This window comes from Streptococcus raffinosi (assembly GCF_030284685.1).
Lineage (GTDB): Bacteria > Bacillota > Bacilli > Lactobacillales > Streptococcaceae > Streptococcus > Streptococcus raffinosi.
Genome location: NZ_JASUZV010000008.1, coordinates 57,672 through 108,921 on the forward strand (window position 1 = coordinate 57,672; position 51,250 = coordinate 108,921).

The following is a 51,250-nucleotide window of genomic DNA, read 5'->3' on the forward strand; positions in this document are numbered from 1 at the left end:
TCCAGCGTTAAGCTGGTTTTTAAAATGAAGAGGAAAATATGACCTACGAACAAGAATTTCTAAAAGACTTTGAAGCATGGGTTGTTACCCAAGTTAAAGTAAACGAAAAAGCCTTAGCCGCTAGTAAGAAAATTTGGGAAGAAGATGGTGATGAACGTGCCCGTGACGCAAGTTTCCGTTATGAAGCTAAATTAGATGCCTACAATTTCCTAATTGGTAAGTTTACCAATTATCGTGCCGGTAAAGGTTTCCATGATATGCCAGAAGGCTTGTTCGGGGAACGTCACTATTAATAGAAAATGATAAAGAAATGAGCGACGACCTTCTATAGGAAGAAGTCGTCTTTCAAAATGGGAGAAAAAACACATGGCAAAAGTAAAAAATAAAAAGAAGGCTTTTAAACACCGTTTGAAAAAACAAGGACTTTTCAATAATCTGAAAGCCCCTGTTCCACCAGTTGCTCCGGTACCACCAGTAGCCCCACAAGCGGTTGCTGAAACGCAGCCAGTTGCTGAAGAGGAAGTGGTCGCTAAAGACCTTAGTCTTGAAGCCTTTTCAGAACTTCCAGAAGTGGAAGGCCTTCGTTCAAACCTTGTAGAGACTCTTTACAATGAAGGTTTGACGTCAGCAGCAGCCTTTGCAGGTGTGACTGAAGAAGAAGTCCTAGCCCTTAAAGGTGTAGGACCTGCAACTGTTAAAAAATTGAAAGAAAATGGTGTCAGCTTTAAAGCCTAATCCTTAAAAAGATCCGAGGTCGAGACTTCGGATCTTTATTGTTTGCCTTATTAGCTATTTTGGTGATTGTCAGAACAGAAAACCACTAGCTTTTTGCTAGTGGTTGATAGATCTGAATTATTTATTTCTTTGGATTTTGTTTGGTTAAATTAAGTCCAAAAGGGACCAAGTTTTCTTGATGCTTGCGAATACGGGCCATATTCTCAGTGTGACGGAAAATAATCACTAAAGCCATGATGATAAGAACAGCACTAAAGATTGGGTCATACCCATCTAGTAAAAAATGGATAGCCGGGAAAGTAGCCAGGGTAATCAGCCCAACAACTGCAGCAGTGACACTTGAAAATGAAATCATGCTGGTTAGATAGAGCGTTAGAGCAAAGACCAAGAGCAAGAAGACGCAGTAGAGGGGGGCAAAACCAAGAAGCACCCCAGCACTTGTTGCAACTGCCTTTCCACCCTTAAAACTAGCGAAGATTGGGAAAACATGTCCAATGATGGCAAAGAAACCAATGATTAGAGGAGATACAGCTGTGACACCCAACCAAACCGGTAGGAGCACTGCCAAAGTCCCCTTAAGCATGTCCACTAAGAAAGTGATTGTGCCAGCCGTCTTACCAAGAACACGGAAGGTATTAGTTGTTCCAGTATTTCCAGATCCGTGCTCCCGAAGATTCGTATGAAAGAAAACTTTTCCAATCCAAAGACCAGTCTGAATGGAACCCAGCAGGTAGGCGATAAGAATTAATAATAAGATTTTCATGAGATAATTATAGCATACAGCTTAGTAATTGACAAAGTTGGTCAGATTTAAGATAAGCTAACAGCTTTCCTGATTTCCTTTGCAAATTCTTCTGAAAACCTATAAAATAATAAGGATGAAAATTTTGGAGGTCACTCTTGGCTAAAAAAGAAATAAATGTAAATAATTATAATGATGATGCCATTCAGGTACTGGAAGGGTTAGATGCGGTTCGCAAGCGCCCAGGAATGTACATTGGCTCAACGGATGGGACAGGTCTTCATCACCTGGTTTGGGAGATTGTCGATAATGCCGTCGACGAAGCTCTCTCAGGCTTTGGTGATGTCATCGCTGTCACCCTAAATAAGGATGGTTCCGTTTCTGTTTCTGACTCTGGACGTGGGATGCCGACAGGGATGCATGCCATGGGTAAACCAACAGTTGAAGTTATTTTCACCGTCCTCCACGCAGGTGGTAAATTTGGACAAGGTGGTTATAAGACTTCTGGAGGTCTTCACGGTGTGGGTTCCTCAGTTGTTAATGCGCTATCTAGCTGGCTTGAGGTAGAGATTACCCGTGATGGTAGCGTCTATCGTCAGCGTTTTGAAAATGGGGGTCACCCTGTAACAGGACTTGAAAAAATCGGCAAGGCACCTAAATCTAAGACAGGTACAAAAGTTACCTTTATGCCTGATGCTAGTATCTTTTCAACGACTGACTTCAAATTTAACACCATTTCAGAACGTCTCAAAGAATCAGCCTTCCTTCTTAAGAATGTCACCATGACATTGACAGACTTGCGTGGCGAAGAAGAAGTTCGTGAAGAATTCCACTATGAAAATGGGGTTCAAGACTTTGTAACTTACTTGAATGAGGACAAGGAAACGCTGACACCAGTCATCTATATTGATGGAGACCAGCAGGAATTTCACCTAGAAGTAGCCCTTCAGTACAATGACGGTTACTCTGATAATATCCTTTCCTTTGTCAATAATGTCCGTACTAAGGATGGCGGTACTCACGAGACAGGTTTTAAATCAGCTATTACCAAGGCTTTTAACGATTATGCCCGTAAGACAGGCCTTCTCAAAGAAAAGGATAAAAATCTTGAAGGGTCAGATTACCGTGAGGGCTTGTCAGCAGTTATCTCGCTCTTGGTTCCTGAAGAACACCTTCAGTTTGAAGGACAAACCAAGGACAAACTTGGATCTCCTTTAGCTCGTCCTATTGTGGATAGCATCGTTTCAGAGCATTTGACCTACTTCCTTATGGAAAATGGAGATTTGGCTTCGAACTTGGTGCGTAAGGCTATCAAGGCCCGTGATGCCCGTGAAGCTGCCAGAAAAGCTCGTGATGCCAGTCGAAATGGCAAGAAAAATAAAAAAGACAAGGGACTCTTGTCAGGAAAATTGACGCCAGCCCAGTCTAAAAATGCTAAGAAAAATGAGCTTTATCTGGTCGAAGGGGATTCTGCCGGCGGTTCAGCCAAACAAGGCCGTGATCGTAAATTCCAGGCCATTCTTCCTCTTCGAGGGAAGGTTCTCAACACTGAGAAAGCCAAAATGGCAGACATTCTCAAAAACGAAGAAATCAATACCATGATTTATACTATCGGTGCAGGAGTTGGAGCTGATTTTAACCTTGACGATATCAACTACGACAAGATTATCATCATGACCGATGCCGATACCGATGGGGCTCACATCCAAACTTTGCTTCTTACTTTCTTCTATCGTTATATGCGTCCACTAGTGGAAGCAGGACACGTTTATATCGCTCTGCCTCCTCTTTACAAGATGTCCAAAGGTAAAGGCAAGAAGGAAGTTGTCGAATACGCTTGGACGGACGGCGAACTTGAAGAACTTCGTCAAAAATTTGGTCGTGGCGCTCTTCTTCAACGGTACAAGGGGCTTGGTGAAATGAATGCTGACCAGCTTTGGGAAACAACCATGGATCCAGAGACAAGAACCCTTATCCGAGTGACGATTGACGACCTAGTGCGTGCTGAACGTCGTGTCTCAGTCCTTATGGGAGATAAACCAGCACCACGCCGTCAATGGATTGAAGATAACGTTAAATTTACCTTGGAAGAAAGCGGCGTATTTTAGGTATGGGAGATAATTCCGAATTGAAAGAAATTGCAATAAAGTTTAGGTATGCTATTGAAAAAGCTATTCAAGCTGGAGAACTTAGGGATAGTGACTTAGAGAATTTTCCAAACGGATGTTGTAATTATATAAGTGACTGTCTACAAAGGTATTTATATGAGCATGGAATCGAAACATTGTGTGTGTTTGGAAAATGTGGTTACGGGTGGGATTCAGAATCACATGTTTGGTTAGTTACAATTAATAATGTCATTATTGATATTACTGGGGATCAATACAAGGATAATAGAGCGATGCTTAATTATGATATTTCAGTGTTTGTTGGTGAGGCGGATGAATTTCATAAATTATTTGAATATAATGGTCGTCCAATAAAATATACTTCCAATGAAGTACCAAATGATCCTTATCGAAAAAGTCGTGAACGAAGCCGGGAAATTTATCATAAAATTTTGAAATTTATTTAGCTAGATTTCCACTAAATATATGGGAGTTTGAATTTACATGCTACTCAAACAAGGAGTTTGTAGAATTTAGGAAGTATAAAATGGGATATCAAAAAATTACTATAAAAAAAGATTCATTGCCTAGTAAAGTCGTAGATTTAGAATTTAAAAGTTTTAACAAAAAAGAGAAAAAATATTACAAACCAATCTTAATTTTTGCTAGAAATGGGATGGGAAAGACGACTATAGCAACTGAACTTGCTGAATATGCTATTGATTTAGAAGACGATGATTTAAATGAAATAGAGCGAGAGAACAGCATTTCAGTTTATGGTTCAGACGATTTAGAATATGAAGTGACTAATAGTGACGTTATTTATGTTATAAAGGAAAATTCAAGTAATCGTTTTACAAATATTGGTGACCAATCAATATTTGTTTTAAACTCAGATAGTGCTAGAATTATCAATCAAATTGATGGTGAAATAAATAAACGATGTGAGGAATTGAAAGATAAAGTGGAGAGACTATTAAAGCATGGTGGGAATCGTAATGATCCTGATAAAATGCTTGTTAGATTGCTTTATAATAATAAAATTCTGACTGATATAGGTACATTTAATAAGAGAGAGGCAAAACTTACGTATTACAAATATAGCCTTTCTCCGATTGAGGTACTTGAAAAGATAAATAATATTGATTGGTCATCTAAAACAGAAGAAACAAAAGATATTCAAGAAAAATTATATAATGCAGAGGAATTAGCTGAATTTCATACTACATTGAAACTTTCTTCGGGTTTTATTGAAGATATGGAAGGTGAAAAAGAGACTAATGTTAAATACAAAACTATATTGAATGAACTGGAAAGTATTCAAAAATCTTCAATAGAAGGTTTGAGTGGTTTTATAGAAAAATATAGAAAATTATTGTCATTCTTAGAGGAATTAAAGGAAAAGAGTCTTAATAATATCTCAGAGGAATTTTCTAAAGAAATAAATCCTCAGTTGTCCCAAATATTTTTTGATTCAGATCGTTTACAGATTGATGAAAGTGGGAAACTTTTATCAAGAGGAGAATCTGTTAAATTTAGTCGATTGTCTGCAGCTGAGAAGAATATCATTACCTTGATTTATTCATTTTATGAGTTAAAGAATAAGATTGATAGTACAGAAGATAAAAAGTCGGTTTTACTTGTTCTTGATGATCCTATTTCCAGTACGGATTATTCAAATAAAGTTGGTTTGTATGGTTTCTTTAGAAAACAGATAAAGGAATTAACGGGACTTTATAGTGAAATTAGGTTTGTTATTTTCACTCATGATGAAGAAGTATATTATCATTTTAGTAAGATATTTGATGATATAGTTTGTTATCATAAAAATGGAAGAACAAAAGATAAAGATAGAAGAACAAAAGAAGAACAAGTACAGCATAGAGAATTAACTTCCTATGGTTTAGAAGAACGAGATTGTGAATATAATTTTTATGAAGAACAAATTAATTGGATATTTAAGTATGCCCTTAATTTAGCTCCAGAACTTGACTCTTACATTGGTAATGCTATGAGAAGGGTTCTAGAGGCATACGCAACCTTTAATTATAATTTGGGGCCTAGTGAGATTTCTACAAATGAGGGACTGCTTAATAAAATAACAGATCAAACTGAACGGGAATTTTTTGAAGCATATATGTACCGATTGATATTGAATTCTGATAGTCATGCGAGTGATAGAGTCAAGCGGTCTTCATCTAATTTCACTGATATGTTTGATGAAGAAGAGAAGAGAAAGACAGCTCAGTTGTTATTGGGATTTTTATACAGAATTGATCCTTTCCATATAGAAAGGATGTTGAAATCAAGTGTCTCTTCTTTTGAAGATTATGTTAAAGATTATAACAAGAAAATCGAAGAGCATAGGGAGTCCGAGAAGAAAATAAATAAGATTAAGGAAAACATTAGGGGAATAAATGAGAGTAAGTCCAAAACCTTCGAGGAAAAGAAAGAATTAATTGAGGAGAGAGAATTCGAATTAGAAAAAAAAGTTGACGAGAGAAAAGAATTAAAAGCTTATATTGAAAAAAATAAGAAAGAAAAATCAATCAAACAAAAAGCAATAGAATTTAAAGATATGATTGAATGTTGGTTGGATTTGATAAAATGATATAGAAAGAATGCTTTAATTATATTTTATGAAAAAGAGAGGTTATGTTATTACGAGAGAAATGGTTTCAAAGGGAAAAAATAAAGAAAAAACGTCTCGATGGTCTAAGGTAAAGTCTAATGCAACAATTCTTATATCTCTAGGTGCTCTTGTGATATCTGGTTGGGTTGGATACTCAAATAATAAAAGGGCTCAATATTTAGAAAGTACAAATTTTAATATTATTCAAAATTTTTGGCAAGACTCTCCTAGCTTTATGTTATATAATGAATCTCAAAAACCACTTACTTCCCCACCTAAGCCATCATATTTTATGTATATTCCTGCAAAACTGTACTATATTTTAAAGGATGGAAGTAGGTTCTCGGTATTGATATTGCTACCGGTTTCATACGATAATATTATTTCTCAATCTGGTTCAGGAAAAACTATCGATACAATACAGACTTCAGTTTTACCAAATAATTTTTATGGTAAATTAGGTGGTAGAGATATGAAGTCAATGCTTATTGGTGAGCAAAAGAAGGATGAAATAGCATATGAAATTCGAGTATATCCATATCTAGCGATAGCTACAAATTTCGATTATTCATATAAAGATAATCCCTCAAAAAAATACACAGAAAGTTTTATCTCTACCCCGTGGAATAAAACAAAGTTAAGTGATAAAAGATATCGAGATTTAATTGATTATTCTAAAAATATTGCGCATTTTCAAGAAAATGAGATAAAAGTAAATGGTAATGAGAGTATTTATGATACAGCATTTAAATATTTAAGCAGAGAGTTTAAGCATCTTCTAAATAATAAGGACTTATCGCAGACAGATAAGGAGAAGTTGTACTCTCTACAAGGAATAAGGTGGGATATTGATCAATCATCACGAGATTATTATGGGAATTTTGAAAATGATATGAAAAACTCTAGTAGTTTTGAAGAGTTTCAAAGTAAATTACAAAATGATTCAAATTTTAATGGATTAGGTAAGTTTTTGTCAGAAAAAGTTGTTCCTGTAAAGGATCCCTTGTACCCAGATTATTAGTAATTTATTTTTGCTTCATCCTTTATATGTAAATTTTTGAAAAGCCGAAATATCATAATTCGTCTATAACTAACTAGATATTAACAATTTTCACAAACTAATTTTTATTACCAATTCGAAATTTTTTTAAGAAATATAACAGATCCTAGATGATTTCCACCTTCTTGCATTCTATTGTAACCTAGAGAAAGATATGTTTAGTTAGATTAGCTAACTAAACAAGCATATTTTTGATTTGGGTCTCTGAGGATCATTATTAGTGATTTCCACTCGCATGGCGATATGTCCTAGAGTTTATAACTTTGGTAATACAGATAAGGGCTCAATGGATCGAAGATAACGTTAAATTTACCTTGGAAGAAAGCGGCGTATTTTAGGTTGCAAGCCAGAAGGGAAAATTATAAGATAGAATTAGGGAGAGCGCTTACTATCAATAGATAATTAGGTTTATAAAGAAACAAGTCATTTATTTTCTACATAGTTTATTAACTATTTGTAGTGTCATTGACTAGAAATCAATGGAGGTAGAAAAATGGATTTTAATGTTATCGATTACCTAGCTTACCATGCAGATGTAGCTGTTCCGGCTATTATTCTTATGGTTATTGTTTCTGCTATATACTTAATTTTTTATGGCATACGACCAATAAAAACACGCTTTTTTATCCTTTTTCTCTTATCTATAGTCTCCCTCATAATCTTCGTGGTGGATAATCCTCTCTATTATTATTTGGGTAGTCCATACTCAGGCTTATTATTTGTTTTTTACTATCTGATGGTCTTTTCAGTGTTTTATGTGCCATTCTCGCTAATAGCTTTTATAAAAAGTCTTCTACATTTAATACGCTTTCAAACCAAATACTCAATCTTACTAGTTATTAATAGTTTCTTTGCCACATTACTGGCTTTCATCAACTTGCTTTTTTTACAGGGATCCTTAGAATTTATTCCTAATTCATCCATGTACCTTATTTTTCTTCTCCTAGCGATAATTGGTATTGTTCAAAATATAATAGGAGGAAAGGAAAATGAAAAAAATAAAGACTATATTGCTAAGTCAGGAAAAGACAGTGTGAGGTAGACCTATGTTATCTAAGATATTAAGTTTTTTACTTTGCTATCCTCAAGTGGTGTTTCCTGCATGTGGAGGGGCAATAGCTTATTTAAGCGTTTATAAAAAGAGACCACTAAAAACACACTTTTTGATCTTACCTATACTAGTAGTGATAACCTTCCTTCTATCTTTGATAGATAATCCCTTCTCACAGAGGACCTACACGGGGTTGTTATTGGCTTTCTACTATATCTATGTTTTTTCTCCCCTAAGTGTTGCTTGTAGTATCACATCACTTTTAAAAAGTATCTATCATTATAGGTTATTTCGTATCCCGCTAGCTACTGTTCTCGTAATCAACGCCTCTATAATGACTTGTTTAACACTTTTAAACTTTATCTTATTCTTTGGGGAACTTTCTACTTCATTGACTCTATCTTGTGTACTTTTCATTTTAATTGCGATAAGTACAGTGGTTCAATTTGTGATTGGTGAAATAGAAACTAGGAAGGTGAAAACCATTCTTCTACAGTTACAAAGTCAAGGAACAACATTGTAATTAGAGGTGTTGCAGTGAAGTAGGGGGTCTACTATTTGTCTTTTATATTATTTCAAATCATTACTTAAACTAAAAAATAAAGAGAAATCTTATGTCTAATATTCAAAACATGTCCCTTGAGGACATCATGGGGGAGCGTTTTGGTCGCTACTCCAAATACATTATTCAGGAGCGTGCGCTTCCTGATATTCGTGACGGTCTGAAACCCGTTCAACGTCGTATTCTTTATTCCATGAATAAGGATGGCAATACTTATGACAAGGGCTATCGTAAATCTGCCAAGTCTGTGGGTAACATTATGGGTAATTTCCACCCCCATGGTGACAGTTCCATTTATGATGCCATGGTCCGTATGTCTCAGGATTGGAAGAATCGTGAAATCTTGGTTGAAATGCACGGTAACAACGGTTCTATGGACGGTGATCCACCAGCGGCCATGCGTTATACAGAGGCACGCTTGTCAGAGATTGCGGGCTACCTTCTTCAAGATATCGATAAAAACACAGTCCCATGGGCTTGGAATTTTGATGATACAGAGAAGGAACCAACCGTTTTACCCGCCGCCTTTCCAAACCTCTTGGTTAATGGGGCTACAGGGATTTCTGCTGGTTATGCCACAGACATTCCACCACATAATCTGGCAGAGGTCATTGATGCTGTTGTCTACATGATTGATCACCCATCTGCTAAACTGGATAAATTGATGGAATTCTTGCCTGGCCCAGATTTTCCAACAGGGGCTATCATCCAGGGCAAAGACGAGATTCGCAAGGCCTACGAAACCGGTAAGGGCCGTGTAGTTGTGCGTTCACGTACTGAAATCGAACAACTCAAAGGTGGCAAGGAACAAATCATCGTTACTGAGATTCCTTACGATGTCAATAAGGCTGTCTTGGTTAAAAAAATCGATGATGTTAGGGTCAATAACAAGGTTCCAGGCATTGCGGAAGTTCGTGACGAGTCTGACCGTACTGGTCTGCGTATTGCTATTGAACTTAAGAAGGATGCTGACAGTCAAACCATTCTGAACTATCTTTTGAAATATACGGATCTTCAAGTCAACTACAATTTCAACATGGTGGCCATCGACAATTTCACTCCACGTCAAGTGGGCTTGCAAAAGATTTTGTCTAGCTACATTGCCCACCGTCGCGATATTATCGTTGCTCGTTCAAAATTTGACAAGGATAAGGCTGAAAAACGTCTTCATATTGTGGAAGGACTCATCCGTGTCATCTCTATTTTGGATGAGGTTATTGCTCTTATCCGAGCTTCTGAAAATAAGGCTGATGCTAAGGAAAATCTTAAAGTCAGCTATGATTTTTCAGAAGAACAAGCTGAAGCTATCGTGACCTTGCAACTCTATCGTTTGACCAATACAGATATTGTCACTCTCCAAAATGAGGAAGCCGATTTACGTGAACAAATTGCGACCTTGGCTGCAATCATTGGAGACGAGCGTACCATGTTTAATGTCATGAAACGTGAACTTCGTGATATCAAGAAGAAATTTGGTAATGACCGTCGTTCAGAGCTACAAGCGGAAACCAAGACCATTGAAATTGATACCGCAAGTTTGATTGTTGAGGAAGAAACCTATGTCAGCATCACTCGTGGTGGTTACGTCAAACGTACTAGCCCACGTTCTTTCAATGCTTCAACGATTGATGAAGTCGGAAAACGTGATGATGATGATTTGATTCTGGTTCAGCAGGCTAAGACGACACAGCATCTCTTGATGTTCACTAACCAGGCCAATGTGATTTATCGTCCAATCCATGAGTTGCCAGATATTCGTTGGAAGGATTTGGGAGAGCATTTATCACAAACCATCACTAATTTATCTAAGGATGAAGAAGTGCTTTATGCTGAAATTCTGGATGATTTTGAAGCTGGTACTTACCTAGCAGCCACTAAACTTGGTCAGATTAAACGTTTCGAACGCAAGGAATTTACCCCATGGCGTACCTACAAGTCTAAGTCGGTTAAATACGCTAAACTTAAGGATGCTAGTGATTGTGTTGTCACAGTCACCCCAATTCAGATGGATGATGTCATGATTATCACGCAAAAAGGCTATGCCCTCCGTTTCAATGCTGACGAGGTACCAGTTGTTGGTGCCAAGGCAGCAGGTGTTAAGGCAATCAACCTTAAGGATGATGATACCGTTCAGGCCGTTTTTGTGGCAAATACCCAAAGTTTCTATCTTCTTACACAAAGAGCTAGTCTCAAAAGGGTAGCTACAGCAGATATTCCACAGGCTAAGCGAGCTGGTCGAGGTCTCCAAGTTCTTCGTGAGCTTAAGACTAAACCGCACCGTGTCTTTACGGCTGGTCCAGTCTTTACAGAAAATTCTGGTGGTGAGATAGATCTTCTAGCAACACCAGCGGAAGAGGCCCCTCAAACCTTGCTTGTCACAGCTACGACTGGTGAAACAGCAGAAGTTGATTTGTCCCTTCTTAATCTTTCAGAGCGTACTAGCAATGGAAGTTTCATTGAAGGACTAGCAGACAAGGAAGTCTTCGCTGCCAAGATTATTGAAAAATAAAGATAAGAAAGCTTTGTTCTCTTATTTGAGAACAGAGTTTTTTTATCGTTCAATCCTCCCAAAAAGAATTGTCAGAATTTTGCAACATAAACTTGAAATTTTCAATGAAAAGGACTATACTATAAAGCACATAGTAACAGAAAAGAGGACATATACATGACAGTTGATTTAGACTGGGAAAATTTAGGATTTAATTACCATAAACTTCCATTCCGTTATATTTCACATTACAAAGACGGAAAATGGGATGAAGGTCATTTGACTGAGGATGCGACTTTGCACATCTCAGAAGCATCCCCAGCTCTTCACTATGGTCAAGAAGCTTTCGAAGGACTCAAGGCTTACCGTACCAAAGATGGTTCAGTTCAATTGTTTCGTCCAGATGAAAATGCCAAACGTTTGCAACGTACAGCCGATCGTCTTTTGATGCCACAGGTTCCCGTTGACAAATTCGTAGATGCTTGTAAACAAGTAGTCCGTGCCAATGAAGAATATGTTCCACCATATGGAACAGGCGCAACACTCTATCTTCGCCCACTTTTGATTGGGGTAGGAGATATTATTGGTGTTCACCCTGCTGATGAATACGTCTTTACTATTTTTGCCATGCCAGTAGGGAACTATTTCAAAGGTGGTTTGGCTCCAACAAACTTCCTTATTCAAGACGAATACGACCGTGCTGCTCCACATGGTACGGGTGCTGCTAAAGTTGGTGGTAACTACGCAGCAAGTATGTTGCCAGGTAAGATTGCACATGACCGTAAATTCTCAGATGTTATCTACCTTGATCCTGCAACTCACACTAAAATTGAAGAGGTTGGTTCTGCAAACTTCTTCGGTATTACAGCTGATAACGAGTTCATCACTCCACTTAGCCCATCCATCTTGCCATCAATTACGAAATTCTCTTTGCTTTATTTGGCTGAAAAACGCTTTGGCATGAAAGCTATTCAAGGTGATGTTAAGATTGCTGAATTGGACAAATTTGTTGAAGCTGGTGCCTGTGGTACAGCTGCTGTTATCTCACCAATTGGTGGTGTACAACACGGTGACGACTTCCATGTCTTCTATTCAGAAACAGAAGTAGGACCTGTTACACATAAACTTTATGATGAGTTGACTGGTATTCAATTTGGTGATGTTGAAGCGCCAGAAGGATGGATTTTCAAAGTTGACTAAATCATAAGAAATTAACGTTTATTTTAAGGCTTGCTCTTGCAAGCTTTTTTCTTTTTCGGTAAAATTAAAGAGATACATTAAGAAAGGATGACTTGAGCCAAGTCTCAAGTGTAAATCTATGAGCAAAAAAGACAAAAAAATTGAAATTCAAGTTAAAGATGCCAAAGTAACTGTTAACAAGGCAATCATTGAAGGGTTTGAGCTTGTTGTTGGTAAAAAAGTTATCGGCCAAATTGTAGAAATTGATGGTAAATTTGCTGTTGTCGATAAAGAAAACGTCGCAGGCTTCCACAAGAAAATGGATCAAGCAGTAGCTGCCATTATTGAAGCCTATAATCTTAATCATTAAAATCCAAAGTAAAGGCTTGCTTTGGTCAAGAAACTGTGATATACTATTTCTTGTTCTTAAAAGGAGAGATAGCGAAGAGGCTAAACGCGGCGGACTGTAAATCCGCTCCTTCGGGTTCGGGGGTTCGAATCCCTCTCTCTCCATATCTAAGAGACTGAGTCGAATAGTCGATGTCAAGTACTTAGATGTTTTTTTATGGCATTTTGCTATTGGGGTATAGCCAAGCGGTAAGGCAAGGGACTTTGACTCCCTCATGCGTTGGTTCGAATCCAGCTACCCCAGTCAAAGGTATCGGGTGCTTCGGCACCGCCTATGTCAACAATTGTCTTTGCGGGTACCTTGAAAAATATATTGTTATCAAGAGTCAGAATTGGCTGTCTCTTGTTGGAGGATCTTTTTAGAATGAACGAATTTGAAGAATTGCTAAACAGTGTTAGCGAAGTTAACACAGGTGACGTTGTAACAGCTGAAGTTATCTCAGTAGATAATGATCAAGCAAATGTTGTTATCGAAGGAACTGGTATCGAAGGTGTTTTGACACGTCGTGAATTGACAAACGACCGTGACGCAAACGTTGCAGACCTTGTTAAAGTTGGTGAAACACTTGAAGTGCTTGTTCTTCGTCAAGTTGTTGGTAAAGATACTGATACTGTAACTTACCTTGTATCTAAAAAACGCTTGGAAGCTCGCAAAGCTTGGGATAAACTTGTTGGTCGTGAAGAAGAAGTTGTTACTGTTAAAGGAACACGCGCTGTTAAAGGTGGACTTTCAGTTGAATTTGAAGGTCTTCGTGGATTTATTCCAGCTTCAATGATCGATACTCGTTTTGTTCGTAACACTGAACAATTTGTAGGTCAAGAATTTGACGCTAAGATTAAAGAAGTTGATCCAGCTGAAAACCGTTTCATCCTTTCACGTCGTGAAGTTGTTGAAGCAGAAGCTGCAGAAGCTCGTAAAGAAGTCTTCTCTAAACTTGAAGTTGGTTCAATCGTAACTGGTAAAGTTGCTCGTTTGACAAGCTTCGGTGCTTTCATTGACCTTGGTGGTGTTGATGGACTTGTTCACGTGACTGAATTGTCTCACGAACGTAACGTTTCACCTAAATCAGTTGTTTCTGTTGGTGACGAAGTTGATGTTAAAGTTCTTGCTATCGACGAAGAAGCAGGTCGTGTATCACTTTCACTTAAAGCAACAACACCTGGACCATGGGATGGCGTTGAACAAAAACTTGCTGCTGGAGATGTTATCGAAGGTAAAGTTAAACGCTTGACTGACTTCGGTGCTTTCGTTGAAGTATTGCCAGGTATCGATGGCCTTGTTCACATCTCACAAATCTCACACAAACGTGTTGAAAATCCAAAAGATGTTCTTTCAGTAGGTCAAGACGTTACTGTTAAAGTTCTTGAAGTAAACGCTGATGCAGAACGTGTATCACTTTCTATCAAAGCTCTTGAAGAACGCCCAGCTAATGCTGAAGGTGAAAACAACGAAAAACGTCAATCACGTCCACGTCGTCCTAAACGTCAAGAAAAACGTGACTACGAACTTCCAGAAACTCAATCTGGATTCTCAATGGCGGATCTTTTCGGAGATATCGAATTGTAATATAGAAAAGAGGCATGGAAACATGTCTTTTTTTATATTTTAGAGTATGCTATAATAGTATACTGTTAGCACCCTTAGTGTAATGGATATCACGTAAGATTCCGGTTCTTGAGATAGGGGTTCGATTCCCTTAGGGTGCAAAAGACAAGAGCGTTGAGAGATTTATTCTTTCAACGTTTTTTAATCTGAGTCATATTTAGGTGCCATAAGATTTGTAGACTTTGAGCTTATGATGTTTACAGTAGGTAATATTTTGCTATTTATTAAAAATTTTGCTATAATACTCAATATCTCATATTGGGGTCGTTACGGATTCGACAGGCATTATGAGGCATATTCTGCGACTCGTGTGGCGACGTAAACGCTCAGTTAAATATAACTGCAAAAAATACAAATTCTTACGCTGTAGCAGCCTAAACACCTGCTCGCGTGACTTCTAGCAGATTGCTTATGTTTGCTTAGAGGTTTTATTGATTTATAAGCTACGTTCGACCATTGCCTAGCTGGTCGAAAAGAGATTTATAGGCTCGCATATAGAAGGCTTGAGTTATGTGTCGCCTATCTGTTAAATGAAAGACATAACCTATGGTTGTAGACGAATATGTTGGCAGGTGTTTGGACGTGGGTTCGACTCCCACCGGCTCCATAAATACTTGAGGCGTCAGCCTTTTATTTGTGTATAGGAATTTATTATGAAAAAACTTTTGTCTTTGGCCGTTTTAGGTCTTTCACTTTTTACCTTAGCTGCTTGTGGACATTCTTCGTCTAAGACTGAGACGAAGGGGTCTGTGGATAATGAAGCTTCAAAGATTCTAACAGTTAAACATGGCAATGTTCGTCAGAACTTTGATAAAATTTCCATGGCAAATGCCTCTCAGGAATTTTCAGGGGGGTCAAATCTTGATACTTTGAAAGGTTTGTTTGGAGAACCCTCATCAACTAGCCAAGAGCAGGCAGGAGATGCTAAACTGGATGTCTACAATTGGCAGTTTGATAATGTCGTTGTTACGGCTAAACTTTTCAATAATAGTACTGTTGTTAAGTCACTCTCAAACTTTTCTTTTGTCCGTGATCCTAAAATCACCTTGAAAATGTATGAAAACCTTAAAAATGGAACGAGCTATGATGATGCCGTTAAAACACTTGGTACACCAGATGTTTATTCTATTGCAGTATCTTCTGATGCTACAATGACACAGGCTCTTTGGTCATCAAATCTTGTCGCTAAAAAGGGTGAAACAGGTAGTCTTACTCTTAACTTCAAGAATGGTGCCTTGGAAAACAAATCTCAAGCAAATTTGATTAACAAGTAATAATAGGAAATGATGCCTTTCTAAATCAATGAAGGCATTTTTTTGTTATAATAAAAAGAGTGATTAAAACGATGGAGATGCAATGACCCGAAAAAGATTTTTTTGTCGGAATTACTGTATTAATTCTGCTATTTTTATTACCTCTCTTACATAACATTTTCCCTTTAATCAGGTTTTGGGCCAATGCTAAGCATGACCAAGACTTCTTAAGAGAAGCTTTTAAGCAGGCTAATTTCCAAAATGTACTGATTCTTCTTAGTCTCATGATTCTATCATCGGCTATTCCTGGAGTTTCAAGTTCGTTTTTTTGTATTTTCGTTGGTCTGCTTTACGGTCCCTTCTTGGGCATTCCTATGAATATCCTTGGGAATACTTTTGGAAATTTAACTAGTTTTGAAATCCTAAGAAGACTCGAAAAGCCCGAGAGGTCTAAACGTATGGAGAAACTCCTAACCTATATTGAAAACTTTAAGCATCGTTTTATTGGCATTTCTCTGGCTTTCTCTATTCCCTTTATTCCATCAGCTTTGGTCAATTATGCTTGTGTTCAGATGAAATTACCCACAAGGACAAGGATTTTAGCGACACTAATTGGAGTGACGCCACTCTCCGTTGTTCATGCCGTCAGTGGGGATTTGTTGCTAAATAGTCGCCCAATTCGAATACCATTAGTGGCAATACTTGCCCTTTTGTTGTTTATCTCACTCGTAATTTACGTTATCCATTTTAGGAAGGAAAAAAATGAGCTTCATTCAAGTAACTAAGGAAGAATTTAACACATATGCTCAACAGGTTTCAGAGCGTTCTTTTATGCAAACAGAGGAAATGGCTAAGCTTCTTGAAAAACGTGGATTTAGCATTAGCTATGTCGCTTGGAAAGAAGGCAATCAGCTAGAAATCTCAGCAATTGTCTATAGTATGCCTATGACTGGTGGGCTTCGTATGGAAGTGAATTGTGGACCTATTCACTCCAATACGACTCATCTGAGCGACTTTTACCAAGGATTGAAGGACTACGCTAAAGCAAATGGTGCGCTTGAGCTGTTAATCAAACCTTATGATACTTATCAAACCTTTGATAGTAATGGGGAGCCAACTGGTGATGAGCAAAAGCAGCTGATTAGCCAATTGACTAACTTAGGTTATAGCTTTGATGGTTTGCAAACAGGTTATCCTGGTGGTGAGCCTGACTGGCATTATGTGAAGGATTTATCAGGGATTACAGAAAAAGATTTGATTAAGTCTTTCAGCAAAAAAGGGAAACCATTAGTTAAAAAAGCTAAAACCTTTGGTATCAAGCTGAAAAAACTGAAGCGTGACGAGTTATCCATTTTTAAAGAAATCACTTCAGCGACTTCTGATCGTCGAGAATATAGTGATAAATCGCTGGATTACTACCAAGATTTTTATGATGCCTTTGGTGATAATGCTGATTTTATGGTTGCTACTTTGAATTTCCAAGATTACCTTGAACATTTAGAGAAGGATCAGGCTAAATTGGGAGCTAGAATTGTCAAATTGCAAGCTGATTTGGAAACTAATCCTAAGTCTGAGAAAAAACAAAACCAATTGCGAGAGCTATCAAGTCAGTTTGAAACTTTTGATGTTCGCAAGGGAGAAGCAACAGCCTTTATTGACAAGTACGGTCAAGAAGACATTGTTCTAGCCGGAAGTCTCTTTGTTTACACCCCTCAAGAAGCAGTCTATCTTTTTAGTGGTTCTTATCCTGAATTTAATAAGTTTTATGCTCCAGCACTCTTGCAAGAGTATGTGATGACACAGGCTATTAAACGTGGTATCAGTTTCTATAACTTCCTTGGTATCATGGGCATTTTTGATGGTTCAGATGGGGTTTTGCGTTTTAAACAAAACTTTAATGGTTATATCGTTCGTAAAATGGGAACTTTCCGTTATTATCCACAACCGTTTAAATATAAGGCCATTCAAGGAATTAAGAAACTGCTTGGACGTTCTTAAGATGTAGAGGGCTTCTATTGGAGGCCTCTTTCATTATAATTCTGTTTTTGGAATTACGACATATATAAGAGAGTTTAGAGGAAGAAGGAGGTAGGTTGATGAAACTTGCATTATTAGGGACAGGAATGATTGTTACAGAGGTTTTGCCTGTTTTGGCAACTATTGAGGGAATTGAGCTGGAGGCTATAATGTCGACACCACGATCACTTGATAAGGCTGAAGTTTTAGCTAAGCAATATGGTCTAATTCAGGCGACAAGTGATTATGAAGCAATCTTGTCCAATCCAGATGTTGATACCATTTATGTTGGAACACCTAATCATACCCACTATGACTATGCCAAACAAGCACTTCTAGCTGGCAAGCATGTCATCTGTGAGAAACCTTTTACCCTGCATTTGGAAGAGTTTGAAGAGCTGACTAAGCTTGCCCAAGAAAAAAAGCTTCTCTTGATAGAAGCTATAACCAATCAATATCTAGCTAATTTCACAGCGATTAAGAATTCTCTAGCAGAAATCGGTGATATCAAGATTGTGAATATCAATTATTCTCAATATTCATCACGCTACGATGCCTTTAAACGTGGTGAGATTGCTCCTGCCTTTAACCCTGAAATGGGTGGGGGAGCGCTTAGAGATCTGAATATCTACAATATCCATCTTTTGGTTGGACTTTTCGGAAAGCCTAATCGTGTGGAATACCTACCTAATGTGGAGAGAGGAGTGGATACGTCAGGAATTCTAGTTTTGGATTATGGTAACTTTAAGGCTGTTGCCATTGGAGCTAAAGACTGTAGTGCTGACATTCGTTCAACAATTCAAGGAGATAAGGGAGCTATCACCATTTTGGGTGCTACCAACACTCTTCCTGAAATTGGTCTTATTCTTAATGGTCAAGAAGAGACTGTGACTAATCTTAATAGTCCGCATCATCGTATGTACGATGAATTTGTAGCATTTGAGAAAATGGTAGCTACCAATGATATTGACAGTGTTGCCAAGCAGTTGGAGCATAGTCGTCAGGTTATGGAAGTTCTGGATCAGGCCTCTAAAGTTTTGTAAGATACTAAAAAACAAGCAGTGGCATTAGCCATTGCTTGTTTTGGATTTATACAGTTGTTGGGAATGAAATCTCAATCAATTTTTCGGTGTGTACTGTTTGGAGTTTATCCATCAAAACGATATCTTTGTCAATTTTGCGTTTGAGGAAGAATTCACGGATGATTTCTAATTCGTTATCCTTAACAGCACGGTGTTTATTTGAAATCAATAGTTCGTAATGTTTAGGTGCTTGTGTAAAGACAACATCTGTATTTCCAGCAGAATAGGTTTCTACGAGGAAGGCATCTGTATTATCAAGTTGGTTTTGTACAAGTTCTTGGTGTGTTTGCGTCGTGTTAATAAGTTTCATAGTTACCTCCTAGGATTTGGCAGTTCTTGTATGGCTAGCTTTCCATTGTTCGATTCCCCACTTATGGCTGCCGCGTTTAAGCTTGGAAATCGCTTCATCAATTGGGAACCATGCCAGCTTGTTGAAATCTTCTAGGGGGTTACCAATTTCTGAAAAATCTACAACTTCATAAATGTAGGCTGGATTGTAAAAGTAAGTGTCACGGTGGCTTGAATAGAAGTATTCGTCAGCCTGTCCATAGTACTGTCCTAAAGTGGCTGTATACCCAAGTTCTTCAATTAACTCGCGTTTTAAGGCACTAAAGTGATCCTCGCCTGCTTCGATTTCTCCACCTGGGAGAAACCAAGCCCCGTTAGGAGCCTGAACTAAAATAATCTTCGTCTTGTCTTGGTTAGGAATCACAGCATAAACACCGTAACGTGTCTGATAATGAGCTCCCTCAACCTTATCACCAAATGTTGGATTCATAAGTTGCTCCTTAGGTTTATTTGCCTATATTATACTAAAAAAATCCTCATTTTCCTATTGATTTAGGCAGAATTACAGAGAATTTTGAAAATGGAAAATTGAAAAGTGTGAAAAAAGGAGTAAGACAGAAGAAATTTTAAATGACGTTTCTTCTGTCTTACTCCCCTTAGGGTCAAACAAGCCTAGAAGCCTGTTTGAGATAGTAGATATGGAAAATGTTACCCCATACCTTGAGTTTTTCTGATTTGAAAATTATAGCACCTTGTCCTACTTCTAGACGATTTAGTCAGATTCTCTGGTCGTTTCAGTTTCTTGTGCAGTTTTTTCAACTTTTTTAGCAGATTTAATAGTGATATGACCCTTGGATGTCATGACTGCCTTGAGATCTTTTTCATTTGGATTTTCAAGGTAGAAGTCGGTAATGGCATCCTCAATATAATCTTGGATGGTACGGCGAAGTGGTCGAGCACCCATCTTAGGGTCGTAACCAAGGTCAACCAATTTTTCTTTGACTTTTTCAGTCACACTAAAGTGGATACCGTTATTGGCCAAGCGCTGGTTGACGCTATCAAGCATGAGGTCCACAATAGTTAGGAGGTTTTCCTTACTGAGGGCAGAAAATTCAACAATACCGTCAAAACGGTTCATAAATTCAGGACTAAAGAAGTCTCCGAGTTGGTTCAGCACAGAGTTAGTGCGATTCTCACGAGCAGCTCCAAAACCAACACTAGCTTCAACTTTACCAGTACCGGCATTTGATGTCATGATAATAATGGTATCTTTGAAGCTTACAGTGCGACCTTGTCCATCAGTCAAACGACCATCATCAAGAACTTGAAGGAACATGTGAAGCACGTCTGGGTGAGCTTTTTCAACCTCATCAAGAAGAATGAGGGAATAAGGGTTACGGCGGACTTTTTCAGTTAACTGACCAGCTTCGTCATAACCTACATATCCTGGAGGGGCACCGACCAACTTAGCAACAGCGTGTTTCTCCATGTATTCGGACATGTCGAATCGAATCATACTATCTGCTGATCCAAAGAGTTCAATGGCCAATTGTTTAGAGAGTTCAGTTTTACCGACCCCAGTAGGACCTACGAAGAGGAAACTACCAATTGGGCGATTTGGTGCGCCAAGACCAACACGATTACGACGGATAGCTTTGGCAATCTTATCAACTGCGGCATCTTGTCCAATAACATGCGACTTAAGGTCATCAGCAAGGCTAAGAAGTTGTGATTGTTCTTTTTCTTTAAGGTCACCGACAGGAATGTTTGTTTTTTGTTCCACAATGGCTTCGATATGTTTTTCAGTGATGACAGGCATATCTTGGTCACTGATGGTTTGTTTTTGCATTTCCTTGTATTTGGCAATTTGATCACGGAAATAAGCAGCCTTTTCAAAGTCTTCGTCACGAGTGGCTTGAGCTTTGAGATTTTCCGCTTCAATCAAACGTTTATCAATATCTTTAGGATCAACAAAGTTAAGGGTCAAGTTCATCTTAGAACCAGCTTCATCAAGAAGGTCAATGGCCTTGTCTGGTAAGAAGCGGTCTTGAATGTATCGATTGGACAATTCTGCGGCTGCCCTGATAGCTTCGTCCGTATATTTGACATGGTGGTAGTCTTGGTATTTAGGTTGAATACCATGCAAAATTGTAATGGTTTCTTCAACGGTTGGTTCATCAACCTTAACCGGTTGCATACGGCGTTCGAGGGCAGCATCCTTTTCGATAATGCGATATTCGTTAAGGGTTGTTGCTCCGACAAGTTGAAGCTCGCCACGAGCAAGAGCAGGTTTTAGGATATTTCCAGCGTCCATATTGCCATCACCAGCATTACCAGCTCCTACAATTTCATGGATTTCATCGATAAAGAGGATAACATCCTGACGTTGACGAATTTCTTCCATGAGTTTTTGCATGCGTTCTTCGAATTGACCACGGATACCAGTACCTTGGACTAGGCTGACGACATCAAGACGGATAACTTGCTTGCCTTGGAGTTTTTGAGGTACACTACCATCAACGATTTTTTGAGCGAGACCTTCAACAACGGCTGTTTTACCAACACCAGGTTCACCAATAAGAACAGGGTTGTTCTTGGTACGTCGGTTAAGAATTTCTATAACACGAATAATTTCTTCATCACGACCAATGACAGGGTCAATATCTCCACGACGGGCAATGTCTGTGATATTAATTCCAAATTCCTCAAGTAAACCTTGTGGTTGTTGAGGCGCCTGTTGGCGAGGTCCTCCTGGACGTCCTGGACCCTGTGTATTGCCACCGTTTCCTCGGTTTCCACCTTCCTGTGTTGGTGGTGTATTTGGAAGGTCTCCGTTTGAAGAACGGAAGTTGTTTAGGTCGCTGAAGAAATCATCAAAGAAGTTGGACCCCCCTGTTTGATTGAATTGATTGAGTGGGTTCTCAGGGTCAGATTTCATGATTTTATAACAATTTTGACAGAGGTCAACTTGTTGCTGATTACCATTTACGTTGGTATACAAATGGATACTAGCTTCATTTAGGTTACAGTTTTGGCAGAGCATATCAGTACCTCTTTCTATCTGGATTTGAAAGGACTCTTTTTTGAAGATAACTTGGTCAAAAAAGGTCAAATCTATGTCTCCATTATAGCATGCAGTAGTAATATTGCAAGCAAAAAGCATTAGGGTTTGGCACTCTGTATAACTAAGTGCTAATTTTGAATTAAAATACAAAAATACTTGCATATTATACAAAAATAGACTATAATACCTTTTATATTATTCAGAATGAAAGTGAGAGCCCTATGACATTAGTAACATCCTTTTTGAAAGAAATTGACTTCACTAAACAGGAACTGGAAGAATTAATTGCGCTATCTCTTAAATTTAAAGAGTTGAAGAAAAATAGAATTCCTCATAAGTATCTAGAAGGGTTAAATATTGCCCTACTTTTCGAAAAGACATCAACAAGAACACGTTCAGCCTTTACTGTAGCTGGTCAGGATCTAGGGATGAATGTGACCTACCTTGGTGCAGGTGATATTCAGCTTGGTAAGAAGGAATCTGTAATTGATACAGCTAAGGTGCTTGGATCAATGTTTGACGGGATTGAGTACCGTGGTTTTAAACAAGAGGATGTTGAAGACTTGGCTAAATACTCTGGTGTTCCGGTCTGGAATGGTTTGACAGATACTTGGCATCCGACTCAGATGATTGCGGATTTCATGACCTTGAAGGAGCACTTTGGTAGTCTAGAGGGCTTGACCATTGCTTATATTGGAGATGGTCGTAATAATATGGCAAATTCACTTTTGGTGACATCGGCTATCTTGGGCGTTAATGTTAAGATTATCGCTCCAGAGGGTTTACAGCCTGAGGATGATATTGTTGCCCTAGCTCATAAACATAATAATGGTGCTGATTTAACCATTACAGATGATATTTCAGAAGTTAAGGGAGTGGATATGCTCTACACTGATGTCTGGGTTTCTATGGGAGAAGAAGTGGACTTTAAATCTCGTATTGATTTGCTTCTACCTTATCAGATAAATGCAGACTTACTTGCCAAAACGGAAAATCCAGATGTCATCGTTATGCATTGCCTTCCAGCCTTCCATGACCTTAATACTCAAATTGGACAGGAAATGTATGACAAATATGGTTTGGCAGAGTTAGAAATTACAGATGAGGTCTTCCAAAAATACACTGACATCATCTTCCAAGAAGCTGAGAACCGTATGCATTCTATCAAGGCTATCATGTACAATTCCTTGAAAAATATTTAAAATTCCCCCATTTTTTCCGTAAGTGTGATAAAATAAGTAAGAAATACACAATTAATAGGAGAAATAACATGGAATCACATTTGGTGAGAATCATTAACCGTCTTGAAATGATGGCGGCTGATGGTGGTAATTTAAAACGTAATTTTGAACGTGAAGGAGTAGTTGTTGCCGAAGTATCATTCAGCAATGATCCAGAAAATGGTCCAGTTTTCACATTGCGTGATGTTGAAGCTCGTGAATCTTATTCATTTGATAGCATTGACTTGATTGCAATGGAAATCTACGACTTGCTTTACTAATCAATAACTTGAAACCGACTCTTTTTAGACTAGGGGTTTCAAAATCGTTAATGGGAGTGGGAAAGAGCATGTAAAATTGTTCTTACTCACTCTTTTTTGATTTTTATGTCTTTAAGCTACTTTTTATACTGAAATATCGCATTTATAAGAAAATACTTTATTATTATGCATCCTTCTGATATAATAATGAGGAATATTAATAAGGAGTATCTTGATGAACTTTTCATTTTTGCCACAGTTCTGGTCTTACTTTAACTATGGTGTCTTAGTAACAATTATGATTTCAATCTGCGTGGTCTTCTTTGGGACCATTCTTGGGGTTTTGGTATCCCTGATTAAGCGTTCTGGAATCAAGCCATTAGAGTGGCTCGTAAGCCTTTATGTTTGGGTTTTCCGTGGAACGCCTATGGTTGTGCAAATCATGATTGCTTTCAACCTCATTCATATGAACCTTCCAACGGTTCAGTTCGGAATTTTGAACCTTGATTTGTCACGTATCGTTCCTGGTATTATTGTCCTTTCTTTAAATAGTGGTGCCTATATCTCTGAAAGTGTGCGTGCGGGGATCGAGTCTATTCCGAAAGGACAGGTCGAAGCAGCCTATTCACTTGGTATTCGTCCATGGAATACCATGCGTTATGTGGTTTTGCCTCAGGCTATTAAAAATATTTTGCCGGCCTTGGGTAACGAGTTCGTAACGATTATCAAAGATAGTTCGCTCTTGCAAACCATCGGCGTTATGGAATTGTGGAATGGTGCACAGACTGTTGCGACAACAACTTACTTAACATTGACACCGCTTCTGTTCGCAGCCTTCTACTATTTGATTGTGACAACGGCTATGACAGCTCTTTTGAAACAAATGGAAAAACGACTTGGGGAGGGAAGTAAATAATGGCAAAAACAATTATTGAGATTAAAAATCTTCACAAGTATTTTGGTAAAAACGAAGTTCTCAAGGGGATTGATTTAGATATTAAAAAAGGTGAGGTAGTGGTTATCATTGGTCCTTCAGGATCTGGTAAATCAACCTTCCTACGCTCAATGAACTTACTTGAAACGCCTACAAAAGGTGTAATTTCCTTTGAAGGTGTGGATATTACAGACAAGAACAACGATATTTTCAAAATGCGTGAAAAAATGGGAATGGTTTTCCAACAGTTTAACCTCTTCCCAAATATGACGGTTAAAGAAAATATTACCCTCTCTCCGATTAAAACTAAGGGAATTTCTAAAGCTGATGCTGAAGCTAAAGCCTTGGAACTTTTAGATAAGGTTGGCTTGAGAGAAAAGGCGGATGCTTATCCAAGTAGCCTATCAGGTGGTCAGCAGCAACGTATTGCGATTGCGCGTGGTTTGGCTATGGATCCAGATGTTCTCTTGTTTGACGAACCAACTTCTGCCCTTGACCCTGAGATGGTTGGTGAAGTACTTGCGGTTATGCAGGACCTTGCCAAGTCTGGGATGACTATGGCTATCGTTACGCATGAAATGGGCTTTGCCTATGAAGTGGCGGACCGTGTTATCTTCATGGATGGTGGTGTTATCGTAGAAGAAGGGACACCACAAGAGATTTTTGACCATACGAAAGAAGAACGTACAAAGGATTTCTTGAGTAAGGTATTGTAAGACAGAGATTAAATCTTGTTTGTGAAGGCTGGAATTATTCCAGTCTTTTTTGCTGTTTTACTTTTCTAGAATCATTCTTGTTTAGGGCGATTTTACGGAAACAATGGATAATTATGCTATAATGATGCCATACCAAAAATAATATAGAAGGTCAAGAATTATGCTTATATATGACACGGCCTTAAAAACCCCTTATAGGATTCTTGGAATTAACCTTCCTAAAGATAGTCTTTTGCACCTATCTAACTTAGGGTTAGCTCCTGGTGAAACCATTGAGGTGGTAACTAAGACCAAAAACAGTGCTATTATTATAGTGAAAGGGAGTCGCTTAGCCTTTGATGCATCAATTCTAGATAAGATTGATTTGACACCTGCTGAGGAAAATGAGGAGAAAATACCTCTCTCTGAACTACCAGTTGGGCGTTCTGCCATCGTCACTGATATTTTCGCAGCTAATGAAACCAAGCGTCGTCTCATGGATATGGGAATTACAAAGCGCACACGGGTTTTATTGCGTAAGGTAGCCCCTTTGGGAGATCCTCTAGAAATTAGCTTGAGAGGGTATGAATTAACCCTACGCAAGTCGGAAGCGCAAATGATTAGTGTGGTCATGCTGGACGAGGGAGAGGGAAAATGACAGAAATTGCATTAATAGGTAATCCTAATAGTGGTAAAACCAGTTTATTTAACCTGATAACAGGGACCAATCAGCGTGTTGGTAACTGGCCGGGTGTTACTGTAGAACGAAAAAGTGGTCTGGTTAAAAAGCATAAAGATATCGAAATTCAGGATTTACCTGGGATTTACTCTATGTCACCCTATAGTCCTGAGGAAAAGGTGGCGCGTGACTATTTACTCAGCAAAAAGGCTGATAGCATCTTAAATGTGGTTGATGCGACAAACTTGGAACGTAACCTTTATCTGACAACACAGTTGATTGAAACAGGTATTCCTGTGACCTTGGCTCTTAACATGAGCGATGTTTTAGAAGCTCAGGGAAAAACAATTAATATCGATAAATTGTCTTATCATCTGGGTGTCCCGGTGGTTGCGACTAGCGCTCTCAAACAGACTGGTGTGGATAAGGTTGTGAAAAAGGCAGCTCATACGACGACTGCTACTGTAGGAGACATCGCTTTTCCAATTTATGATGATAAATTAGAAGCTGCCATCTCACAAATTTTGGATGTTTTGGGAAATTCTGTGCCACAAAGGTCCGCACGTTTTTATGCCATTAAGCTCTTTGAACACGATGCTTTGGTTGAGGCTGAACTAGATTTGTCAGCTTTCCAACGTAAAGAAATCAAAGACATCATACGTATCACTGAGGAAGTTTTCACAGAGGATGCCGAATCTATTGTCATTAATGAGCGTTACGCCTTTATTGAACGTGTTTGTAAGATGGCTCAGAGTCAGACAAAAGATTTTGCCTTAACCTTGTCAGACAAGATTGATAAATTAGTAACCAACCGTATTTTGGCTCTCCCAATTTTTGCGGTAGTTATGTATTTGGTCTATTATTTTTCTCTTCAGGGAAAGATGTGGACTGACTGGGCCAGTGATGTCCTCTTTGGCAAGTATGTTCCTGATTTGATGACCTCTGGGCTCACCTATCTTCATGTCCAAGATTGGCTTAAGTCTTTGATTGTTGATGGCGTTGTGGCTGGGATCGGGACGGTACTTGGCTTCCTTCCCCAAATCTTCGTGCTGTTTATCTGCTTAGGTGTGCTTGAAGATATTGGTTATATGAGTCGTATCGCCTTTGTTATGGACCGCATTTTCCGTCGTTTCGGACTCTCAGGGAAATCTTTTATTCCAATGTTGATTTCAACAGGATGTGGTGTTCCGGCAGTTATGTCTAGCCGGACTATTGAAAATGAAAGAGATCGTCGGATTACTATTATGACGGCAACCTTTATGCCTTGCTCGGCTAAATTGGAAATTATCGCTTTGATTGCTGGGGCCTTCTTTCCTCACAATCCTCTGGTGGCTCCAAGTACTTATTTTATTGGGATGGCTGCCATCATTTTATCAGGTATTGCCCTTAAAAAGACGAGCTTTTTGGGTGGCTTGACCAGTCCTTTCATTATGGAGTTACCTTCTTATCATTGGCCTAAGGCTATGTCGGTCTTGCGTTATGCCTTTGGTAAGGCTATGAGTTTTGTGAAACGTGCAGGAACCATTATTTTCAGTTTGACTGTCCTGATTTGGTTCATGTCCAACTATAACTTTATGTTACAGACCGTTGATACAGAAGTGAGTATCTTAGCTACTTTAGGTAAGGGCTTGTCTTGGATTTTTACACCACTGGGCTTTGGAAATTGGAAGGCAACGGTTGCTGCTCTCACAGGTTTAGCAGCCAAGGAGACCGTGGTGGCTACCTTCGGAATTCTCTATCATAACAGTAGTGAAGCTGGTTTGGCTACGGCCCTGCAAGCAGATTATTCAGCTCTAGCTGCTTATTCTTTCTTGATTTTTAACCTGCTTTGTGCACCATGTTTTGCAGCTATTGGGGCTATCAAACGTGAAATGGCTAATCTGAGATGGACGGTTGGAGCGATTAGTTTTCAAACAGGTTTGGCCTATTGTGTCAGCTTGATTCTATATCAATTTGGTCAAGTTCTCCTTTATGGTAAGCCGATAACTCCTTGGACACTTGTAGCAGTCTTGCTTTTAGTGACTATGATTTACTTCGTTGTTCGTAAACCGCGTCAAATTAAGGATAAGATTATTACCTTGGAAAATCTTCAAGAAGCTAATAGTTAGGAGAAGTTGTTATGTCTACATTTATTATTGCCTTTATTATTTTCGCTTTGGCTGGTTTAGGCATCCGTCACTATATCAAAGGAAAAGGATCTTGTGGTGATTGTGAGTGCTCTTGCGCGGTCAAAGAAGAAATGCATAAAGCTAATCATTAATAGAATATAAGAAAATGATCTCTTATTTAGATAAGAGGTCATTTTTACTTACAATTGTAAGGGATGTATAAAGATTGCCTAAGAGAAAGTGTGATATGATGACATTGAAAAAATCTAGCTTGATTTAACAAAGGAGAAATGAAAGGAATGACATTGAACAGAGAGATTGTCCTAATTCACGGTACCTGGTGTGATGGCAATGTTTGGGGAGAATTTGCGACAGGTCTACGTCAAATGGGATATAAGGTGCATACACCTAGCTTTCGTTACCATGACCTACCTTATCAAGAGTGTCTAGCTAAGGTTGGGACAGTGACTTTGCAGAATTACCGAGATGATTTGGTGGACTTGATTGAAAGTTTAGATCAACCGCCACTTATTTTGGGACACTCTTTAGGATGTTTGGTGGCACAGATGGTTGCCGAAAAGACGGAAGTAGCTGGTATGATTCTTATGGGACCAGCACCTACGGCAGATATTTTTGCCTTTTACCCAACCATGCTGGCTTGTTTTGGTAAGCATTTTCTACGCTGGGGCTTTTGGAAAAAGGCTATGCCTCCTTATAAAAAGGAGTTTTTCAAGTATTGTATGAATGAACAAGAAGAGTATTTGAAAGAAGAAGTTTTTGCGACATTAGTTCCAGAATCAGGCAAGGTTTACACCCAGATGGCTCTTCCTTGGTTCGATAAAACGAAGGCAGCTTACGTGGACTTTAGTCAAATATCTTGTCCTGTTCTCGTGATTTCTGGAACCAGGGACAAGATGACTCACCCTAATATTGCAAGAAGAACAGCAAAGAACTACCATGATTCGGTGCTTATTTCACTAACTGGTGCTGATCATATGTATGAGAGTGGCAAATTCCAACAAAAGACCTTATGTGCCATTAAAGGATGGAGCCAGCAAAATAGTTTTGTCAATTAATAGCGAAAACGAATCAAAAAGGTTGAAACAGTGTTTCGGCTTTTTTAGTACTCAAATGTGAATTGTTTTTTTGAAAATTTTGAAAATTAAGTCACAAAGAGCCTTCCCTATGGTATAATTGAAAAAAAGTATGTATTGGAGAACACACATGGTGATAATGATGGACGGTAAAGCCCTAGCTCTGAAAATGCAGAATCAATTGCAAGAAAAGGTGGCTCGTCTTAAAGAAAGTGAATGGATTGTACCAGGATTGGTCGTTATTATGGTTGGAGACAACCCTGCTAGTCAGGTTTATGTCCGTAATAAGGAACGTGCGGCTATTAAGGCAGGTTTCCATAGCAAGACGGTCAATCTTTCAGAGAGAATAAGTGAAGAAGAATTGATTGAGGTCATTGAAAAGTACAATCAAGATCCGCTTTTCCATGGTATCTTGGTACAATTACCACTACCTAACCATATCAATGAAATGCGTATTCTCTTGGCAATTGATCCTAAAAAGGATGTTGATGGATTCCATCCTATGAATACGGGGAATCTTTGGAATGGACGTCCTCAAATGGTGCCGTGTACTCCTGCAGGTATTATGGAAATTCTTCGTGAGTACAATGTTGAATTGGAAGGTAAGACAGCAGTTATTATTGGACGTAGTAATATCGTCGGCAAGCCTATGGCTCAGCTTCTTTTGGAAAAAAATGCCACAGTAACTTTGACCCACTCAAGGACACCACATTTGGCGAATGTTTGTAACAAGGCAGACGTCTTGATTGTGGCCATTGGACGTGCAAAATTTGTCACAGAAGACTTTGTCAAAGAGGGTGCTGTTGTCATTGATGTGGGAATTAACCGTGATGAAGAAGGCAAACTTTGTGGCGATGTTGATTTTGAAGGTGTGAAAGATAAAGTTGGCATGATCACGCCTGTTCCAGGTGGTGTAGGCCCTATGACTATTACCATGCTTATGGAACAGACCTATCAAGCTGCTCTTCGTAGTGCGAAAGGATAGCTTATGAAAGTAGATGGCGATTTAGCTAGGCAAGTGATTAGACCTCGTTTGAGAGAGTCTCATAAGGGATCTTACGGTCGTGTGCTTTTAATTGGTGGCCTCTATCCATATGGTGGTGCCATCATTATGGCTGCTATTGCCTGTGTCAATAGTGGGGCAGGCTTGGTTACGGTAGCGACCGATCGTGACAATATCACAGCACTTCATGCCCATCTTCCTGAGGCTATGGCTTTTGATTTTGGAGAAAGGGACAGGCTTCTTGACAATCTTAGGGCTGCAAATGTGGTTTTAATTGGCTCAGGTCTAGGTGAGAGTGATGCAGCTCGTCAGGTCTTGGATTTGGTCCTGGCAAATATTAGACCTGATCAGAACCTGGTTGTTGATGGTTCAGCTCTCAATCTTTTGGCTAAGAAAAATAAGAAGGACTTACCAGATTGTCACCTTACTCTCACCCCGCATCAAAAAGAATGGGAACGCTTGTCTGGTTTTAGGATTCCAGAGCAGACAGTTTCCAACACTCAAAAAGCCTTGGGAGAGTTCCAAGCTGGGACAATCCTGGTTGCCAAGAGTCACAAGACGGCTGTCTATCAGGGTGAAAAAGTAGCTCATTTAGAAGTTGGTGGGCCTTATCAAGCCACAGGAGGAATGGGAGATACCTTAGCTGGTATGATTACTGGTTTTCTGGCCCAGTTCGCTTCAATTGATCGCTATAAGGCTGTCACAGTAGCTACCTGGCTTCACTCAGCTATCGCTGATGATCTGGCTAAAAATGCCTATGTGGTTTTGCCGACACATATCAGTAAAGCCATCCCTAGCTGGATGAAAAAGTTGTCAATATAATCTAAAAAACGTGTCTTATATTGAGGCAAGTTTTTTTAGATTTCGACATTTTTTTAAGATTGCTGAAGCTTATTTGTGATAAAATAAAAGAGAATTTTTATGAGAACATAGAGGAAAAAAAGTGACATCATTTTCGAAAAAACTCAGTCAAAAATGGGAAAAACGGCGCCAAAAACAAAAAGAAAAACGAGCGAATAAACCTAGAAAGCCAGTAAACATCTCACGTCGTGTTTACTTGCTTTTTGGTGTAGTCTTTGTCCTTTTTTTGTTGCTTTTTGCACGTTTGACCTATATGCAGGTTTATAACAAATCGTTTTATACTAAGAAATTAGAGGATAACTCCAAGTATACGGTTAGAATTGCAAGCGAACGTGGGCAAATCTTTGATGCCAAGGGGGTTGCTCTTACTACCAATCAGAGCAAGGACGTTATCACCTTTACACGTAGCAATTTGGTGTCATCAGATACTATGAAGAAGGTCGCTGAAAAGTTAGCGACCATGGTAACACTAACGGAGACGAAGGTAACAGCACGCCAGAAACGCGATTTCTATCTAGCGGATTCTGCCACCTACAAACGTGTGGTTAACGATCTTCCAAAGGACAAGAAAACAGATAAGTTTGGTAATAAATTAGCTGAAGCTACTATTTACAACAATGCTGTTGATGCCGTTCCTGATGAAGCAGTGGATTACACTGAGGATGAGCTTAAGATTGTCTACATTTACTCACAGATGAATGCTGTTTCTAATTTCTCAACAGTCACATTAAAGACGGGCGAATTAACACCTGATCAGATTGCGATTGTAGCGGCTAAACAAAAGGAATTAAATGGTATCACGGTTGCTAAGGATTGGGAACGTCATACAGCTGATTCAGCCTTATCTCCTCTGATTGGTAAGGTTTCAAGCTCAGAAGCAGGCTTACCTCAGGAAGATGCCAAGGAATACCTTAAAAAAGGCTATGCCCTCAATGACCGTGTAGGAACCTCTTATCTAGAAAAAGAATATGAGGAAAAACTGCAAGGAAAACATACGGTTCGTGAAATTACTGTAGACAAAGAAGGAAAGGTCGACAGTGATAAAATCACGCAAAAAGGTAGCAAGGGTAACAACCTGCAGTTAACTATTGACCTCAATTTTCAAAAGGGTGTTGAAGACATCCTAAGTCAACAACTTTCTTCAGAAATTGCTGAGAATAAGGCGACTTATTCTGAGGGAATGTATGCGGTGGTACTGAATGCAGACACCGGTGCTGTACTTGCTATGGCAGGGCAAAAACATGAACAAGGAGCACAAGATTTTAAGGCCAATGCCTTAGGAACAATCACTGATGTCTTCGTCCCAGGATCTGTTGTTAAGGGAGCAACCTTAACTGCTGGTTGGCGTTCAGGTGCCATTTATGGAAATCAGGTCTTGACTGACCAACCCATCAACATTGCCGGTTCAGCCCCTATCACATCTTGGTTTACAGACCAAGGTAGCCGTGCTATTACCGCGACACAGGCTCTAGAATACTCATCAAATACCTATATGGTGCAGATTGCAATTAAACTACTTGGCCAACAGTATGTTCCAGGTATGGCCTTGTCGACTGACAATATGGATAAGGCCATGACGACACTTCGTGATACCTACGCTGATTTTGGTATGGGGGTATCTACAGGACTTGATTTGCCTGGAGAATCAGAAGGTTATATTTCTAAGAATTACAATGTAGCCAACGTCTTGACAGAAGCTTTTGGTCAGTACGACTCTTATACAACTATTCAATTGGCTCAATATGTTGCTTCAATTGCAAATGGTGGTAAACGTGTAGCACCTCATATTGTGGGAGGTATCTATGATGCTGGCACAAATGGTAGCTTAGGAACTCTAGCTTCAACGGTAGATACACGTGTATTAAATACCTTACCTCTTGATTCTGAGCAGATGGGGATTATCCAACAAGGCTTTAATGATGTCGTTAATTCCGGTTCTAGCCTTGCGACTGGTAAAGCTATGGCAAGTTCTATCATTCCAATTAGTGGTAAAACAGGGACAGGCGAAACTTATGCAACGGATGCTTCCGGTAACTCTGTAACAACGATTAACCATAGTGCCGTGGCCTATGCGACTGCCAAAGATGGTACGAAGTTGGCTGTTGGAATCATGTATCCACATGCTCTAGACGGGGAGAGTAAGGCTCATCAAAATGCGGTCAAAGCTATCATGGAACTTTATCAAAATACTCACTAAATATGAAAATCTCTTGTGCCTTGCACGAGGGATTTTTCTGTGATATAGTGTTTGAGTATTTGTTCTTGGGTAAAGACATATCCATGACAGTGACAAAAGATAAGAGATGAATAAAATCATATAAAGAACAGGAGACCTTCATGCTTTATCCTACTCCAATTGCGAAGCTGATTGATAGTTTTTCAAAACTCCCTGGAATTGGGGCTAAAACAGCGACACGCCTAGCTTTTTATACCATTAGCATGTCTGATGAGGATGTCAATGATTTTGCCAAAAACCTTTTGGCTGCTAAGCGTGAATTGACGTATTGCTCAGTTTGTGGGCGTTTAACGGATGACGATCCCTGTAATATCTGTACCGATGAGACTAGAGACCGTACTAAGATTTTGGTTGTCGAGGACTCAAAAGATGTTTCAGCTATGGAAAAGATTCAGGAATATCATGGCCTTTACCATGTACTTCAAGGTCTTATTTCACCAATGAACGGTATAGGGCCTGATGATATTAATTTGAAGAGTTTGATTACTCGTTTGATGGATAGTAAGGTTGAAGAAGTCATTATTGCAACCAATGCTACAGCCGATGGTGAAGCAACAGCCATGTATATTTCCCGTGTCCTCAAACCAGCCGGCATTAAGGTAACCCGTTTAGCACGTGGTTTGGCTGTTGGTTCTGACATTGAATATGCTGATGAGGTGACCTTGTTGCGAGCAATTGAGAATCGTACAGAACTTTAAAAAGTCATTTAACGATGGCTTTTTTCGCTATTTGTCGGATTTTGATACTGAAAGTTTTTAATAGTAAGGTGCTGATGCAGAAATGTAGGGACAAAGAAGTTAAAGAGTTCTTTGAAAAAACAGTTTTTCTCATGGTCTAAATCAATAAAGGCTTGCTATATCATATTCTTAATAAAAGAAGCAGACAATTAGGCTTAAGTCTGCTTTTTCTGTATCCTTGTGATATAATGAAGTGATTGATATTGGACCGGAGTTAATCTGGGGCGATATTAACTGTGATTAAGTATTTGTAATAAAAAGCTAATTTGTTAGTGAAAGGAAACGAACGGTTCTGTCCTAAAACTGGAATCAGTCGTTCGGAAAGATATGCTATGTATGTTGAAATGATTGACGAGACTGGACAGGTCTCTGAAGAAATAAAAAAACAAACCTTGGAGTTACTTGATTTTGCAGCGCAAAAACTTGGTAAGGAAGACAAGGAGATGGCAGTTACTTTTGTAACTAACGAACGTAGTCACGAATTGAATTTAGAGTATCGTGATACGGACCGCCCTACTGATGTGATTAGTTTGGAGTATAAGCCAGAGGTAGATATCACTTTTGATGAGGAAGATTTAGCGGAAAATCCAGAATTGGCTGAAATGATGGGAGAATTTGATAGTTATATCGGTGAACTCTTTATTTCCGTTGATAAGGCTCACGAACAGGCTGAAGAATATGGACATAGCTATGAGCGTGAGATGGGCTTCTTAGCTGTTCATGGCTTTCTTCACATCAATGGGTATGACCATTACACCCCTGAAGAAGAAGCGGAAATGTTTGGATTACAGGAAGAAATTTTAACTGCTTATGGACTTACGCGACAATAATCCACAGAAAAAGTGGAAAAATAGAGAATTTACAGCAAGTTTTGAGTTTGCTCTGACAGGTATAATTACGGCTATTAAAGAAGAACGTAACATGCGCAAGCATTTGGTTTCTGCTGTTTTAGTGGTACTAGCTGGCTTGATTTTTCGTGTATCTGCGATAGAATGGCTTTTTCTCCTGCAGGCGGTTTTTCTAGTAATTGCTCTTGAAATTGTCAATTCTGCCATTGAAAATGTGGTTGATCTGGCTAGTAATTATCACTTTTCTATGTTAGCCAAAAATGCTAAAGACATGGCAGCGGGAGCTGTCCTTGTCGTATCTTGTTACGCACTCATCACTGGTATGATTGTTTTCATACCTAAAATTTGGAACTTAATTTTTAACTAGAACTAAAGAGAAAGAAAGTAAATGACATTTAAATCAGGTTTTGTGGCCATTCTTGGCCGTCCTAATGTAGGAAAATCTACCTTTTTGAACCATGTTATGGGGCAAAAAATTGCAATCATGAGCGATAAAGCTCAAACAACCCGTAATAAAATTATGGGAATTTACACAACAGACAAGGAACAGATTGTCTTTATCGATACACCGGGTATCCACAAGCCTAAGACGGCTTTAGGGGATTTCATGGTGGAATCTGCTTATTCAACCCTTCGTGAAGTGGATACGGTCCTCTTTATGGTTCCAGCCGATGAGCCTCGTGGTAAGGGCGATGATATGATTATCGAACGCCTTAAGCAAGCCAAGGTACCCGTTATTTTGGTGGTTAATAAGATTGACAAGGTCCATCCCGACCAGCTCCTTGAGCAGATTGACGATTTCCGTACCCAAATGGATTTCAAGGAGATTATTCCAATCTCAGCCCTTCAAGGAAACAATGTCTCTCACCTTGTGGATGTTTTGAGTGACAATCTTGAAGAAGGTTTCCAATATTTTCCATCAGATCAGATTACAGATCACCCAGAACGTTTCTTGGTGTCTGAAATGATTCGTGAAAAAGTGCTACTCTTGACTCGTGAAGAAATTCCGCACTCAGTTGCTGTTGTTATTGATTCGATGAAGCGTGATGAAGAGACGGATAAGGTTCACATTCGTGCGACGATTATGGTTGAGCGTGATAGCCAAAAAGGTATTGTCATCGGTAAAAAAGGTGCCATGCTCAAGAAAATTGGTACCCTTGCTCGTAAAGATATTGAACTCATGCTTGGGGACAAGGTCTTCCTTGAAACCTGGGTTAAGGTTAAGAAAAATTGGCGGGATAAAAAACTTGATTTGGCCGATTTTGGTTATAATGAAAAAGAATACTGAGAAAAAGCTGAGCACTTGCTCGGCTTTCTTGCTAGAAGGAGGAGCAGATGCCTGAGTTGCCTGAAGTAGAAACGGTTAGACGTGGTTTAGAAAGACTGGTCCTAGGGCGAACTATTTTATCGGTTGAGGTCAAGGTCCCAAAGATGGTAAAAACGTCCTATCAAAGCTTTCTAAATGAATTACCTAGTCAGAGGATTCAAGCCATGCGACGTAGGGGAAAGTATCTCATTTTTGATTTTGGTCAGTTGATTATGATTTCCCATTTGCGCATGGAGGGAAAATACCTGCTGTTTACAGACCAGGTTCCTACCAACAAACACTTTCACTTATTTTTTAAGTTAGATGATGGCTTTACACTTGTCTATCAGGATGTTCGCAAGTTTGGGACTTTTGATTTACTATCTAAAAATCAAGAGGAAGCTTATTTTACGAAGAAAAAGCTTGGTCCTGAACCTACTAAGAAGGCCTTTAAATATGCATCGTTTGAGAGAGCTTTAATGCGTTCCGACAAGCCTATTAAGCCCTTACTCTTGGACCAGAAATTAGTGGCTGGGCTAGGAAATATCTACGTTGATGAGGTGCTTTGGGCAGCCAAGGTTCATCCAGAGACGCCAGCAAGGGAACTCAGCAAGGCAGCCATGAAACGAGTTCACGATCAAACGATTACCATATTACAGTTGGGGATTGAAAAAGGTGGTTCCACTATAAGGACCTATCGTAATGCCCTCGGTGAAGACGGGACCATGCAGGATTATTTGCGGGTTTACGGAAAGACAGGGCAACCTTGTCCACGTTGCGCAAGCACGATTGAGAAAATCAAGTTAGGAGGAAGAGGAACGCATTTGTGTCCTCATTGTCAAAAACGATGATTATAGGATTAACAGGAGGCATTGCTTCAGGAAAATCAACCCTTGTTGAAATGATTAAAGAGGCAGGTTACAAGGTCATTGATGCCGATCAACTGGTGCACGACATGCAGGCCAAAGGGGGCAGGTTGTATCAAGCCTTGCTTGATTGGTTGGGAGAGGCTATCCTTCTTTCTGATGGAGAATTAAATCGTCCTAAGTTAGGGCAATTAATCTTTTCAAGTGAAGAGATGCGGCATCAATCTGCTGAAATTCAGGGAAAAATTATCCGAGAAGAGTTGGCAGCCAAAAGAGATTGCTTGGCCAAGAAAGAGGACGTCTTTTTTATGGATATTCCCTTACTGATTGAAAATGATTATCAGGATTGGTTTGACCAGATTTGGTTGGTGGCGGTGTCTCCTGAGGTCCAGCGCCAACGCCTGATGAAAAGGAATCACTTAAGTGCTGAGGAAGCAGACATGCGTATTGCTAGTCAAATGCCTTTATCCGAAAAACTGCCGTATGCTAGTTTAGTTATTGATAACAACGGGAGCATTGATGATTTGAAGGAAAAGGTGAAGAGTGCCATCAAAGATTTAGCTAACCTCCTATAGTTAGTCATTGTGTTATAATGGATAGTGAATTTTAGAAAGAAGATGATGATTTGCGCCAAAAAGAGCTTAAAACCGCTGATTGGCAACGAAATCTTAAAATTGCTTGGATAGGAACTTTTTTTACTGGGGCTAGCTTTTCTATTGTCATGCCTTTCATGGCTCTCTATGTTGAAGAATTAGGGGTTAAAGGCGCTATGGTAGAATGGTATGCTGGTTTATCTGTCGCTCTGTCTGCCCTAGCTTCAGCCTTGGTTTCACCAGTTTGGGGACGCTTGGCGGACCGTTATGGCCGAAAACCCATGATGATAAGAGCCAGTATGGTCATGACCTTTACAATGGGAGGCTTAGCCTTTGTGCCTAATGTCTTCTGGATGCTTTTCTTGAGAATCTTGAATGGCTTGTTTGCAGGTTATGTGCCAAATGCAACAGCCTTGATTGCTAGTCAAGCTCCTCAGCAACGTTCTGGCTATGCCCTGGGGACCTTGTCCACGGGTCTCACGGCAGGTGTCTTGATTGGCCCTTTGCTAGGTGGTGCCTTATCTGAGGCCTTTGGAATGAGGGGAACCTTTTTATTGGTTGGACTCATTTTGTTTATTTGCTGCCTCTTGACTATCTTTGGTTTGCGCGAGGACTTCCAACCGATTGAAAAGGGAGAGATGATGAGTCTTTCACAAGTATTTGCTAAAATTCCAAGCAAATCACTTTTAATTGGGCTCTTTGTGACTAGTATGATTATCCAGATTTCTGCCCAATCAATTGCCCCAATCTTGGCGCTTTACATTCGTTATTTGGGTCAAAGTGATAATATCCTCTTTTACTCAGGGTTAATTGTGTCCGCTATGGGCTTTTCAAGTCTTTTAAGCACTCCTTATTTAGGCCGACTGGGTGATCGCATTGGGAATCATCGTTTGCTCTTGATGGGGTTATTTTATAGTTTTCTCTTGTATTTCCTTTGTGGTTTTGCAGGTTCAGCCTTGCAACTGGGCCTTTTACGCTTTGCCTATGGTTTTGGTGTAGGTGCCCTGATGCCGAGTGTCAATTCTTTATTGACCAAGATGACCCCCAAAGAAGGAATTTCAAGAATATTTAGCTTTAATCAAAGTTTTTCATACATTGGACAAGTTTTAGGTCCTTTTGTGGGTTCAGCGGTTGCTACAGGACTGGGCTATCGTTGGGTTTTCTTTGTGACAGCAGCCATCGTCTTTGGAAATTTTGTTTGGTCCTTAATCATCTTTAGAAAATCGCTAGGAGTTAAGAATATAGGTGAGAGTTAAAATCAATTTAAAGTGTAGTGAGTGTGGGAGTATCAATTACCTCACAAGTAAAAATAAACAGAATCATCCTGAAAAAATTCAGGTTCCAAAATTCTGTCCAAAGGATAGAAAAGTAACCTTACATGTTGAATCTTAAAGGGTTCTATGGTAGAATAATAAGGACATTTTCGGAGGAATAACTATGTACGACTTATTATTAACGCTGCTCTTGGTGATGTCAGCTATTATTGTGATTGCGATTTTCATGCAGCCACAAAAAAACCCAAGTAGCAATGTCTTTGATGGTGGTGGGTCAGAAGCACTATTTGAACGTAGTAAACCACGTGGTTTCGAAGCCTTTATGCAACGCTTTACAGGAATCTTGGTTTTTCTATGGATTGTAGATGCAATCGTCCTTTCCATTCTCTCAAGTAAGTAATGAGCTGACTGAGGTTGGCTCATTTTTTGCGTTATGGTCACTAGAAAAAAGGAAATCATGAAAGAAACTATTATAAATTACTTGAAAGAGCATGGAAAATCCAGTGTTAATGACATTGCCCATGCTCTTAATCAGGCTGGGGGAGAAAAGTTTCCACAGCTCATCAAGGCTATTTCAGCCATGGAAAGTAAGGGCCAGCTGCGTTTTAACAAAGACGGTTCGGTGTCCTTGCGACCAAAGAAAGAGCATCCCAATCAAGTTACTGTCGAGGGTGTTTTTCGTGCCAATAAAAATGGTTTTGGCTTCCTACATGTTGATGACAATGAAGATGATATGTTCATCGGACGTAATGATGTTGGCCATGCCATTGACGGTGACACTGTTGCTGTAGTTATTAAAAAGCCAGCCGACCGTTTGCGTGGGACAGCTGCCGAAGCACGTGTTGTTGAAATTGTAGAACACTCGCTCAAGACTGTTGTAGGGAAATTTATCCTTAGCGACGAGAAAGAATCTTATGCTGGTTACATTAAGTCTAAGAACCAAAAGATTCAGCAACCAATCTATATCAAGAAAGAACCGGTTGCCCTTGATGGGACCGAAATTATCAAGGTTGATATTGAAAAATACCCTAACCGTCACTACGATTATTTTGTAGGAAGTGTTCGTGACATTATTGGTCATCAGGGAGATACTGGTATTGATGTCTTGGAAGTCTTGGAATCAATGGATATTGTTTCAGAGTTTCCAGAGGATGTCATGGCTGAAGCAGAAGCTGTGCCAGATGCACCTAGTCAGGAAGACCTCCTTGGTCGTGTTGACCTTCGTCAAGAAGTGACTTTCACTATTGATGGAGCCGATGCCAAGGACTTGGACGATGCGGTCCATATCAAACGTTTACCCAATGGTAACTTTGAACTCGGTGTCCACATTGCCGATGTGTCCTACTATGTCACTGAAGGTTCAGCTCTTAACCGTGAGGCCGTAGCACGTGGGACTTCAGTTTATGTGACAGACCGCGTGGTTCCAATGTTGCCGGAGCGTCTGTCAAATGGTATTTGTTCACTAAATCCCAATGTTGATCGTTTGACTCAGTCAGCCATTATGGAGATTACTCCAAAAGGTAAGGTGGTTAATCATAAGATTTGTCAATCTGTTATTAACACAACCTTCCGTATGACCTATAGCGATGTCAATGAGATGTTGGCTGGAAATCCAGAAAAAATTGAGCGGTTTAAGCCAATCATGGATTCTGTATCAGCTATGGCAGAACTCCATAAGATTTTAGAAGACATGCGTGAGCGTCGTGGTGCCCTTAACTTTGATACATCTGAAGCTCGTATCTTGGTAAATGAGAAGGGGATGCCAGTGGATATCGTGGTGCGTGAACGTGGAACAGCCGAGCGAATGATTGAATCCTTCATGTTGGCTGCCAATGAATGTGTAGCTGAGCACTTTGCTAAGGCTAAGTTGCCATTTATCTACCGTATCCACGAGGAACCTAAAGCCGAGAAATTGCAACGTTTCATGGACTACGCCTCTATCTTTGGTGTTCAAATCAAGGGAACTGCCAATAAGATGGATCAGCTAGACTTGCAAGAGTTCATGGCTCGAGTGCAGGGTAAACCTGGGGCGGAAGTTATGAACATGATGTTGCTTCGTTCAATGCAACAGGCCCGTTATTCAGAACACAACCACGGGCACTATGGCTTGGCAGCTCAATATTATACTCACTTTACTAGTCCAATCCGTCGTTACCCGGACCTCTTGGTTCATCGAATGATTCGTGAATACACCAACAATTTGTCTCAAGAAACACGTGAACATTTTGATGAGGTAATTCCTGAATTAGCGTCATCATCTTCAACACTTGAACGTCGTGCCATTGATGCTGAACGTGTCGTTGAAGCTATGAAAAAAGCAGAATACATGGAAGAGTATGTTGGACAAGAATTCGACGGTATTGTCGGAAGTGTGGTTAAATTCGGTATGTTTGTGGAATTGCCAAACACCATCGAAGGTTTGGTTCACATCACGACCTTGCCAGAATTTTACAATTACAATGAACGTACCATGACGCTTCAAGGAGAGAAAACAGGTAAGACTTTCCGTGTTGGACAACCTATCCGTGTTAAATTGACACGTGCAGACAAGGAAACTGGAGATATTGATTTTCAATACCTTCCAAGTGAGTATGATATCATCGAAAAAGTGGATCATAAGGCCCGTCAAGAACGTGAAGAAAAGGCTAAAGCCTTCCGTCACAGAGGCCCTCGTCGTGACCGTCAAAATGGGGATTTCAATCGTCGTGGTAAGGGTGGCGATAATCGTAACCGTCAAGATAATAATGGCCGTAAAGGGTCTTATGACGATAAACGTAAGTCATCTAAGAAGCCAGACAAACGTAAGAATCAAAACCGTCCTCATAATGATAATAAGGGACGTGAGAGTGGTCGTCGTAAGAAAAAAGGCAACAAACCTTTTTACAAGGATGTAGCTAAAAAACGAAAATAGGATGAGAATGGAGGGACTGCTATGCCAAAGGGTGAAGGCAATGTTGTTGCTCAGAATAAAAAGGCGAGACATGACTATAGTATCGTTGATACTATTGAAGCAGGAATCGTGCTAACAGGAACGGAAATTAAGTCTGTTCGTGCGGCTCGTATCCAGTTAAAAGATGGCTATGCCCAAATCAAAAATGGTGAGGCCTGGTTACTCAATGTCCATATTGCCCCTTTCGAACAAGGAAATATTTGGAACCAGGATCCAGACCGTATCCGAAAATTATTGCTTAAGAAAAAGCAAATCGCCAAACTTGCAAACGACCTTAAGGGAACAGGTATGACCTTGGTTCCTCTTAAGGTTTACCTAAAAAATGGTTTTGCCAAGGTCTTGCTTGGTATTGCCAAAGGGAAGCACGATTACGATAAACGTGAATCTATCAAACGCCGTGAACAAGAGCGTGATATCAAACGTGTTATCAAGAGCGTTAACCGTTAAGACAGCGATCATCTAGGACCATTCAAGTCTTAGATGATTTTTTGCTTTTTAGCTTTAAGAAATGATATAATGGAAATGCCGTATGGTCTTTTTGTTAGGGTGTCTTTTGATGAGCACCTAACGATAGACTTGATCTTATGTAAGGAGATTAGCGATGCCAGTAAATGCAAAAACAAAATACAAGGCAAAGAAAACGAAGATTGTTTTCTTTGATATTGATGATACGCTTCGTGTCAAGAAGACAGGTTACATTCCTGAATCTATAAAAGCTGTTTTTAAGGGTCTTAAAGAAAAAGGAATCTTGACAGGGATTGCGACAGGACGTGGCTATTATGGTGTGGTTGAGGAAATTCGTGACCTAGAGCCAGATTATTTTGTAACCATTAATGGAACCTATGTGATTAACCGTAAAGGCGATGAAATCTACAATCATCCCCTTCCACGTGAGATTACAGAAGCCTTCGTTGCATGGTGCAAAGAGATTGGGATTGCCTGGGGGTTTGCAGGTAAGGATAAGCCAGTTGTTTCAGAGCGTTCAGATTTGATTGATAATGCTATGAAACCAGTCTATGGTCTTTGTGATGTGGAGCCAGACTTTCACTTGTCGAATGATGTTTACCATATGTGGACTTTTGCGGAAAATGATGGTGACCTTGAATTACCTGAAGAACTGGCATCCCATGTCCGTATGGTACCTTGGCACGAACACTCATCAGATGTGGTGGCCAATGGTATCTCAAAAGCTTCTGGTGTTGGTCATGTCTTGGAACATGAAAATCTTAAACCAGAAAATGCTATGATGTTTGGTGATGGTCCAAATGATATGGAAATCTTTGACTATGTTGGTCTTAAGATTGCCATGGGTAATGCCACACCAGAACTGAAAGAAAAAGCAGATTACGTTACAGGAACAGTAGAAGAAGATGGCATTTTCCATGCCTTGGAGGAACTCGGATTGGTAGAAAAAGAACTTCATTTCCCACAACTTGACTTGGATTCAGTAGAAGGGCCAGTCGCAACGATTAAAACAAATCACGGCGATTTGGCCATCAAACTTTTCCCTGACCATGCGCCACTAACCGTTACTAACTTTGTCAATTTGGCTAAAAGTGGTTACTATGATGGTGTAATCTTCCACCGTATCATCAAGAACTTTATGATTCAAGGTGGTGACCCAACTGGTACTGGTATGGGTGGCGAATCGAGCTTCGGTGGTAGCTTCCAGGATGAATTCTCTAAAGAACTCTACAACCTTCGTGGGGCGCTCTCTATGGCCAATGCTGGACCAGATACTAATGGTAGTCAATTCTTTATCGTTCAAATACCAGAAATCCCATATTCTAAAAAAGAATTGGAGCGAGGTGGTTGGCCAGCACCAATCGCTGAAGCTTATGCTGAAAATGGGGGAACACCTCACCTTGATCATCGCCACACAGTTTTTGGTCAATTGGTAGATGAAGCTTCTTATAAGGTACTTGATGAGATTGCGAGTGTCGAAGTTGGGCCACAAGATAAGCCACTTGAAGATGTTATTATTGAAACAGTCGAGGTAGCAGACTAAAATGAAAATTGGAGACAAGCTTAAGGGTGTTATCACAGGCATCAAGCCTTACGGAGCCTTTGTTTCCTTGGAAAATGGTACCACAGGCTTGATTCACATCTCAGAGATTAAGACAGGTTATATTGACAACATCTACAATACCCTAAAGGTAGACCAGGATGTCTTGGTTCAGGTCGTTGATTTTGATGAGTTTACACAAAAGGCTAGTCTTTCTTTGAGAACACTTGAAGAAGAAAAAAATAAAATTCCTCATCGCCACCGTTTCTCAGATAGTCGATTGAACTATGGTTTTAAGCCCTTAGCTGCAGCCATGCCAGAATGGATTGAAGAAGGCCTTGACTATCTTCGACAAGAACGTGAAAAGTAGAATAGTAAAAGCTGACTCGTAGTGGGCCAGCTTTTTTGTAATTTTACAATGTGTGTCAGTCGTGCTTTTCAACTTAATTGAAGACCCTTGTGTTTTCATTAAACATCAAAATAGAGCAATTCTTTTGGTGTGTGTGTGAAGACTTCAAAGCCATTTTTCGTAACGTGACCACAATCTTCGATACGGACACCGACTCTTTCAGGAATATAGATACCAGGTTCCACAGAGAAGCACATGCCTTCTTCGATGACCAAGTCATTGCCATCCATGATGGAAGGAAATTCGTGGACATCCATACCAAGACCGTGTCCCAGACGGTGGTTGAAGTATTCACCGTAACCAGCCTTTTCAATAACCTGACGAGCGGCAGCATCAATTTCACTGGCTGTTACACCTGGTTTGATAAAATCAAGGGCTGTCAATTGAGCTTCTAAACAGATATTGTAGATATCTTTCTTGAATTGGTCGGGTTGACCGACAGCTACGGTACGAGTCATATCTGAGACGTAGCCTTGACTGACAACACCCAAGTCAAAGAGAAGAAGGCTGTTGTTCTCAATACGGTTAGTTCCAGGAATACCATGAGGGTTTGCGGCATTATTACCTGTAAGAACCATGGTTTCAAAGGACATTTGATTAATACCGATTTTTTTCATACCAAATTCAATTTGGGCAATGATGTCAGTTTCAGTTACATCAAGAGAAATATTGTCGAAACCGATATTTACAGCTTTATCTGCATAATCTCCAGCGCCAATCATTTTTTGAATTTCATCAGCTGACTTGATGACACGCATTTTTTGGATGAATGGTGTCAAGTTTTCAAAGCGTCCGTCAAAGACAGTTTGCAACCCTTGGAATTTAGTCACATTTAAATTGTCAAACTCCGCATAGATAACAGGACTATCTGTGTTTGCTAGACCAGCCTTGATCTTTTGCCAAGGATTTTCAGAGTCTACATAACCAAAGACTGGGAAGTCGAGAACAGCAGAAGCTCGTGCTACTTCAAGAGCAGGAACAAAAAGCGCAGGCTCGCGGTTTTCATAGACAAAGAGGAACATTTGACGTTCATGGGGGTCACAATCAAAACCAGTAAGATAATTGACGGTAACAGGGTCTGAAACAATGGCTAGACCCGCTTTATGTTCATACAGAAAATGACGAATGCGATCAAGTTTAGACATAAAAAAACTCCTTTGTATTTCTTACACTCATTCTGTCACTTTTGCAGGGAAAATTCAAGTTGTTTTTGGCTTTTCATTAAATCATTTTCTTTCATAAAAGCATTTTAATGGTTTTCTCTGTAAGCTCGGAATCGCAATGAAAAGGCTAACGGAAAACATTATTTTTTGAAACGGCTTACTTCATTATGGTTGAGAAGAGGCAAACCCTTTCATTTTTTTGTAAAAAATCAGTCAAAATAATTGAAAGTGTTTTCAAAATTTGCTACAATTATCTTGGATAAGTGAGCGTTATGTTAGAAAGGATGTGTTTTTATGAATACTGATGAAACGATTACTATTTACGATGTTGCCCGCGAAGCTGGTGTGTCTATGGCAACGGTCTCTCGTGTTGTAAATGGAAATAAAAATGTAAAAGAAAACACTCGAAAAAAAGTGCTCGAAGTCATCGATCGCCTGGATTATCGACCAAATGCAGTTGCACGTGGCTTGGCGAGTAAGAAAACCACTACTGTAGGAGTTGTTATTCCAAATATTGCTAATAGCTATTTTGCGACTCTGGCAAAAGGTATTGATGACATCGCCTCTATGTACAAGTATAATATTGTTCTTGCTTCTAGTGATGAAAATGACGATCATGAAGTTGCAGTCATTAATTCTCTATTTGCGAAACAAGTGGATGGTATCATTTTCATGGGGTATCATTTGACAGAAAAAATCCGTGCAGAATTCTCTCGTACCCGTACACCAATCGTTTTAGCAGGTACAGTTGACCTTGAAAATCAATTACCAAGTGTTAACATTGATTATAAGGCTTCCGTTGAAGATGCTATTACACAGCTTGCTAAAAACAATGAAAAGGTTGCCTTTGTATCAGGACCACTGATTGATGATATTAATGGCAAGCTTCGTTTGGTTGGTTATAAGGCAGGACTTGAAAAAAATAATATGCGCTACAACGAGGGACTTGTCTTCGAAGCTAAGTATAGCTACAAAGATGGTTTTGATTTGGCACAACGTGTCTTGAACTCTGGGGCTACGGCTGCCTATGTGGGAGAAGACGAATTGGCTGCAGGCCTCCTAAATGGTCTCTTTGCAGCAGGTAAATCAGTTCCTGAAGATTTTGAAATCATTACCAGCAATGATTCACCGATTACAAGTTACACTCGTCCAAATCTAACAAGTATCAGTCTCCCTCTCTATGATTTAGGGGCAGTTAGCATGCGTATGTTGACTAAAATTATGAATAAGGAAGAACTAGAAGAAAAAGACGTTATTCTGAATCACGGTCTTACCTTACGTCAGTCAACGAAATAAAAAAGGTGTTGGGGCATGATTTTGTCTCAACTTTTCCTTTGAAAAAAGGAGGAATAATGACTTTTGAGGATGCCTATTTTAAACAGAAACGGTTAAACCCTGATAGCCTGCAGGCCTTCGGATTTAGGACCACTGATAAAGGATGGGAATTAAGAAAACCCCTCATTGACCAAGAACTTGAAGCTAGACTACTCATTGATGAAGAAGGTAATCTAAGAGGACAGGTTGTAGATGTTGACCTTAATGAGCCTTATGATACCTTTCGTAGTCCCCAAGCAAGGGGAACCTATGTGGGTCAAGTCAGACAAGCCTATGGAGCCCTCCTTTCGCAAGTGGCTGAATCCTGCTATGAGGATCAATTGTTCTCATCCCCACAGGCTAATCGTCTGGCAAACTTCTTGACTCAAGAATTTTCGGATCAGGCAGATCATCCATTTGAGAAATATCCAGACTATCTTTCTTATCGAATTACTGGTAAGTGGTATGCCTTGCTATTCCCTCTGAAAGGAGAGAAACTAGGGCTTGATAGCGAAAAAACAGACCAGATTTATGATGTGGTTAATCTTAAGGTTGACCCCAAAGATATGGAACAACTCATGAAAATGGAAGGAATTTTTCCTAGTTATCACATGTCTAAGAAAAGTTGGATTAGTCTTGTCTTAGATGAAACGCTACCAGATGAAACGGTTTTTAAGCTTGTTGCTAGGAGTCGTTCCCTAGTGGCTCCTAAACATCTTCGCAAAACTTCAGAGCCTCACTATTGGCTTATACCAGCTAATCTGAAATATTATGATATTGGAGCGGAATTTTCAGCAAATAAGGAGATTCTGTGGACCCAGAAAGCGAGTATGCAAAAGGGAGATTTCGTTGCCATCTATATTACGGCACCTACCAAAGCTATCCGTTATCTCTGTCAAGTCTTGGAGGCTAATATACCCAATCAGGGTTACCGTGAGGAGGAGAGTATTAAGGCATTGATGCGAATCAAACTGTTGCACACTTTTATGGATAAGGACTTTAACAGTGAGATTTTAAAGAACTTTGGAATTAAAACAGTTCGAGGTCCAAGACATATGACGGATGAACTGGTCCAAGCTATGTCTCCTTACTTGAAAGGAAAATGAAAGGAGAAAATCATGCGAATATTGATTGCGCCTGATTCATTTAAGGAAAGTTTATCGGCAAAAGAGGTTGCCCTAGCTCTTAAATCTGGCTTTTCGAAAGCCGTGCCTGATGCCGAATTTGACCTTGTCCCTATTGGTGACGGTGGTGAAGGAACCTTGGATGCTCTTGTTGAAAATTTAAATCTTGAAAAGAGAAGGATTAGGCTTTCCCATGCCTATACGAGTGATGGTTCGGTCACCTATGCTAGTGATGGACAGACTGCTATCTTTGAGATGGCCGAAATTTGTGGCTTGGAACAAATTCCTAAGGAAAAACGAAATCCTCTTAGTCTGACAACACAGGGGGTAGGTGAACTGATCGTTCATCTGGTTCAGTCTGGCATACGTGATATTATTATAGGTGTAGGAGGCTCCGCTACCAATGATGGTGGTATTGGAATGGCCTACGGATTGGGCTATCGCTTTTATGACTCTGAAGGGCAGAGTGTTGAGCCTCTAGGTGCTAATCTTAGCCTTATCAAAAGGGTATCGTCGCAAGGCAAGATTGATTTGTCAGCCACGACCATTCGTCTAATCACTGACGTAGATAACCCTTTGTGTGGACTGAATGGGGCCACCTATATTTTTGGTGGGCAAAAGGGGTTAGATCCTTTGCAATTTGAAAGAGTTGATCAGTCTATGAAACAATTCTACAAGGCCTTTGCTCCTGAAGTCTTACACCTTACTGGTTCAGGTGCTGGAGGGGGTATGGCTGCAGGTTTAGTGGCCTTTGCTGGTGCTGAAATTAAATCAGGTATTGACTTTGTACTTGATTGTGTTAATTTTAACCAACGGGTCAAGTCAGCCGATTTGGTCATCGTAGGAGAAGGGCGTATGGACAGACAGTCTCTATCTGGTAAGGCACCAGTTGGTGTAGCTAAACGAACACCATCAGGTATCCCTGTCATCGCAATCTGTGGCAGTCTGAAAGATGACTTACCGGATTTTCCAGTAGCTGGGATTTCAGCCGCATTCCCTATTATTGGACAAGTAGCAGCTTTAGACCAAGTCCTAGCTTCAGCCAAGGAGAATCTCTATCGAACAGGACTCAATATTGGCAACCTCATCAAGTTGAGTCAAACCTTGTGACATAAGAAAAAAGCCGACCTTGTGTCAGCTTTTATTTTCCAAAAAGTTTAGCAAAAAATCCCTTTTTGGTAATAGCTTGCTCTGTTTTTTGAGGAGCAAGAATATCGGGATGAATCTCCGAGAAGAGGACCTTATCAAGATTTTCTGCCTTATCACTATGCACGATGATTCCATATGGTGAGTGTGCTTTGGCTTCATCCACAATAGTAGCGGAAATATTGAGTGCTTGAGCAGTTTTAATATAGGTGAATTGTGTCTGGTCGGCTAGATTGGGTGAAAGCTTGAGACTTAGATGAGGGTAAGCTAATGAAAGATCTTTTAAAATCTTTGGAAACTCCTCCATTACAGTTTTCTTTTCAGCATTTTCCAATAGAATAGCTAAGACGACACGTTCTGCATAGGTTCCAAAATAGTGACGTAATTCATCAGGTTTTAAGCGCTTCTCACCACTAGCGCATTGGAGCACCTTTTTTTCAAGTGAAGTCATAGAGTTCTCCTGTTTGTTTTCTTGCTAGTATTATACAATATTTTGAATTCCTTTTCATCAAGATCTTTTTCTGATATTTTCAAAATTAATTGAAAATATTAAAAAATAGAAAATCGCTAGAAAATTCTGGTTTTAATTTGCTTAACCCTTGATATTGTGGTACTATAAAGGTGTAAAAAAATTTAACTCATAAGGAGAGTATTGTAATGTCAATTATTACTGATGTTTACGCTCGCGAAGTCCTTGACTCACGCGGTAACCCAACACTTGAAGTAGAAGTTTACACTGAATCTGGTGCATTCGGACGCGGTATGGTTCCTTCAGGAGCTTCAACTGGTGAACACGAAGCAGTAGAACTTCGTGATGGTGACAAAGCTCGTTACGGTGGTCTTGGTACTCAAAAAGCAGTTGATAACGTAAACAACGTTATTGCTGAACACATCATCGGATTCGACGTACGTGATCAACAAGGTATTGACCGCGCCATGATCGCTCTTGACGGTACTCCAAACAAAGGTAAACTTGGTGCCAACGCTATTCTTGGTGTGTCTATCGCTGTAGCACGCGCAGCTGCTGACTACCTTGAAGTTCCACTTTACAGCTACCTTGGCGGATTCAACACTAAAGTTCTTCCAACTCCAATGATGAACATCATCAACGGTGGTTCTCACTCAGATGCTCCAATCGCTTTCCAAGAATTCATGATTGTACCTGCTGGTGCACCAACATTCAAAGAAGCTCTTCGTTGGGGTGCCGAAATCTTCCACACTCTTAAGAAAATTCTTAAAGAACGTGGTCTTGAAACAGCCGTAGGTGACGAAGGTGGTTTCGCACCAGCATTTGACGGTACTGAAGATGCTGTTGAAACTATCATCAAAGCTATCGAAACTGCTGGTTACAAACCAGGTGAAGATGTATTCCTTGGTTTCGACTGTGCATCATCTGAGTTCTACGAAAACGGTGTATATGACTACACTAAATTCGAAGGTGAAGGTGGAGCTAAACGTACTGCCGCAGAACAAATCGATTACATCGAAGAATTGGTTAACAAATACCCAATTATCACAATCGAAGATGCTATGGATGAAAACGACTGGGACGGTTGGAAAGCTCTTACTGAACGTCTTGGTGGTAAAGTTCAATTGGTTGGTGACGACTTCTTCGTAACTAACACAGCTTACCTTGAAAAAGGTATTGCAGAACACGCTGCTAACTCAATCCTTATCAAAGTTAACCAAATCGGTACTTTGACTGAAACTTTCGACGCTATCGAAATGGCGAAAGAAGCTGGATACACTGCAGTAGTATCACACCGTTCAGGTGAAACTGAAGATTCAACAATCGCTGACATCGCAGTTGCAACTAACGCTGGTCAAATCAAGACAGGTTCATTGTCACGTACTGACCGTATTGCTAAATACAATCAATTGCTTCGTATCGAAGATCAACTTGGTGAAGTTGCAGAATACCGTGGTTTGAAATCATTCTACAACTTGAAAAAATAAAACGTTGATTTAACAACGTTTCTAAGGACTCTAGGTTAAAACTAGGGTTCTTTTTTGGGCTCCTTGTCAACTGTAGTGGGTGACGAAAAGCTAACATCTAGAGAGAACCTGATAGGTTTTCTCTTTTTGTATGTTCAGAGTGATGAAAACACGCTTCCTAAAGTTAATAAAGTTTCTAAAACCGAAGCCCAGACG

General features: G+C 39.7%; 49 protein-coding genes, 3 tRNA genes and 1 other RNA gene. 47 read left to right on the top strand and 6 right to left on the bottom strand.

Annotated elements, in window-relative coordinates; genetic code table 11:
• The first annotated feature begins 38 nt into the window (after positions 1-38).
• Both QRD39_RS06505 and QRD39_RS06510 read left to right on the top strand, forming a co-directional pair.
• On the top strand, positions 39-293 hold the full coding sequence (locus QRD39_RS06505) for a DUF1912 family protein (RefSeq protein ID WP_002889075.1): 255 nt from the start codon (positions 39-41) through the stop codon (positions 291-293).
• Positions 294-366: 73 nt separating this feature from the next.
• Entirely contained in the window at positions 367-735 is a 369-nt protein-coding gene (locus tag QRD39_RS06510) for a helix-hairpin-helix domain-containing protein (RefSeq protein ID WP_285956044.1), read from the top strand.
• A 121-nt stretch (positions 736-856) separates the two neighbouring features.
• Here QRD39_RS06510 and plsY read toward each other — a convergent pair whose 3' ends face one another.
• A complete protein-coding gene (gene plsY, locus QRD39_RS06515; RefSeq protein ID WP_008534079.1) occupies positions 857-1,498 on the bottom strand; it encodes a glycerol-3-phosphate 1-O-acyltransferase PlsY in 642 nt (213 codons plus the stop codon).
• Positions 1,499-1,635: 137 nt separating this feature from the next.
• Here plsY and parE point away from each other — a divergent pair, with 137 nt between their 5' ends.
• The 17 genes from parE to QRD39_RS06600 all read left to right on the top strand — a co-directional run bounded on the left by parE (position 1,636) and on the right by QRD39_RS06600 (position 18,883).
• Positions 1,636-3,585, top strand: coding sequence for a DNA topoisomerase IV subunit B (gene parE / locus QRD39_RS06520; RefSeq protein WP_285956045.1), 1,950 nt, complete (start codon positions 1,636-1,638; stop codon positions 3,583-3,585).
• A 20-nt stretch (positions 3,586-3,605) separates the two neighbouring features.
• Positions 3,606-4,052 carry a hypothetical protein gene (locus QRD39_RS06525; RefSeq protein WP_285956046.1) on the top strand — a complete coding sequence of 149 codons (447 nt, stop codon included), beginning with the start codon at positions 3,606-3,608 and terminating at the stop codon, positions 4,050-4,052.
• A gap of 80 nt (positions 4,053-4,132) precedes the next feature.
• Positions 4,133-6,196 carry a hypothetical protein gene (locus QRD39_RS06530; protein WP_285956047.1) on the top strand — a complete coding sequence of 688 codons (2,064 nt, stop codon included), beginning with the start codon at positions 4,133-4,135 and terminating at the stop codon, positions 6,194-6,196.
• 61 nt (positions 6,197-6,257) lie between these two features.
• The gene (locus tag QRD39_RS06535; RefSeq protein WP_285956048.1) at positions 6,258-7,238 is read left to right on the top strand and encodes a hypothetical protein; all 981 of its coding nucleotides are present in this window, start codon (positions 6,258-6,260) and stop codon (positions 7,236-7,238) included.
• Between the two features lie 532 nt (positions 7,239-7,770).
• Positions 7,771-8,319, top strand: coding sequence for a hypothetical protein (locus tag QRD39_RS06540; protein ID WP_285956049.1), 549 nt, complete (start codon positions 7,771-7,773; stop codon positions 8,317-8,319).
• A 623-nt stretch (positions 8,320-8,942) separates the two neighbouring features.
• Positions 8,943-11,399: a DNA topoisomerase IV subunit A gene (gene parC / locus QRD39_RS06545; protein WP_285956050.1), complete on the top strand. Its 2,457-nt coding sequence runs from the start codon at positions 8,943-8,945 to the stop codon at positions 11,397-11,399.
• Between the two features lie 150 nt (positions 11,400-11,549).
• On the top strand, positions 11,550-12,578 hold the full coding sequence (locus QRD39_RS06550; RefSeq protein WP_285956070.1) for a branched-chain amino acid aminotransferase: 1,029 nt from the start codon (positions 11,550-11,552) through the stop codon (positions 12,576-12,578).
• A gap of 118 nt (positions 12,579-12,696) precedes the next feature.
• On the top strand, positions 12,697-12,927 hold the full coding sequence (locus tag QRD39_RS06555; RefSeq protein ID WP_002889065.1) for a DUF2969 domain-containing protein: 231 nt from the start codon (positions 12,697-12,699) through the stop codon (positions 12,925-12,927).
• Positions 12,928-12,989: 62 nt separating this feature from the next.
• Positions 12,990-13,070 (top strand) — tRNA-Tyr (locus tag QRD39_RS06560).
• A gap of 67 nt (positions 13,071-13,137) precedes the next feature.
• A tRNA-Gln gene (locus QRD39_RS06565) sits at positions 13,138-13,209 on the top strand.
• Positions 13,210-13,329: 120 nt separating this feature from the next.
• A complete protein-coding gene (rpsA, locus tag QRD39_RS06570; protein ID WP_002889064.1) occupies positions 13,330-14,532 on the top strand; it encodes a 30S ribosomal protein S1 in 1,203 nt (400 codons plus the stop codon).
• Positions 14,533-14,600: 68 nt separating this feature from the next.
• Positions 14,601-14,672, top strand: a tRNA-Arg gene (locus QRD39_RS06575).
• Between the two features lie 159 nt (positions 14,673-14,831).
• Positions 14,832-15,181, top strand: a transfer-messenger RNA (tmRNA) gene (gene ssrA, locus QRD39_RS06580).
• 43 nt (positions 15,182-15,224) lie between these two features.
• Positions 15,225-15,845, top strand: a complete 621-nt coding sequence (locus tag QRD39_RS06585) for a DUF3862 domain-containing protein (protein ID WP_008534087.1) — start codon at positions 15,225-15,227, stop codon at positions 15,843-15,845.
• A 353-nt stretch (positions 15,846-16,198) separates the two neighbouring features.
• Positions 16,199-16,609, top strand: coding sequence for a TVP38/TMEM64 family protein (locus tag QRD39_RS06590; protein ID WP_285956051.1), 411 nt, complete (start codon positions 16,199-16,201; stop codon positions 16,607-16,609).
• Positions 16,587-17,822: an aminoacyltransferase gene (locus QRD39_RS06595; protein WP_285956052.1), complete on the top strand. Its 1,236-nt coding sequence runs from the start codon at positions 16,587-16,589 to the stop codon at positions 17,820-17,822. Before QRD39_RS06590 ends, QRD39_RS06595 begins: the two co-directional genes overlap by 23 nt.
• 98 nt (positions 17,823-17,920) lie before the next feature.
• Positions 17,921-18,883, top strand: a complete 963-nt coding sequence (locus tag QRD39_RS06600) for a Gfo/Idh/MocA family protein (protein WP_285956053.1) — start codon at positions 17,921-17,923, stop codon at positions 18,881-18,883.
• Positions 18,884-18,929: 46 nt separating this feature from the next.
• Here the strand turns inward: QRD39_RS06600 and QRD39_RS06605 are convergent, their stop codons facing one another.
• From QRD39_RS06605 to QRD39_RS06615, 3 genes are all read right to left on the bottom strand, one after another.
• The gene (locus tag QRD39_RS06605) at positions 18,930-19,232 is read right to left on the bottom strand and encodes a DUF1827 family protein (RefSeq protein ID WP_002889059.1); all 303 of its coding nucleotides are present in this window, start codon (positions 19,230-19,232) and stop codon (positions 18,930-18,932) included.
• Positions 19,233-19,241: 9 nt separating this feature from the next.
• Complete coding sequence (locus tag QRD39_RS06610; protein WP_002889057.1) at positions 19,242-19,700, bottom strand: NUDIX hydrolase; 459 nt, start codon at positions 19,698-19,700, stop codon at positions 19,242-19,244.
• 282 nt (positions 19,701-19,982) lie between these two features.
• Positions 19,983-22,253: an ATP-dependent Clp protease ATP-binding subunit gene (locus tag QRD39_RS06615; RefSeq protein ID WP_285956071.1), complete on the bottom strand. Its 2,271-nt coding sequence runs from the start codon at positions 22,251-22,253 to the stop codon at positions 19,983-19,985.
• Positions 22,254-22,495: 242 nt separating this feature from the next.
• Between QRD39_RS06615 and argF the strand changes: the two genes are divergently transcribed.
• The 24 genes from argF (at position 22,496) to QRD39_RS06735 (ending at position 44,313) form a co-directional block, all read left to right on the top strand.
• Complete coding sequence (gene argF / locus QRD39_RS06620) at positions 22,496-23,476, top strand: ornithine carbamoyltransferase (RefSeq protein ID WP_285956054.1); 981 nt, start codon at positions 22,496-22,498, stop codon at positions 23,474-23,476.
• A 68-nt stretch (positions 23,477-23,544) separates the two neighbouring features.
• Entirely contained in the window at positions 23,545-23,775 is a 231-nt protein-coding gene (locus QRD39_RS06625) for a DUF1797 family protein (protein WP_002885970.1), read from the top strand.
• Between the two features lie 214 nt (positions 23,776-23,989).
• Positions 23,990-24,670 (top strand): amino acid ABC transporter permease, encoded by a 681-nt coding sequence (locus QRD39_RS06630; RefSeq protein WP_285956055.1) that lies wholly within the window; start codon positions 23,990-23,992, stop codon positions 24,668-24,670.
• Positions 24,670-25,404, top strand: coding sequence for an amino acid ABC transporter ATP-binding protein (locus QRD39_RS06635; protein ID WP_002889049.1), 735 nt, complete (start codon positions 24,670-24,672; stop codon positions 25,402-25,404). Before QRD39_RS06630 ends, QRD39_RS06635 begins: the two co-directional genes overlap by 1 nt.
• 160 nt (positions 25,405-25,564) lie before the next feature.
• Positions 25,565-26,041 carry a ferrous iron transport protein A gene (locus tag QRD39_RS06640; RefSeq protein WP_285956056.1) on the top strand — a complete coding sequence of 159 codons (477 nt, stop codon included), beginning with the start codon at positions 25,565-25,567 and terminating at the stop codon, positions 26,039-26,041.
• Positions 26,038-28,170 carry a ferrous iron transport protein B gene (gene feoB / locus QRD39_RS06645; RefSeq protein ID WP_285956057.1) on the top strand — a complete coding sequence of 711 codons (2,133 nt, stop codon included), beginning with the start codon at positions 26,038-26,040 and terminating at the stop codon, positions 28,168-28,170. The genes QRD39_RS06640 and feoB overlap by 4 nt, the downstream gene beginning before the upstream one ends.
• Positions 28,171-28,181: 11 nt before the next feature.
• A complete protein-coding gene (locus QRD39_RS06650; protein ID WP_021145777.1) occupies positions 28,182-28,322 on the top strand; it encodes a FeoB-associated Cys-rich membrane protein in 141 nt (46 codons plus the stop codon).
• Positions 28,323-28,469: 147 nt separating this feature from the next.
• The gene (locus QRD39_RS06655) at positions 28,470-29,246 is read left to right on the top strand and encodes an alpha/beta fold hydrolase (RefSeq protein ID WP_285956058.1); all 777 of its coding nucleotides are present in this window, start codon (positions 28,470-28,472) and stop codon (positions 29,244-29,246) included.
• A gap of 148 nt (positions 29,247-29,394) precedes the next feature.
• A complete protein-coding gene (locus tag QRD39_RS06660; protein WP_008534097.1) occupies positions 29,395-30,249 on the top strand; it encodes a bifunctional methylenetetrahydrofolate dehydrogenase/methenyltetrahydrofolate cyclohydrolase in 855 nt (284 codons plus the stop codon).
• Between the two features lie 3 nt (positions 30,250-30,252).
• Positions 30,253-31,089, top strand: a complete 837-nt coding sequence (locus QRD39_RS06665; RefSeq protein ID WP_285956059.1) for an NAD(P)H-hydrate dehydratase — start codon at positions 30,253-30,255, stop codon at positions 31,087-31,089.
• A 121-nt stretch (positions 31,090-31,210) separates the two neighbouring features.
• A complete protein-coding gene (pbp2b, locus tag QRD39_RS06670) occupies positions 31,211-33,325 on the top strand; it encodes a penicillin-binding protein PBP2B (protein ID WP_285956060.1) in 2,115 nt (704 codons plus the stop codon).
• Between the two features lie 140 nt (positions 33,326-33,465).
• Complete coding sequence (gene recR / locus QRD39_RS06675) at positions 33,466-34,062, top strand: recombination mediator RecR (RefSeq protein ID WP_285956061.1); 597 nt, start codon at positions 33,466-33,468, stop codon at positions 34,060-34,062.
• A 371-nt stretch (positions 34,063-34,433) separates the two neighbouring features.
• Entirely contained in the window at positions 34,434-34,931 is a 498-nt protein-coding gene (ybeY, locus tag QRD39_RS06680) for an rRNA maturation RNase YbeY (protein WP_002889029.1), read from the top strand.
• Entirely contained in the window at positions 34,912-35,316 is a 405-nt protein-coding gene (locus QRD39_RS06685; protein ID WP_002889028.1) for a diacylglycerol kinase family protein, read from the top strand. The genes ybeY and QRD39_RS06685 overlap by 20 nt, the downstream gene beginning before the upstream one ends.
• A gap of 21 nt (positions 35,317-35,337) precedes the next feature.
• Positions 35,338-36,237 carry a GTPase Era gene (gene era, locus QRD39_RS06690; RefSeq protein ID WP_008534103.1) on the top strand — a complete coding sequence of 300 codons (900 nt, stop codon included), beginning with the start codon at positions 35,338-35,340 and terminating at the stop codon, positions 36,235-36,237.
• Positions 36,238-36,284: 47 nt separating this feature from the next.
• A complete protein-coding gene (gene mutM / locus QRD39_RS06695; RefSeq protein WP_285956062.1) occupies positions 36,285-37,106 on the top strand; it encodes a DNA-formamidopyrimidine glycosylase in 822 nt (273 codons plus the stop codon).
• The gene (coaE, locus tag QRD39_RS06700; RefSeq protein WP_285956072.1) at positions 37,103-37,696 is read left to right on the top strand and encodes a dephospho-CoA kinase; all 594 of its coding nucleotides are present in this window, start codon (positions 37,103-37,105) and stop codon (positions 37,694-37,696) included. Before mutM ends, coaE begins: the two co-directional genes overlap by 4 nt.
• Positions 37,697-37,746: 50 nt before the next feature.
• Positions 37,747-38,970: a multidrug efflux MFS transporter gene (locus QRD39_RS06705; protein WP_489753828.1), complete on the top strand. Its 1,224-nt coding sequence runs from the start codon at positions 37,747-37,749 to the stop codon at positions 38,968-38,970.
• A complete protein-coding gene (gene rpmG, locus QRD39_RS06710; RefSeq protein ID WP_002890443.1) occupies positions 38,960-39,106 on the top strand; it encodes a 50S ribosomal protein L33 in 147 nt (48 codons plus the stop codon). Before QRD39_RS06705 ends, rpmG begins: the two co-directional genes overlap by 11 nt.
• 45 nt (positions 39,107-39,151) lie before the next feature.
• Complete coding sequence (gene secG / locus QRD39_RS06715; protein ID WP_002889016.1) at positions 39,152-39,388, top strand: preprotein translocase subunit SecG; 237 nt, start codon at positions 39,152-39,154, stop codon at positions 39,386-39,388.
• A 57-nt stretch (positions 39,389-39,445) separates the two neighbouring features.
• Positions 39,446-41,899: a ribonuclease R gene (rnr, locus tag QRD39_RS06720; RefSeq protein ID WP_285956063.1), complete on the top strand. Its 2,454-nt coding sequence runs from the start codon at positions 39,446-39,448 to the stop codon at positions 41,897-41,899.
• 21 nt (positions 41,900-41,920) lie between these two features.
• Entirely contained in the window at positions 41,921-42,385 is a 465-nt protein-coding gene (gene smpB, locus QRD39_RS06725) for an SsrA-binding protein SmpB (protein ID WP_021152149.1), read from the top strand.
• A 154-nt stretch (positions 42,386-42,539) separates the two neighbouring features.
• On the top strand, positions 42,540-43,946 hold the full coding sequence (locus tag QRD39_RS06730) for a Cof-type HAD-IIB family hydrolase (protein ID WP_285956064.1): 1,407 nt from the start codon (positions 42,540-42,542) through the stop codon (positions 43,944-43,946).
• A gap of 1 nt (position 43,947) precedes the next feature.
• Positions 43,948-44,313: a S1 RNA-binding domain-containing protein gene (locus QRD39_RS06735; protein ID WP_285956065.1), complete on the top strand. Its 366-nt coding sequence runs from the start codon at positions 43,948-43,950 to the stop codon at positions 44,311-44,313.
• A gap of 98 nt (positions 44,314-44,411) precedes the next feature.
• Here QRD39_RS06735 and QRD39_RS06740 read toward each other — a convergent pair whose 3' ends face one another.
• Positions 44,412-45,497 (bottom strand): M24 family metallopeptidase, encoded by a 1,086-nt coding sequence (locus QRD39_RS06740; protein ID WP_285956066.1) that lies wholly within the window; start codon positions 45,495-45,497, stop codon positions 44,412-44,414.
• Positions 45,498-45,809: 312 nt separating this feature from the next.
• Between QRD39_RS06740 and ccpA the strand changes: the two genes are divergently transcribed.
• The 3 genes from ccpA to QRD39_RS06755 are packed head-to-tail and all read left to right on the top strand — an operon-like array spanning position 45,810 to position 49,063.
• Positions 45,810-46,811: a catabolite control protein A gene (ccpA, locus tag QRD39_RS06745; RefSeq protein ID WP_285956067.1), complete on the top strand. Its 1,002-nt coding sequence runs from the start codon at positions 45,810-45,812 to the stop codon at positions 46,809-46,811.
• A 56-nt stretch (positions 46,812-46,867) separates the two neighbouring features.
• Positions 46,868-47,935: an MmcQ/YjbR family DNA-binding protein gene (locus QRD39_RS06750; protein ID WP_285956068.1), complete on the top strand. Its 1,068-nt coding sequence runs from the start codon at positions 46,868-46,870 to the stop codon at positions 47,933-47,935.
• Between the two features lie 12 nt (positions 47,936-47,947).
• Positions 47,948-49,063 (top strand): glycerate kinase, encoded by a 1,116-nt coding sequence (locus QRD39_RS06755; protein WP_285956069.1) that lies wholly within the window; start codon positions 47,948-47,950, stop codon positions 49,061-49,063.
• Positions 49,064-49,094: 31 nt separating this feature from the next.
• On the opposite strand, the gene QRD39_RS06760 is transcribed toward QRD39_RS06755, so the two are convergent.
• Positions 49,095-49,550: a YueI family protein gene (locus QRD39_RS06760; RefSeq protein WP_008534121.1), complete on the bottom strand. Its 456-nt coding sequence runs from the start codon at positions 49,548-49,550 to the stop codon at positions 49,095-49,097.
• A 206-nt stretch (positions 49,551-49,756) separates the two neighbouring features.
• On the opposite strand from QRD39_RS06760, the gene eno reads away from it, so the two are divergent.
• A complete protein-coding gene (eno, locus tag QRD39_RS06765; RefSeq protein ID WP_002889001.1) occupies positions 49,757-51,055 on the top strand; it encodes a surface-displayed alpha-enolase in 1,299 nt (432 codons plus the stop codon).
• Positions 51,056-51,250 lie beyond the last annotated feature (195 nt).

Coding starts and splice junctions, on each gene's coding strand:
- QRD39_RS06660 (WP_008534097.1), top strand. CDS start 29,395: ATGGTGATAATGATGGACGGTAAAGCCCTAGCTCTGAAAATGCAGAAT.
- QRD39_RS06540 (WP_285956049.1), top strand. CDS start 7,771: ATGGATTTTAATGTTATCGATTACCTAGCTTACCATGCAGATGTAGCT.
- ccpA (WP_285956067.1), top strand. CDS start 45,810: ATGAATACTGATGAAACGATTACTATTTACGATGTTGCCCGCGAAGCT.
- feoB (WP_285956057.1), top strand. CDS start 26,038: ATGACAGAAATTGCATTAATAGGTAATCCTAATAGTGGTAAAACCAGT.
- QRD39_RS06615 (WP_285956071.1), bottom strand. CDS start 22,253: ATGCTCTGCCAAAACTGTAACCTAAATGAAGCTAGTATCCATTTGTAT.
- secG (WP_002889016.1), top strand. CDS start 39,152: ATGTACGACTTATTATTAACGCTGCTCTTGGTGATGTCAGCTATTATT.
- QRD39_RS06665 (WP_285956059.1), top strand. CDS start 30,253: ATGAAAGTAGATGGCGATTTAGCTAGGCAAGTGATTAGACCTCGTTTG.
- QRD39_RS06510 (WP_285956044.1), top strand. CDS start 367: ATGGCAAAAGTAAAAAATAAAAAGAAGGCTTTTAAACACCGTTTGAAA.
- QRD39_RS06650 (WP_021145777.1), top strand. CDS start 28,182: ATGTCTACATTTATTATTGCCTTTATTATTTTCGCTTTGGCTGGTTTA.
- QRD39_RS06630 (WP_285956055.1), top strand. CDS start 23,990: ATGAACTTTTCATTTTTGCCACAGTTCTGGTCTTACTTTAACTATGGT.
- QRD39_RS06505 (WP_002889075.1), top strand. CDS start 39: ATGACCTACGAACAAGAATTTCTAAAAGACTTTGAAGCATGGGTTGTT.
- QRD39_RS06535 (WP_285956048.1), top strand. CDS start 6,258: ATGGTTTCAAAGGGAAAAAATAAAGAAAAAACGTCTCGATGGTCTAAG.
- recR (WP_285956061.1), top strand. CDS start 33,466: ATGCTTTATCCTACTCCAATTGCGAAGCTGATTGATAGTTTTTCAAAA.
- coaE (WP_285956072.1), top strand. CDS start 37,103: ATGATTATAGGATTAACAGGAGGCATTGCTTCAGGAAAATCAACCCTT.
- argF (WP_285956054.1), top strand. CDS start 22,496: ATGACATTAGTAACATCCTTTTTGAAAGAAATTGACTTCACTAAACAG.
- QRD39_RS06730 (WP_285956064.1), top strand. CDS start 42,540: ATGCCAGTAAATGCAAAAACAAAATACAAGGCAAAGAAAACGAAGATT.
- rpsA (WP_002889064.1), top strand. CDS start 13,330: ATGAACGAATTTGAAGAATTGCTAAACAGTGTTAGCGAAGTTAACACA.
- QRD39_RS06605 (WP_002889059.1), bottom strand. CDS start 19,232: ATGAAACTTATTAACACGACGCAAACACACCAAGAACTTGTACAAAAC.
- QRD39_RS06740 (WP_285956066.1), bottom strand. CDS start 45,497: ATGTCTAAACTTGATCGCATTCGTCATTTTCTGTATGAACATAAAGCG.
- QRD39_RS06625 (WP_002885970.1), top strand. CDS start 23,545: ATGGAATCACATTTGGTGAGAATCATTAACCGTCTTGAAATGATGGCG.
- QRD39_RS06685 (WP_002889028.1), top strand. CDS start 34,912: ATGGACTTACGCGACAATAATCCACAGAAAAAGTGGAAAAATAGAGAA.
- QRD39_RS06755 (WP_285956069.1), top strand. CDS start 47,948: ATGCGAATATTGATTGCGCCTGATTCATTTAAGGAAAGTTTATCGGCA.
- QRD39_RS06595 (WP_285956052.1), top strand. CDS start 16,587: ATGAGCTTCATTCAAGTAACTAAGGAAGAATTTAACACATATGCTCAA.
- smpB (WP_021152149.1), top strand. CDS start 41,921: ATGCCAAAGGGTGAAGGCAATGTTGTTGCTCAGAATAAAAAGGCGAGA.
- QRD39_RS06530 (WP_285956047.1), top strand. CDS start 4,133: ATGGGATATCAAAAAATTACTATAAAAAAAGATTCATTGCCTAGTAAA.
- QRD39_RS06600 (WP_285956053.1), top strand. CDS start 17,921: ATGAAACTTGCATTATTAGGGACAGGAATGATTGTTACAGAGGTTTTG.
- QRD39_RS06555 (WP_002889065.1), top strand. CDS start 12,697: ATGAGCAAAAAAGACAAAAAAATTGAAATTCAAGTTAAAGATGCCAAA.
- QRD39_RS06655 (WP_285956058.1), top strand. CDS start 28,470: ATGACATTGAACAGAGAGATTGTCCTAATTCACGGTACCTGGTGTGAT.
- QRD39_RS06590 (WP_285956051.1), top strand. CDS start 16,199: ATGAATATCCTTGGGAATACTTTTGGAAATTTAACTAGTTTTGAAATC.
- ybeY (WP_002889029.1), top strand. CDS start 34,434: ATGTATGTTGAAATGATTGACGAGACTGGACAGGTCTCTGAAGAAATA.
- parC (WP_285956050.1), top strand. CDS start 8,943: ATGTCTAATATTCAAAACATGTCCCTTGAGGACATCATGGGGGAGCGT.
- QRD39_RS06585 (WP_008534087.1), top strand. CDS start 15,225: ATGAAAAAACTTTTGTCTTTGGCCGTTTTAGGTCTTTCACTTTTTACC.
- QRD39_RS06610 (WP_002889057.1), bottom strand. CDS start 19,700: ATGAATCCAACATTTGGTGATAAGGTTGAGGGAGCTCATTATCAGACA.
- era (WP_008534103.1), top strand. CDS start 35,338: ATGACATTTAAATCAGGTTTTGTGGCCATTCTTGGCCGTCCTAATGTA.
- rnr (WP_285956063.1), top strand. CDS start 39,446: ATGAAAGAAACTATTATAAATTACTTGAAAGAGCATGGAAAATCCAGT.
- QRD39_RS06735 (WP_285956065.1), top strand. CDS start 43,948: ATGAAAATTGGAGACAAGCTTAAGGGTGTTATCACAGGCATCAAGCCT.
- QRD39_RS06640 (WP_285956056.1), top strand. CDS start 25,565: ATGCTTATATATGACACGGCCTTAAAAACCCCTTATAGGATTCTTGGA.
- QRD39_RS06750 (WP_285956068.1), top strand. CDS start 46,868: ATGACTTTTGAGGATGCCTATTTTAAACAGAAACGGTTAAACCCTGAT.
- mutM (WP_285956062.1), top strand. CDS start 36,285: ATGCCTGAGTTGCCTGAAGTAGAAACGGTTAGACGTGGTTTAGAAAGA.
- plsY (WP_008534079.1), bottom strand. CDS start 1,498: ATGAAAATCTTATTATTAATTCTTATCGCCTACCTGCTGGGTTCCATT.
- QRD39_RS06635 (WP_002889049.1), top strand. CDS start 24,670: ATGGCAAAAACAATTATTGAGATTAAAAATCTTCACAAGTATTTTGGT.
- QRD39_RS06760 (WP_008534121.1), bottom strand. CDS start 49,550: ATGACTTCACTTGAAAAAAAGGTGCTCCAATGCGCTAGTGGTGAGAAG.
- eno (WP_002889001.1), top strand. CDS start 49,757: ATGTCAATTATTACTGATGTTTACGCTCGCGAAGTCCTTGACTCACGC.